The organism is Kitasatospora sp. NPDC049258, from assembly GCF_040678895.1.
GTDB lineage: Bacteria > Actinomycetota > Actinomycetes > Streptomycetales > Streptomycetaceae > Kitasatospora.
Window position 1 is genome coordinate 1 of sequence record NZ_JBFAQT010000036.1, and the last position, 55,133, is coordinate 55,133.

General features: G+C 73.4%; 53 protein-coding genes, 2 tRNA genes, 1 other RNA gene and 2 pseudogenes. 21 read left to right on the plus strand and 37 right to left on the minus strand.

Annotation, left to right across the window (positions count from 1 at the left end; genetic code table 11):
- Positions 1-263 (plus strand): annotated as a pseudogene (locus AB0K43_RS24610) (acetyl-coenzyme A synthetase); the annotation flags it as partial.
- 104 nt (positions 264-367) lie between these two features.
- Here AB0K43_RS24610 and AB0K43_RS24615 read toward each other — a convergent pair.
- Entirely contained in the window at positions 368-1,582 is a 1,215-nt protein-coding gene (locus AB0K43_RS24615) for a serine hydrolase domain-containing protein (protein ID WP_363643258.1), read from the minus strand.
- Positions 1,583-1,868: 286 nt separating this feature from the next.
- On the opposite strand from AB0K43_RS24615, the gene nhaA reads away from it, so the two are divergent.
- The 3 genes from nhaA (at position 1,869) to AB0K43_RS24630 (ending at position 4,936) form a co-directional block, all read left to right on the plus strand.
- Complete coding sequence (gene nhaA / locus AB0K43_RS24620) at positions 1,869-3,167, plus strand: Na+/H+ antiporter NhaA (protein ID WP_363643260.1); 1,299 nt, start codon at positions 1,869-1,871, stop codon at positions 3,165-3,167.
- 174 nt (positions 3,168-3,341) lie between these two features.
- Entirely contained in the window at positions 3,342-3,815 is a 474-nt protein-coding gene (locus AB0K43_RS24625) for a phage holin family protein (protein ID WP_363643262.1), read from the plus strand.
- Positions 3,816-3,970: 155 nt separating this feature from the next.
- Positions 3,971-4,936 (plus strand): alpha/beta hydrolase, encoded by a 966-nt coding sequence (locus AB0K43_RS24630; protein ID WP_363643264.1) that lies wholly within the window; start codon positions 3,971-3,973, stop codon positions 4,934-4,936.
- 422 nt (positions 4,937-5,358) lie between these two features.
- On the opposite strand, the gene AB0K43_RS24635 is transcribed toward AB0K43_RS24630, so the two are convergent.
- On the minus strand, positions 5,359-6,060 hold the full coding sequence (locus AB0K43_RS24635; protein ID WP_363643266.1) for a metal-dependent hydrolase: 702 nt from the start codon (positions 6,058-6,060) through the stop codon (positions 5,359-5,361).
- A gap of 181 nt (positions 6,061-6,241) precedes the next feature.
- Entirely contained in the window at positions 6,242-7,426 is a 1,185-nt protein-coding gene (locus AB0K43_RS24640) for a MarP family serine protease (RefSeq protein WP_363643268.1), read from the minus strand.
- A 164-nt stretch (positions 7,427-7,590) separates the two neighbouring features.
- Between AB0K43_RS24640 and AB0K43_RS24645 the strand changes: the two are divergent.
- Positions 7,591-8,178 (plus strand): annotated as a pseudogene (locus AB0K43_RS24645) (DUF4389 domain-containing protein); the annotation flags it as partial.
- Between the two features lie 501 nt (positions 8,179-8,679).
- Here AB0K43_RS24645 and AB0K43_RS24650 read toward each other — a convergent pair.
- From AB0K43_RS24650 to AB0K43_RS24665, 4 genes are all read right to left on the minus strand, one after another.
- Positions 8,680-9,375 carry a CoA pyrophosphatase gene (locus tag AB0K43_RS24650; RefSeq protein WP_363643270.1) on the minus strand — a complete coding sequence of 232 codons (696 nt, stop codon included), beginning with the start codon at positions 9,373-9,375 and terminating at the stop codon, positions 8,680-8,682.
- A complete protein-coding gene (nth, locus tag AB0K43_RS24655; protein ID WP_363643272.1) occupies positions 9,372-10,259 on the minus strand; it encodes an endonuclease III in 888 nt (295 codons plus the stop codon). The genes AB0K43_RS24650 and nth overlap by 4 nt, the downstream gene beginning before the upstream one ends.
- Before the next feature lie 119 nt (positions 10,260-10,378).
- Positions 10,379-11,293 carry an ABC transporter permease gene (locus AB0K43_RS24660; RefSeq protein WP_363643274.1) on the minus strand — a complete coding sequence of 305 codons (915 nt, stop codon included), beginning with the start codon at positions 11,291-11,293 and terminating at the stop codon, positions 10,379-10,381.
- Entirely contained in the window at positions 11,290-12,201 is a 912-nt protein-coding gene (locus AB0K43_RS24665; protein WP_363643276.1) for an ATP-binding cassette domain-containing protein, read from the minus strand. The genes AB0K43_RS24660 and AB0K43_RS24665 overlap by 4 nt, the downstream gene beginning before the upstream one ends.
- 134 nt (positions 12,202-12,335) lie before the next feature.
- Here AB0K43_RS24665 and AB0K43_RS24670 point away from each other — a divergent pair, with 134 nt between their 5' ends.
- From AB0K43_RS24670 to AB0K43_RS24680, 3 genes are all read left to right on the plus strand, one after another.
- Positions 12,336-13,556, plus strand: coding sequence for a sensor histidine kinase (locus tag AB0K43_RS24670; protein ID WP_363643278.1), 1,221 nt, complete (start codon positions 12,336-12,338; stop codon positions 13,554-13,556).
- The gene (locus tag AB0K43_RS24675) at positions 13,553-14,215 is read left to right on the plus strand and encodes a response regulator transcription factor (RefSeq protein WP_363643280.1); all 663 of its coding nucleotides are present in this window, start codon (positions 13,553-13,555) and stop codon (positions 14,213-14,215) included. The genes AB0K43_RS24670 and AB0K43_RS24675 overlap by 4 nt, the downstream gene beginning before the upstream one ends.
- Before the next feature lie 285 nt (positions 14,216-14,500).
- Positions 14,501-15,175: a Crp/Fnr family transcriptional regulator gene (locus AB0K43_RS24680; protein WP_033818547.1), complete on the plus strand. Its 675-nt coding sequence runs from the start codon at positions 14,501-14,503 to the stop codon at positions 15,173-15,175.
- Between the two features lie 162 nt (positions 15,176-15,337).
- Here the strand turns inward: AB0K43_RS24680 and AB0K43_RS24685 are convergent, their stop codons facing one another.
- From AB0K43_RS24685 to AB0K43_RS24705, 5 genes are all read right to left on the minus strand, one after another.
- The gene (locus tag AB0K43_RS24685) at positions 15,338-16,159 is read right to left on the minus strand and encodes an MBL fold metallo-hydrolase (RefSeq protein ID WP_363643283.1); all 822 of its coding nucleotides are present in this window, start codon (positions 16,157-16,159) and stop codon (positions 15,338-15,340) included.
- Positions 16,156-16,347, minus strand: coding sequence for a hypothetical protein (locus tag AB0K43_RS24690; protein ID WP_363643285.1), 192 nt, complete (start codon positions 16,345-16,347; stop codon positions 16,156-16,158). Before AB0K43_RS24690 ends, AB0K43_RS24685 begins: the two co-directional genes overlap by 4 nt.
- Before the next feature lie 138 nt (positions 16,348-16,485).
- Positions 16,486-17,331, minus strand: a complete 846-nt coding sequence (locus AB0K43_RS24695) for an NUDIX hydrolase (protein WP_363643287.1) — start codon at positions 17,329-17,331, stop codon at positions 16,486-16,488.
- A 115-nt stretch (positions 17,332-17,446) separates the two neighbouring features.
- On the minus strand, positions 17,447-17,917 hold the full coding sequence (locus AB0K43_RS24700) for a RidA family protein (protein ID WP_363643289.1): 471 nt from the start codon (positions 17,915-17,917) through the stop codon (positions 17,447-17,449).
- A complete protein-coding gene (locus AB0K43_RS24705; protein ID WP_095874066.1) occupies positions 17,917-18,075 on the minus strand; it encodes a DUF4177 domain-containing protein in 159 nt (52 codons plus the stop codon). Before AB0K43_RS24705 ends, AB0K43_RS24700 begins: the two co-directional genes overlap by 1 nt.
- A 160-nt stretch (positions 18,076-18,235) precedes the next feature.
- Here AB0K43_RS24705 and AB0K43_RS24710 point away from each other — a divergent pair, with 160 nt between their 5' ends.
- Positions 18,236-19,309: an ArsA-related P-loop ATPase gene (locus AB0K43_RS24710; protein WP_363643291.1), complete on the plus strand. Its 1,074-nt coding sequence runs from the start codon at positions 18,236-18,238 to the stop codon at positions 19,307-19,309.
- Positions 19,306-20,472: an ArsA family ATPase gene (locus tag AB0K43_RS24715; protein ID WP_363643293.1), complete on the plus strand. Its 1,167-nt coding sequence runs from the start codon at positions 19,306-19,308 to the stop codon at positions 20,470-20,472. The genes AB0K43_RS24710 and AB0K43_RS24715 overlap by 4 nt, the downstream gene beginning before the upstream one ends.
- 224 nt (positions 20,473-20,696) lie before the next feature.
- Here the strand turns inward: AB0K43_RS24715 and AB0K43_RS24720 are convergent, their stop codons facing one another.
- Positions 20,697-21,020 carry a WhiB family transcriptional regulator gene (locus tag AB0K43_RS24720; protein WP_033817598.1) on the minus strand — a complete coding sequence of 108 codons (324 nt, stop codon included), beginning with the start codon at positions 21,018-21,020 and terminating at the stop codon, positions 20,697-20,699.
- Positions 21,021-21,420: 400 nt separating this feature from the next.
- Here AB0K43_RS24720 and AB0K43_RS24725 point away from each other — a divergent pair, with 400 nt between their 5' ends.
- On the plus strand, positions 21,421-23,673 hold the full coding sequence (locus AB0K43_RS24725; RefSeq protein ID WP_363643295.1) for a transglycosylase domain-containing protein: 2,253 nt from the start codon (positions 21,421-21,423) through the stop codon (positions 23,671-23,673).
- A gap of 134 nt (positions 23,674-23,807) precedes the next feature.
- Here the strand turns inward: AB0K43_RS24725 and AB0K43_RS24730 are convergent, their stop codons facing one another.
- Positions 23,808-24,263: a GatB/YqeY domain-containing protein gene (locus tag AB0K43_RS24730; protein WP_363643297.1), complete on the minus strand. Its 456-nt coding sequence runs from the start codon at positions 24,261-24,263 to the stop codon at positions 23,808-23,810.
- Between the two features lie 144 nt (positions 24,264-24,407).
- On the opposite strand from AB0K43_RS24730, the gene AB0K43_RS24735 reads away from it, so the two are divergent.
- From AB0K43_RS24735 to AB0K43_RS24750, 4 genes are all read left to right on the plus strand, one after another.
- Positions 24,408-25,349 carry a metallophosphoesterase gene (locus AB0K43_RS24735; RefSeq protein ID WP_363643299.1) on the plus strand — a complete coding sequence of 314 codons (942 nt, stop codon included), beginning with the start codon at positions 24,408-24,410 and terminating at the stop codon, positions 25,347-25,349.
- Between the two features lie 112 nt (positions 25,350-25,461).
- Positions 25,462-25,535, plus strand: a tRNA-Pro gene (locus tag AB0K43_RS24740).
- Between the two features lie 173 nt (positions 25,536-25,708).
- Positions 25,709-26,965 carry an SLC13 family permease gene (locus AB0K43_RS24745; RefSeq protein ID WP_363643378.1) on the plus strand — a complete coding sequence of 419 codons (1,257 nt, stop codon included), beginning with the start codon at positions 25,709-25,711 and terminating at the stop codon, positions 26,963-26,965.
- Between the two features lie 4 nt (positions 26,966-26,969).
- Positions 26,970-27,578: a universal stress protein gene (locus AB0K43_RS24750; protein ID WP_363643301.1), complete on the plus strand. Its 609-nt coding sequence runs from the start codon at positions 26,970-26,972 to the stop codon at positions 27,576-27,578.
- Between the two features lie 32 nt (positions 27,579-27,610).
- Here AB0K43_RS24750 and AB0K43_RS24755 read toward each other — a convergent pair whose 3' ends face one another.
- Entirely contained in the window at positions 27,611-28,180 is a 570-nt protein-coding gene (locus tag AB0K43_RS24755) for a pyridoxamine 5'-phosphate oxidase family protein (RefSeq protein WP_363643303.1), read from the minus strand.
- A 180-nt stretch (positions 28,181-28,360) separates the two neighbouring features.
- On the opposite strand from AB0K43_RS24755, the gene AB0K43_RS24760 reads away from it, so the two are divergent.
- Together AB0K43_RS24760 and AB0K43_RS24765 are read left to right on the plus strand one after the other, a co-directional pair.
- Positions 28,361-29,422 (plus strand): right-handed parallel beta-helix repeat-containing protein, encoded by a 1,062-nt coding sequence (locus tag AB0K43_RS24760; RefSeq protein WP_363643305.1) that lies wholly within the window; start codon positions 28,361-28,363, stop codon positions 29,420-29,422.
- Positions 29,423-29,471: 49 nt separating this feature from the next.
- Positions 29,472-30,533 carry a methyltransferase gene (locus AB0K43_RS24765; RefSeq protein ID WP_363643307.1) on the plus strand — a complete coding sequence of 354 codons (1,062 nt, stop codon included), beginning with the start codon at positions 29,472-29,474 and terminating at the stop codon, positions 30,531-30,533.
- A gap of 75 nt (positions 30,534-30,608) precedes the next feature.
- Here AB0K43_RS24765 and AB0K43_RS24770 read toward each other — a convergent pair whose 3' ends face one another.
- From AB0K43_RS24770 to AB0K43_RS24805, 8 genes are all read right to left on the minus strand, one after another.
- Positions 30,609-31,004, minus strand: a complete 396-nt coding sequence (locus AB0K43_RS24770) for a hypothetical protein (protein ID WP_363643309.1) — start codon at positions 31,002-31,004, stop codon at positions 30,609-30,611.
- Between the two features lie 276 nt (positions 31,005-31,280).
- A complete protein-coding gene (locus AB0K43_RS24775) occupies positions 31,281-31,613 on the minus strand; it encodes a TcmI family type II polyketide cyclase (protein ID WP_363643380.1) in 333 nt (110 codons plus the stop codon).
- Positions 31,614-31,618: 5 nt separating this feature from the next.
- The gene (locus tag AB0K43_RS24780) at positions 31,619-32,074 is read right to left on the minus strand and encodes an SRPBCC family protein (protein ID WP_363643311.1); all 456 of its coding nucleotides are present in this window, start codon (positions 32,072-32,074) and stop codon (positions 31,619-31,621) included.
- 1 nt (position 32,075) lies between these two features.
- A complete protein-coding gene (locus AB0K43_RS24785; RefSeq protein ID WP_363643313.1) occupies positions 32,076-32,330 on the minus strand; it encodes an acyl carrier protein in 255 nt (84 codons plus the stop codon).
- A 49-nt stretch (positions 32,331-32,379) separates the two neighbouring features.
- Positions 32,380-33,609, minus strand: a complete 1,230-nt coding sequence (locus tag AB0K43_RS24790; RefSeq protein ID WP_363643315.1) for a beta-ketoacyl synthase N-terminal-like domain-containing protein — start codon at positions 33,607-33,609, stop codon at positions 32,380-32,382.
- Positions 33,606-34,871, minus strand: coding sequence for a beta-ketoacyl-[acyl-carrier-protein] synthase family protein (locus tag AB0K43_RS24795; protein ID WP_363643317.1), 1,266 nt, complete (start codon positions 34,869-34,871; stop codon positions 33,606-33,608). The genes AB0K43_RS24790 and AB0K43_RS24795 overlap by 4 nt, the downstream gene beginning before the upstream one ends.
- Positions 34,868-35,308 carry a cupin domain-containing protein gene (locus AB0K43_RS24800; protein ID WP_363643319.1) on the minus strand — a complete coding sequence of 147 codons (441 nt, stop codon included), beginning with the start codon at positions 35,306-35,308 and terminating at the stop codon, positions 34,868-34,870. Before AB0K43_RS24800 ends, AB0K43_RS24795 begins: the two co-directional genes overlap by 4 nt.
- Before the next feature lie 79 nt (positions 35,309-35,387).
- Positions 35,388-36,479: a SchA/CurD-like domain-containing protein gene (locus tag AB0K43_RS24805; protein WP_363643321.1), complete on the minus strand. Its 1,092-nt coding sequence runs from the start codon at positions 36,477-36,479 to the stop codon at positions 35,388-35,390.
- Positions 36,480-36,888: 409 nt separating this feature from the next.
- Between AB0K43_RS24805 and AB0K43_RS24810 the strand changes: the two genes are divergently transcribed.
- A complete protein-coding gene (locus AB0K43_RS24810) occupies positions 36,889-38,526 on the plus strand; it encodes an FAD-dependent monooxygenase (protein ID WP_363643323.1) in 1,638 nt (545 codons plus the stop codon).
- A gap of 66 nt (positions 38,527-38,592) precedes the next feature.
- Here AB0K43_RS24810 and AB0K43_RS24815 read toward each other — a convergent pair whose 3' ends face one another.
- The 3 genes from AB0K43_RS24815 to AB0K43_RS24825 all read right to left on the minus strand — a co-directional run bounded on the left by AB0K43_RS24815 (position 38,593) and on the right by AB0K43_RS24825 (position 43,057).
- The gene (locus tag AB0K43_RS24815; RefSeq protein WP_363643325.1) at positions 38,593-40,095 is read right to left on the minus strand and encodes an MFS transporter; all 1,503 of its coding nucleotides are present in this window, start codon (positions 40,093-40,095) and stop codon (positions 38,593-38,595) included.
- An 87-nt stretch (positions 40,096-40,182) separates the two neighbouring features.
- A complete protein-coding gene (locus tag AB0K43_RS24820) occupies positions 40,183-42,390 on the minus strand; it encodes an MMPL family transporter (protein ID WP_363643327.1) in 2,208 nt (735 codons plus the stop codon).
- A 130-nt stretch (positions 42,391-42,520) separates the two neighbouring features.
- Positions 42,521-43,057: a hypothetical protein gene (locus AB0K43_RS24825; RefSeq protein ID WP_363643329.1), complete on the minus strand. Its 537-nt coding sequence runs from the start codon at positions 43,055-43,057 to the stop codon at positions 42,521-42,523.
- A gap of 150 nt (positions 43,058-43,207) precedes the next feature.
- Between AB0K43_RS24825 and AB0K43_RS24830 the strand changes: the two genes are divergently transcribed.
- Complete coding sequence (locus AB0K43_RS24830; protein ID WP_363643331.1) at positions 43,208-45,025, plus strand: prolyl oligopeptidase family serine peptidase; 1,818 nt, start codon at positions 43,208-43,210, stop codon at positions 45,023-45,025.
- Entirely contained in the window at positions 45,022-45,345 is a 324-nt protein-coding gene (locus AB0K43_RS24835) for a hypothetical protein (RefSeq protein WP_363643333.1), read from the plus strand. The genes AB0K43_RS24830 and AB0K43_RS24835 overlap by 4 nt, the downstream gene beginning before the upstream one ends.
- An 11-nt stretch (positions 45,346-45,356) precedes the next feature.
- Here the strand turns inward: AB0K43_RS24835 and AB0K43_RS24840 are convergent, their stop codons facing one another.
- From AB0K43_RS24840 to ffs, 9 genes are all read right to left on the minus strand, one after another.
- The gene (locus AB0K43_RS24840; RefSeq protein WP_363643335.1) at positions 45,357-46,142 is read right to left on the minus strand and encodes an SURF1 family protein; all 786 of its coding nucleotides are present in this window, start codon (positions 46,140-46,142) and stop codon (positions 45,357-45,359) included.
- Positions 46,143-46,218: 76 nt separating this feature from the next.
- Complete coding sequence (locus tag AB0K43_RS24845; protein ID WP_363643337.1) at positions 46,219-47,325, minus strand: hypothetical protein; 1,107 nt, start codon at positions 47,323-47,325, stop codon at positions 46,219-46,221.
- Positions 47,318-47,887: a SigE family RNA polymerase sigma factor gene (locus AB0K43_RS24850; protein WP_363643382.1), complete on the minus strand. Its 570-nt coding sequence runs from the start codon at positions 47,885-47,887 to the stop codon at positions 47,318-47,320. Before AB0K43_RS24850 ends, AB0K43_RS24845 begins: the two co-directional genes overlap by 8 nt.
- A gap of 373 nt (positions 47,888-48,260) precedes the next feature.
- Complete coding sequence (locus tag AB0K43_RS24855; RefSeq protein ID WP_363643339.1) at positions 48,261-49,541, minus strand: aspartate kinase; 1,281 nt, start codon at positions 49,539-49,541, stop codon at positions 48,261-48,263.
- A gap of 344 nt (positions 49,542-49,885) precedes the next feature.
- Entirely contained in the window at positions 49,886-50,530 is a 645-nt protein-coding gene (locus tag AB0K43_RS24860; RefSeq protein WP_363643341.1) for a DUF5063 domain-containing protein, read from the minus strand.
- Positions 50,523-51,122: a recombination mediator RecR gene (recR, locus tag AB0K43_RS24865; RefSeq protein ID WP_363643343.1), complete on the minus strand. Its 600-nt coding sequence runs from the start codon at positions 51,120-51,122 to the stop codon at positions 50,523-50,525. Before recR ends, AB0K43_RS24860 begins: the two co-directional genes overlap by 8 nt.
- 165 nt (positions 51,123-51,287) lie before the next feature.
- The gene (locus tag AB0K43_RS24870) at positions 51,288-51,632 is read right to left on the minus strand and encodes a YbaB/EbfC family nucleoid-associated protein (RefSeq protein WP_363643345.1); all 345 of its coding nucleotides are present in this window, start codon (positions 51,630-51,632) and stop codon (positions 51,288-51,290) included.
- 73 nt (positions 51,633-51,705) lie between these two features.
- Entirely contained in the window at positions 51,706-53,910 is a 2,205-nt protein-coding gene (locus AB0K43_RS24875; RefSeq protein ID WP_363643347.1) for a DNA polymerase III subunit gamma and tau, read from the minus strand.
- A gap of 59 nt (positions 53,911-53,969) precedes the next feature.
- Positions 53,970-54,060, minus strand: an RNA gene (ffs, locus tag AB0K43_RS24880) — signal recognition particle sRNA small type.
- 131 nt (positions 54,061-54,191) lie between these two features.
- Between ffs and AB0K43_RS24885 the strand changes: the two genes are divergently transcribed.
- Positions 54,192-54,276: transfer RNA gene (locus AB0K43_RS24885), tRNA-Ser, on the plus strand.
- Positions 54,277-54,449: 173 nt separating this feature from the next.
- Here AB0K43_RS24885 and AB0K43_RS24890 read toward each other — a convergent pair.
- Positions 54,450-54,728: a type II toxin-antitoxin system RelE/ParE family toxin gene (locus AB0K43_RS24890; RefSeq protein WP_363643349.1), complete on the minus strand. Its 279-nt coding sequence runs from the start codon at positions 54,726-54,728 to the stop codon at positions 54,450-54,452.
- Positions 54,729-54,733: 5 nt separating this feature from the next.
- Positions 54,734-55,015, minus strand: a complete 282-nt coding sequence (locus AB0K43_RS24895) for a type II toxin-antitoxin system Phd/YefM family antitoxin (RefSeq protein WP_363643352.1) — start codon at positions 55,013-55,015, stop codon at positions 54,734-54,736.
- Positions 55,016-55,133 lie beyond the last annotated feature (118 nt).

Consider the following 55,133-nt stretch of genomic DNA (forward strand, 5'->3'; position numbering starts at 1 on the left):
TCCTGCGCCACACCGCCACCGACAGCCCCGAACTCATCGCCGACCTGCGCGACCACGTCGGCCGCACCCTCGGCCCGATCGCCAAACCCAAGCAGATCAAGGTCGTCGGCGAACTCCCCAAGACCCGCTCCGGCAAGATCATGCGACGCCTGCTCCGCGACATCGCCGAAGGCCGCGAGGTCGGCGACACCACCACCCTCGCCGACTCCTCGGTGATGAACCTGATCCAGGCCCAACTGCCCGCCGCCGGCAGCGAGGACTGACGGCCGACACCCGACACCGGCGCACGACTGTGGCCCGCTCCGCACACGGAGCGGGCCACAGCCCTGTCGGCCGACAGGGGCGACAGCGGCGACAGCGAGCAGGCTCAGTCCTCGGCCCGCTCCGCCGCGTCAGCCAGCCCCAGCAGCGCCTGATAGGCCACCTGGGTGAACTTCCGACGGGAGGACGGCTGGGTGTTCGCCATCGCCACCAGCCCCACCTGCGCCGCCCGGTCGAACCCGACGAAGGCGGAGTACCCCCGGGTGGAGCCCGCCTCGTGGAGCAGCTCACCCTCGCCCCGCTGCCGCTGGTTCCAGGTGAGGCAGATCCGCACACCCGAGCGCCGGCGGACCACCCTGGGCAGGCAGACGTCCCGCAGCGCCACCCGCAGGCTGGCCGCGGCGCCGGTCCGCTCGGGGATGGGCACGACGTCCACCGCCAGGTGCGCCTGCAGGTAGCGGAGCATGTCGTCCGCCGTGGAGCGCAGCGCCGCGGCGCCGGGGAGCGCCGGGATCCGGAAGGACGGCAGGCTCCGGCCGCGCCGGTAGCTGGTGACCTCCTCGCCGCCGGTGCCGCAGGAGGTGTCGATCAGCCCGAGCGGCTCGCAGACCCGGCTGCGGAGCAGCTCCTGGTAGCGCCGGCCGGCGGCGTTCGCCAGCACCAGGCCGAGCAGTCCGGTGCCCAGGTGGGAGTACCGCACCTGGGCGCCGGGGGTACCGCGTACGGGGGTCCGGGGCAGCGCCCGCAGCAGGTGGGCGGCGCTGAAGGTGGCGTACGGATCGGTGAACCAGCGGGGCGCGGCGGAGGCGGCCAGCCCGCCCGGGAGCCTCGGCAGGCCCGAGGTGTGGGTGGCGAGATGGAGCAAGGTGATCGGCCGCTCGTGCGGGTAGCCGGGGACGAGACCGTCCGGCAGGTAGCGGTCGATCGGATCGTCGTAGCGAACCTCGCCACGGGCGACCATGTCCGCGAGCAGCAGCGCGGTGAAGGTCTTGGTGACCGAACCGAGCTCGAAGCGGGTGTCGGCCCGGACCGGGCGGCCGGCCGCGCGGTCGGCGAAGCCGTGGCAGGACACGGTGCGCTCGTCCCCGCGGATCACCGCGAGCGCGATGCCACCGCTGGGCGGGACGGTGCCGAACAGGGGGCGCAGCCGGCGGGCCAGCTCCGGTTCCAGCTCGTCGGAAGGCTTCGGGGCAACGGCCCCGGGGGACGCTGGGACGGTGCGGGCGGGCTGAGGTAACAGGGGCGGGGCGCTCCGGGTGTCCTCGCCGCCCGTCCAGCCCTCGCCCTCCGTCCGTATCGACTCGGCTTCCTGATGTGGCATCAAATCCTCCGGATGGACGACAAGAGCCGCCCGTGGCGGGCGGCATCTGGTGCTGACGCTAGGGAGGCGCCGGCCGTCCCGCATCCGGTCGCACCCATTCGGGTCACGGGCTGCTCCGCGCACGAAGATTCCCACTCCGGGCTAAAATACGACAAACCGGATATCACTAGGGCCAGCCCGTAGACTGTCAAAAAAGCATCAAGGTCTCTGAGGCGCGCCGGGAAGTCTGGTCGGCACTGCACCACCGGTGTATCCATCTGCCGCCCGCCCTCAGGAGGTCCCCGCCGTGGCCACGCCGCCGCCACCGTCGGCCGAGCGCCGCCAGTTCCTCGGCCTGCTCCCGCTCCCCGAACGCCGGTTCGTCGTCAACGCCCTGCGCACCGAGACCGTCGGCGGCATCCTGCTGCTGCTCGCCGCGGTGGTGGCACTCGTGTGGGCGAACGTGTGGCCGCACTCCTACGAGACGGTCAGCGCGTACACCATCGGCCCGTCCTCCCCCCTGCACCTGGACCTGAGCCTGGAGACCTGGGCCAACGACGGTCTGCTGAGCATCTTCTTCTTCGTCGCCGGCATCGAGCTCAAGCGGGAGTTCGTGGCCGGCGAGCTCCGCACCCCGAGTGCGGCGGCGCTGCCGGTGGTCGCGGCGGTGTGCGGAGTGGCGCTGCCCGCGATCGTCTACACCGTGGTCAACAGCGGCGCCGGGGGCCACCACGCGGGCTGGGCCATCCCGACCGCCACCGACATCGCCTTCGCCCTGGGCGTGCTGGCCGTGGTCGGCAGTCACCTGCCGGCGGCGCTGCGGGCGTTCCTGCTCACGCTGGCCGTGGTGGACGACCTCATCGCCATCCTGATCATCGCGGTGTTCTACAGCTCCGGCATCAAGTTCTGGGCGCTCGGACTCTCGCTGGCCGGCCTGGTGCTGTTCTGGTTCCTGCACCGGCGCGGGGTGCACGGCTGGTACCTCTTCGTCCCGCTGGCGCTGGTGATCTGGGCGTTGATGCACGAGAGCGGTGTGCACGCGACGGTCGCCGGTGTGGCGATGGGCCTGCTGCTGCGCTGCCACACCGAGGGCGACGAGCAGCAGTCCCCCGGCGAGCACATCGAGCACCTGGTCCGTCCGCTCTCGGCGGGGTTCGCGGTGCCGGTGTTCGCGCTGTTCGCGGCCGGTGTGGTGATCTCCGGACCGGCCTTGCGCGAGGTGTTCACCCAGGCCGCGCCGCTCGGCATCGTGCTGGGGCTGCTGATCGGCAAGACCATCGGCGTGTTCGGCGGGACCTGGCTGGCCGCGCGGTTCACCCGGGCGAGCCTCAACCCGCAGTTGAAGTGGGCCGACCTGTTCGCGGTGGCGACCCTGGCCGGCATCGGCTTCACGGTGTCGCTGCTGATCAGCGAGCTGGCCTTCGAGGGCGACGCGGCCCTCACCGACCGGGCCAAGGCCGCCGTGCTGGTCGGCTCCCTGCTCTGCGCGACGTTCGCCACGGTGCTGCTCAAGCTGCGCAACCGGCACTACCGGCGGCTGTGGGACGAGGAGGAACGCGACTCCGACGGCGACGGCGTCCCGGACGTCTACCAGCAGGCCGAGTGAGCCACCGGCCGGAGCCCTGGACTCTGACGCCGGCTCACCCCGCCCCCGGCCGGCCTGCGCCAACCGAGGCCTCTGTTCCCCCTGGGGCGGCCCCGGAGTGGTGCCTGACTGACCGGTAGAGGCATGATGCTGAGCTGTCGATCGAGTGAGAAGCCACGCGAAGGAGAACCGCTGATGCCCGCAGGAGCCGCAGACCCAGGCAACGGCCGGGCCCCCTACGAGGGCGAGCGTTCGGTGGGGGAGCTGTTCGCCGCGGCCACCGCCGACCTGTCCGCGCTGGTCCACGACGAGATCGCGCTCGCGAAGGCGGAGATCCGGGCGGACGTCAAGCGCGGCGTCACCGGCGGCGTCTCGCTCGGTGTGGCGGGTGTGGTGGCGCTGGCCGCTATCCCGATGCTGAGCTTCGCGGCGGCCTACGGGCTGCAGGCGCTCGGGCTCACCCTGGGCTGGTCCTTCCTGATCGTCGGCGGCGCGTACCTGGTGCTGGCGGCGCTGCTGGGGCTGCTGGCCATGCGCTCGTTCAAGAAGATCGAGAAGCCGCGCCGGACCATCGAGGGCGCCCAGGCGACCGCGGACGTGCTCAAGAACGCCCGGCCTAGGCCGGCCACCAAGGAGGAGATCGACCGGGCGCTGGGCCGCATCCCGTAGCGGAGCCGGCGCCTCGACCCCGCCGCCGGGGCGCCCGTGGACCGCCCGTCCCCGAGCGCCATGGACCGCCCGCCTCCGGCCGCTGTGGACCGCCGGCCGAGGCCGACGCGAGTGCCGGGCACGTGTCCACAGCACGGGTATGACAGGCTCTCGGTATGCCGCTGGACCAGAAGCCCGTCCCCACGCCGCCTGTCACGCCCCGGCCCGCCGAGGCCGAGGCCGAGTGGAGCGTCCGCTCGGCCGGACCGTGGGTGCACCGCGATCTGGCCGCCAACGGCGCCAGGTTCCACATCGCCGAGGTCGGCGAGGGCCCACTGGTCCTGCTGGTGCACGGTTGGCCGCAGTACTGGTGGGCCTGGCGCCACCAGCTGACCGCGCTGGCCGAGGCCGGTTACCGGGCGGTGGCGCTCGACCTGCGGGGCATGGGCGGCAGTGACCGCACCCCGCGCGGCTACGACCCGGGCAACCTGGCGCTGGACATCACCGGTGTGATCCGCTCGCTCGGCGAGCGCCGGGCGCACCTGGTCGGCCACGCCACCGGCGGCACGCTGGCCTGGGTGGCGGCCGTGATGCGGCCTTCGGTGATCCGTAGCCTGACCGTGGTCTCCGCCGCGCACCCCCGGCACCTGCGCCGCGCGCTGCTGACCGACCGTCGCCAGATCGCCGCCTTCGACCACGTGCTGGGCTTCCAGCGCCCGTGGATCCCGGAGCGGCAACTGGTCGCGGAGGACGGCGCCCTGGTCGCCCAGTACCTGAACGCCTGGACCGGCCCCAACCTGCTGGACCAGGAGGCCCTGACGGCCTACCGGAAGGCGATCCAGATCCCCAGCACCGCGCACTGCTCGATCGAGCCGTACCGCTGGCTGCTGCGCTCGATGGCCCGCCCGGACGGCATCCAGTTCGCCCGCCGGATGAAGAAGCCGATCACCTCGCCCACTCTGCACGTCCATGGCGCCGCGGATCCGGTGCTGCTGGCCCGGACCGCGCTCGGCGCCGGAGAGTACGTCGAGGCGCCGTACCGCTGGCGGCTGCTGCCGGGGGTCGGCCACTTCCCGCACGAGGAGGTGCCGGAGGAATTCTCGGCGGAACTGGTCGACTGGGTGGACCAGCACAAGGGCTGAGGCAGGCTCGGGCGGGCCCTCCACGGGGGCCGTTCGGGACCTGATGCCTGTTCATATGACAATCGCACATGACAGATGGCCAGTCGGGACGATTACTCCGCTCGGCCCACGGGCATCCATCCAGGTATGACCTGGATGCCCGAAAGTGAGCCCACCGCGCGCCGACACCGGCCCGGCACCGGCTCGCAGAGTCAGTCCGACCGGTCCCAGCGTCCCGAGCGGGAGCACGGGCCCGAGTGGCCGTACGCAGGCCCGGGCCGCCAGCAACGGGCCGGGGCGGGGGCGCGCCGGATGGGCATCCCCCGCATCATCGGCCGGCGCGCGCGGTGGGTCGGCGCGCGGCTGCGACGCGAGGCCTGAAGCCGGGAGCCGGGAGCCGGGAGCCTGCGGCCCGAAGCCTGCGGCGGGAGGCCTGGGAGCGCTCAGCCGAGGACGGTCGGCGACACCGCGGTGAACCAGAGCAGCACGAAGGTGGCGACCGTCATCACCGGGACCAGGAACTTGGTCTCCACGCCGTTGCCGCTGCGCTTGATCAGCACCAGCTCGTAGCGCTCCTTGTGCGGCCACAGCAGCGGCGCGCCCTTCTTGGTGAGGCAGTCACCGAGCAGGTGCGCCAGGGTGCCCAGGGCCACCGCGTACGGGAGCCAGCCCGGGGCGCTCGGCATCCAGTTGTTGAGGCCGGCCGTGCCGAGCACCGCCATGCCCATGATGGTGATCCACGCCGTCGGGCCGTCCCCCGGCGGGTGCAGCCGCAGCGCCCGGATCGCCATGGCCAGCAGGAAGAAGGTCAGGCCGAGGGTGAAGTTCCGGCCGAGGTAGGTGATCCCGGCCCAGCTGCCCGCACCCATCAGCGCGACGAACAGCAACGAGTGGGTGGCATGCCGGTGACCACCCGAGATCCACGCCACCAACCGGCAGAGCAGCTTGGACACCGGGCCGAGGAAGTTGGCGATGGTGCCGTCGTGGTGGTCGAGGTCGGGCAGCAGGGCCGCACCCGCGCAGAGCACCGTGCCCATCAGGATGTCGGCCGGCTGGAGGTGGGTGCCGAGCAGCAGCGGCGGCAGGAACGGCGCCGACCCGGCGTACAGCATCGCGCCACTGATCGCGTGCGAGTGACCCATCATGACGTCTCGCCGACCTCCTGTCGGACCTGCTGCGCCGCGCCCGCTCCCCGCCCGCCCAACCGGGCGGCCGAGCCGGACGCTGCGCCGAACGGGTGAGCGTGGGCAGACGCTACCAGGGCCGCCGGACGACCCGCCCGGGGCCGCGTCAGGACGGCACACCGCGTCGCCTCCCGAGGGAGGGTCAGAGCGCGCAGCCCTCGGTGTCCACCCTGGCGGTGGCCGTGGCGCCCTGGACGGCGTCCTCCCGGACCTCGGCGGCGGTGAGCACGTACCCGGTGTCGGAGCTGTCCAGCGACTTGGCGAAGACCACCCCGTACACCTCGCCGTCGGGGGTGAGCAGCGGCCCGCCGCTGTTGCCCTGGCGGACCAGGGAGCGGACCGAGTAGACGTCGCGGACCACCTGGCCGCGGTGGTAGATGTCCGGGCCGTTCGCCTGGATCCGGCCGCGGATGCGGGCGGGCTGCACGTTGAAGGCGCCGTTCTCCGGGAAGCCGGCGACGATCGCGCTGTCGTTGGTCCTGGCCTCGCCGGCGAAGTTCAGCGGCGGGGCGTTCAGCTTGGGGACGTCCAGCACGGCGATGTCCCGCTGCCAGTCGTAGCGGACCACCGTGGCGTCGTACAGCTGGCCGGTCCCGCCGATCTGCACCGTGGGCTCCCCGACGCCGCCCACCACGTGGGCGTTGGTCATCACCCGGTGCGGGGCGAAGACGAAACCGCTGCCCTCCAGGGTCTTGCCGCAGGACGTCGCCGTACCGACCACCTTGACCAGGCTCTGGCGGGCCCGCTGCACCGCGGTGCTGCCGGCCAGGGCCGGGTCCGGGGCCTCCACCTCGGTGATCGGCTCGTGCTCGAAGGGGTTGAAGACCTGGGGGAAGCCGCTGCGCGCCAGCTCCTTGCTGAAGTCGGAGAACCAGTTCGGCGCGTCGTCGGGGAGGACGTCCTGGACACCGCCGAGCACCGCCGAGGTGCGGACCTGCTTGGAGACGGTGGGCAGCGAGGTGCCCGCCAGCGCGGAGCCGATCAGCCAGGCGACCAGCAGCATCGAGATCACGTTGACCACCGAGCCGCCGATCGCGTCCAGCGTCCTGGCCCGACGGCGGCCGATGTGCCCGCGCAGCTTCCAGCCGAAGTGCGTGGTCACGGCCTGGCCGATCGCCGCCAGCACGATGACCACCACCACCGCCACCACCGAGGCCGTGGTGCCGGGCCCGATGTGCCGCAGCAGCAGCGGCAGCAGTTGCACCGCGATCAGGCCGCCGCCGAGGAAGCCGAGGACGGAGAGCACGCCGACCACGAAGCCCTGCCGATAACCGGAGACGGCAAAGCCCACCGCGGCGGCGATCAGCAGCAGATCCAGGACGTTCACCCGGATACCCTCCCATGTCCTCGGCGCGCGGCGGGCACAGTCCGTCCCGGTAGCCCGGTCGGGCCACCCGGCGGGCAGGGACGGCACCGCCCTGGGAACGTCTGAGCAGAGATCCGTCAGGACCGGACACCGAACCGACAGGAACCGGAACCAGGGAGGCAGGAATGTGGGATGCCAGCACCGCAGTGGAGGTCGAGTGGCTGCCACCGCTCGACATCCCCGAGCCGGGCCCGCAGAACCGCTTCACCGTGTTCCTGCGTGCGCTGCTGGTCATCCCCCAGGCGATCGTGCTCTGGTTCCTCAGCATTGCCGCCTTCGTGGTCGCGGTGATCGGCTGGTTCGGTGCGCTCGCGCTCGGTCGGCTACCCGATTTCGCCTTCCGCTACCTGTCGGCGTACGTGGCGTACGACACCCGGGTCGAGGGCTACCTGATGCTGCTGGTCGACCGCTATCCGCCGTTCCAGCTCCAGCCGGTCGACTACCCGGTGCGGATCGAGCTGCGGCCGGGGCCGCTCAACCGGCTGGCCGTGTTCTTCCGGCTGATCCTCGCGATCCCGGCGGCGATCGTGCAGAACATCCTGGTCACCGGCTGGTGGGTGATCGCCTTCTTCAGCTGGCTGGTGGTGCTGGTGCTGGGGCGGATGCCGCGGCCGCTGTTCGAGGCCACCGCGGCGGTGCTGCGCTACCGGATGCGGTTCGGGGCGTACCTGCTGATGCTGACCCCGGCGTACCCGAAGCGGGTGTTCGGCGACCCGGCGCCGCTCGTCGAGCCGCCGCTGCCCGCGGGGGCCGGCTGGCCCGGCGCGGCGGGCACCCCGGCCCCGGGCCGGCCGACCCCGAGCTCACCGACCCCGGGAGCGCCGGTCGAGGGAGCGCCGGCCGAAGGGGTGCCGACCGAAGGGGTGCCGACCGCGGGGGCGACCGCCTCGGCGGGGGCGTCGGTGGGCCCCGGCGCCGCCGGGACACCCTCGGGGCCCGGGCCCAAGACTCTCGGGGCTCCCGTTTCGGCGACCCGGCCGCTGCTGCTCAGCGGCGGTGCGAAGGCGCTGATGGTGCTGTTCATCGTGGCCGGGATCGCCTCGTCGGTGGCCAGCTCGGTCACCCGTGACTACGGCGACGACAACGACCACGACGCCGCCGTGTCGGTGGTCCGGCAGCTGCCCGACACGCTGTACGCGCTGACCGGCGACCGTTAGGCCGCGGATCCCAGGCCTGCGCGCCGGGCCCGGCCCTGGTCCTGCCCCGGGCCCGGCCTAGGACCGCTCCCGGCGGGCGGCGAGCCCCAGCGCCTCGTCCGAGAGCGCGATCGTGCGGGCGGTGTCCCACGGGCGGGCCAGGCCGCTGTAGTGCAGGACCCGGTCGATCACGCCGGCGGTGAAGCCCCAGACCAGCCGGCCGGCCACCTCGAAGGCGGGGCCGGTGAAGCCCGACGGGTGCTTCAGCCGCGCGCGGTTGGCCGGGTCGGTGAGATCGGTCAGCGGGACCCGGAACACCGCGCCGGTCTCCGCCAGGTCCACCGGGGCCACCGGGGTCTCCCGCCGCCACCAGCCGAGCACCGGGGTCACCACGAAGTCGCTCACCGGGATGTAGAGCGCGGGCAGCGTCGCGAAGACCTGCACCCCCGACGGGTCGAGGCCGGTCTCCTCGGCCGCCTCGCGCAGGGCCGCCGCCACCGGACCGGGGCCGGCCGGGTCACCGTCCTCGGGGTCGAGCGCGCCGCCCGGGAAGGAGGGCTGCCCGGCGTGCGAGCGCAGCGAGCGGGCCCGCTCGATCAGCAGCAGGTCCGGGCCGAGCGGCCCCTCGCCGAAGAGCATCAGCACCGCCGAGGGCCGGCCGCCCTCGGGCGGCGGCAGGAAGCGGCTCAGCTGCTCGGGCCGCACCGACTCGGCCGCCTGCCGAACCGGCAGCAGCCAGCCGGGCAGACCGTCGCGCTCGACCGCGGCCGTCATGCCGCGCCCTGCGAACCGGCCGTGCCCTGGTCCGGTGTCGCGGCGCCGGGGCCGGCCGCGGTGGCGCGCGCGGCGGCCTCCCCCGGGTAGTCGGCGGGCGGCCGCAGCCGCTGGCCGGGCTGGCCGCCGAGCTCGTACTTGAGCAGCTTCCGGGCCTTCTCCGGGTCGGTCTCCCCCTCGCCGTAGGTGGGGCAGAGCGGCGCGATCGGGCAGGCCCCGCAGGCCGGCTTGCGGGAGTGGCAGACCCGGCGGCCGTGGAAGACCACCCGGTGCGAGAGCATCGTCCACTCCGACTTGGGGAAGATCTCGGCCACCGCTGCCTCGACCTTCTCCGGGTCCTCCTCGGTGGTCCAGCCGAACCGCCGGGCGAGGCGCCCGAAGTGGGTGTCCACGGTGATCCCGGGCACGCCGAAGGCGTTGCCGAGCACCACATTCGCGGTCTTGCGGCCGACGCCCGGCAGGGTGACCAGGTCCTCCAGCCGGCCCGGCACCTGGCCGTCGTACCTGTCCCGCAGCGCCGTCGACAGGCCGATCAGCGACCTCGCCTTGGCCCGGAAGAAGCCGGTCGGCCGGATGATCTCCTCCAGCTTCTCCGGATCCGCCGCCGCCATGTCCTCCGGCGTCGGGTACGCGGCGAACAGCGCCGGCGTGGTCTGGTTCACCCGGAGGTCCGTGGTCTGCGCCGACAGCACCGTGGCCACCAGCAGCTCGAACGGCGACTCGAAGTCCAGCTCCGGGTGCGCGTACGGATACAGCTCCGCCAGCTCCCGGTTGATCTTCCGGGCGCGCCGCACCATCGCCAGGTGCGACTCCGGCTTCCTCGGCTTCGCCGCCGCCTTCTCGGCGGCCGGCGCCGCTGCCTTCCGGACCTTGCTCTCTGCCATGCACGAAGGCTACGCCGGACGCCCGGCCGATCGGAGCCGATTGCACCAGCGCCTCACGTGACCAGGGCGACCGTCGTGAGCTGGGCATCCCCGCCGCCCGGGTCCGGCCACGCGATCGGCTACAGGTCGCGGCGGTCCACCACGACCACCGCGAGCAGCACGGCGATCAGCGGCCAGAGCGCGAGGACCAGCCACGATCCGCCCGCCGTGGAAGGGAAGGGGAGCTCGGGGCCGAGGCCCGGCGGGCCGAACTCCCGCAGCCGCTGCCAGGCCCGGAAGGGCATGGCGTGGTAGAGGACGGCCGACCAGTAGTGGTCGTCGCGCAGGAAGTTGGGCACCAGCAGGAGCACCACCACGTTGGCCACGATCGTGGTCGCGGCGTGCCGGATCAGGGCCCCGAGCCCCAACCCGATCAGGGCGCTGACCGGCGCCAGCAGTGCGGAGGCCAGGACGGCGGGCAGCACGCCGGGGTAGCCGATCGAGATGCCGATGTGCCGCCCGGAGAGGATGGCCTGGGTGACACCGAACGAGGCGGCCGCGACGACCGCGCCGTACCCCAGCATGACCACCGTCAGGACGGCCGCCTTGGCCGCCGTCAGGGAGCGCCGGGCGGGGACGGCGGCGAAGCCGGCGCGGACCAGTCCGGTCGAGTACTCCCCCACCACCGTGATGGCACCCAGGCTGCCCGCGATGAGCATCAGTGTGATGCCGCTGTTGTTGGTGAACGAGTCCGCGAAGGCGCCGTAGGGCACGAAGCCGGCCCGGATCCGCTCGTCGTAGTGCGGCCAGTTGTTGCGGTCGGCGACAGCGGCGTTGGCGTTGAGCAGGACCAGGGCCAGCGCGCTCACCCCGAACGCCCAGCGCAGCGAGCGCAGCGACCACAGTTTGAGCCACTCGGCGGCCAGCAGGTCGCGGAACCTGGCGGGCGGCCCGGCAGCGGTGGCGGGTCCGCGGGCGGGCACGGACGGCGTGGTGGACGGCGTGGTGGACGGTGCGGTGGTGAGCGGGTTGGTGGACTGCGGGCGGGCGGTCATCGGTGGTCTCCGGCGAGGTATTCGACGCGGTCGGCGGTGAGTTCCATGAACGCCGCCTCCAGGGAGGCGGTCCGGGCGGCCAACTCGTGCAGCACGATGCGGTGCCGGAAGGCGAGTTCACCGATCCGGGCAGCGCTCGCACCGGTCACGGTGAGCACCTGGTCGCCGTCCGGCACGACCGTGGCGCCCTCGGCGGTGAGGACGGCCGCCAGCGCGGCGGCGTCCGGCGTGCGGGCCGTCACGCTCAGCCGGGTGCCCCGGGCGGCGAACTCGGCCAGCGGCTCGTCGGCGATCAACTCGCCCCGGCCGATGACGATCAGGCGGTCGGCGGTGTGCTCCATCTCGCTCATCAGATGGCTGGAGACGAACACCGTGCGGCCCTGTGCCGCCAGCCGCCGGAACAGGCCGCGCACCCACCGCACACCCTCCGGGTCCAGCCCGTTGAGCGGTTCGTCGAAGAGCAGCACCGGCGGATCGCCCAGCAGCGCGGCGGCGATGCCGAGCCGCTGCTTCATCCCGAGCGAGAACCCGCCGATCCGCCGCCGGGCCACGCCGGCGAGCCCCACCTCCTCCAGCACCTCGTCGACCCGGCGCCGGGCGATGGCGTTGCTGCGCGCCAGGATCGACAGGTGGGCCGCGGCACTTCGCCCGCCGTGGACGTCGGCCGCGTCCAGCAGCGCCCCGACGTGGCGCAGCCCGCGCGGCAGGTCGCGGACGCGGTGGCCGTTCACCGTGACGGTGCCGGCGGTCGGTTCGTTCAGCCCGAGGATCATCCGCAGGGTGGTGCTCTTGCCGGCCCCGTTCGGGCCGAGGAATCCGGTGACATGGCCCGGCCGCACCGTGAAGGTCAGCCCGTTGACGGCCGTGGTGGCGCCGTAGCGCTTCGTCAGTTCATCGACTTCGATCACCTGGCCAACGGTGCCGTCCACCGGCCCCGCCCGGCATCGGAGCAGCGGTGGCATTCCCGGGCGGAACGGGCGGACCGTGGTCGTACAACCGTGGTCCGATGCCCGGCGCGCAGCACGCCACTACGATCGGCCGCATGGCCACCACCCCACCCCTCCCGCGGCTCAAGCGCGTGCCGCCGGGCGCCTGGACGGCCCTCGCCTGGTGTGCGGCCACCGCCTACTCCTTCCTGCTGCTGGTGCGGCTCCCGGGCGAGGGCGACAACGGCTACCCGCGGCACGGTTTCCCCGATCTGATGCTGGATCTGCTGCGCCCGCAGGGGGTGTTCCTCCTGCCCGGCGCCGCCGTGACCGCGGCGGGCAGCCTCCTGCTGCGCCGGCGGGCGCTGCCGGCCACGGCGCTGCTGCTCGCCGGCGCCGTGTTCGGCGCGATGGCGCTGAACTCCTCGGAGATCAACTTCCCGCAGTTCCTGCCGATCGACGTCGCCCTGTGCTTCGTGGCGGCCACCCGGCCGCGCCGCACCTCGGCCGTCGCCGCGGGTTCGGCGCTCACCGTGCTGGCCGGCTTCGCGACCGTCCGGCTGCTGCTCGGGTTCCGGATCGGCACCTCGACCGAGCTGGCCGTCGCGCTGACGGCCGTGGTGGCCTGGTTCATCGGCCACTCCGCACGCGAATCCCGCGCCCACGCGGAGGAGTTGGGCGCACGGGTGGCCGCCGAGGCGGTGGTCACCGAACGGCTGCGGATCGCCCGCGAGCTGCACGACATGGTGGCGCACAGCATCGGCATCGTCGCCCTGCAGGCCGGCGCGGCGAGCCGGGTCTTCGACACCCAGCCCGCCCGGGCGCGCGCCGCGCTGGGCGAGGTCGAGGCCGCCAGCCGGGAGACGCTGTCCGGTCTGCGCCGGATGCTCGGCGCACTGCGGCAGGCCGAGTCGGGGCGGACCGCGCAGCCCTCGGGCCTCGACCCCCTCCCCGGGCTGGCGGAGGTGGAGCGGCTGGCCGCGACCACGACGGCCGCCGGCGTCCGGGTCGAGGTGCGCTGGCGGGGAGAGCTGCGGCCGCTGCCGCCCGAGATCGACCTGTCGGCCTTCCGGATCGTCCAGGAGTCGGTCACCAACGTGGTGCGGCACGCCAGGGCCGACTCCTGCCGGGTCTCCATCGACTGCCGACCGGGGGAGCTGGCCATCGAGGTGGTCGACGACGGGCGGGGCCCCGGCGCCGGCGCCGGCACCGGGTACGGCCTGCTCGGGATGCGGGAGCGGGTCGCGCTGCTGCACGGGGAGTTCTCGGCCGCGAAGCGCCCCGAGGGCGGCTTCCGGGTCGCGGCGCGGCTCCCGGTACCGGCGGGGGTGCGATGACCGTCCGGGTCCTGCTGGTCGACGACCAGCCACTGGTACGGGCCGCCCTGCAGATGGTGATCACCGACGCTCCCGACCTCGTGGTGGTCGGGGAGGCCGGCAGCGGCGCCGAGGCGGTCCGGCTGGCCGCCGAGGCCCGGCCCGACGTGGTGGTGATGGACATCCGGATGCCCGGCATGGACGGCATCGAGGCCACCCGGCTGATCATGCAGTCGGCCGGCCCGGCCCGGGTGATCGTGCTGACCACCTTCGACGACGACGACCACGTGTACGCCGCACTGCGGGCGGGCGCGTCCGGCTTCCTGGTCAAGGACATGGCCCTGGAGGACATCCTGGCGGCGGTCCGGGTCGTCGCGGCCGGTGACGCCCTGATCGCGCCGAGCGTCACCCGCCGCCTGATCGAGGAGTTCGCCGGCCGTCCCGAGCCGGCCGCACGACCCCGACCGCTGCCGGTCGACGGCGTCACGGAGCGGGAGCGCGAGGTGCTGGTGCTGGTCGGCCGCGGCCTGTCCAACCCCGAGATCGCCGCCGAGCTGTGCATCAGCCCGGCCACCGTCAAGACCTACCTGACCCGGCTGCTGGCCAAGCTGGGCGCCCGCGACCGGGTCCAGCTGGTCATCCTCGCCTACGAGACCGGCCTGGTGGGCCGGCCCGGGTGAGCCGCCGGCACGGCGGGCACGGCGGTACGCCGGGTGGCCGGGCCCGGGCGGCCGCCGGGGGTGCGAGGCGGTAGGAATCGGACGGCGGCCGGGCGCGGGCGGAGCCGCCCGATCCCCTCGTTCCGGGGCCTCGCACGGTGCAGCGGGCGGCGCCCGGACCGCACGGATGGGTACAAATGGACCCGTACGGTGTCCAGCAGGTCACCCCCTCCTCATATGATCGGAGTGACATGCGTCATCCTTGGTGGTGAGTAGCACTGCCCAGACACCAGCAGGAGGAAGCTCGTGGACGACGTTCTGCGGCGCGCCGCGCTCTTCGCGGCTCTCGACGACGACCAGGCTGCCGAGCTGCGGGCTTCCATGACCGAGGTGACCCTCGCCCGCGGTGAGTCGCTGTTCCATGAGGGCGACCCGGGCGACCGGCTCTACGTCGTGGTCGAGGGCAAGGTGAAGCTGCACCGCGCGTCGCCCGACGGCCGCGAGAACATGCTGGCCGTGCTCGGCCCCAGCGAGATGATCGGCGAGCTGTCGCTGTTCGACCCGGGCCCGCGCACCGCCACCGCCACCGCGCTGACCGAGGTCAAGCTGCTCGGCCTCGGCCACGGCGACCTGCTGCCGCTGCTGCACGCCCGGCCCGAGGTGTCGATCGCGCTGCTGCGCGCCATCGCCCGCCGGCTCCGCCGCACCAACGATGTGATGTCCGACCTGGTCTTCTCGGACGTCCCCGGCCGGGTGGCCAAGGCCCTGCTCGACCTCTCCCGCCGCTTCGGCGTGCCCTCCGACGAGGGCATCCACGTCGCACACGACCTCACCCAGGAGGAGCTGGCCCAGCTGGTCGGCGCCTCCCGCGAGACGGTCAACAAGGCGCTGGCGGACTTCGCCGGCCGCGGCTGGCTGAAGCTGGAGGCCCGCGCGGTGGTCCTGATGGACGTCGAGCGACTGTCGCGCCGCTCGCGCTGACCCGCTCACCGCAACGCCAGGCCCGAGGGCCCGTGGGAAGCCTCCCGCGGGCCCTCGGGCGTGCCGGCACCGGCCCGGGCACGAACAGGTGCGGACGGGCCACCGGCCACAGGTCGCGAGCCGCATGAGGACGGCGCGAGGGCCAGCGGGCCCGGCGCCGGCTCAGATCAGCCCGCGGTCCTCCAGGTAGCTGAGCTGGGCCCGCACCGAGAGCTCGGCGGCCGGCCAGAGCGCCGGGTCGACGTCCGCGTACACCCGGGCCACCACCTCGCCGGCGGTGCGGCAGCCGGCCTCCACCGCCGTCTCCACCTGGGCCAGCCGGTTGGCGCGGTGCGCCAGGTAGTAGTCGACCGCGCCGAGCGCGTCGGCCAGCACCGGCCCGTGGCCGGGCAGCACGGTGCGGACACCGTGCTCGGCGGCCATGGTGTGCAGGCGGCGCAGCGAGTCGAGGTAGTCGCCGAGGCGGCCGTCGGGGTGGGCGACCATCGTGGTGCCCCGGCCCAGCACGGTGTCGCCGGTCAGGATGGCGCCGTCGGCGGGCAGGTGGAAGGTGAGCGAGTCCGAGGTGTGGCCGGGGGTGCCGACCACCCGGATCTCCAGGCCGCCGACCTCGACGACCTGGCCCGGGTGCAGCCCCTCGTCGCCGAGCCGGTGGGCCGGGTCCAGGGCCAGCACCCGGCTGCCGGTGAGCTCGGCGAAGCGCGCGGCGCCCTCGGCGTGGTCGTGGTGACCATGGGTCAGCAGGGTCAACCCGATCCGCCGGCCGTGCCGCTCGGCGGTCTCGACGACGCGCCGCAGGTGCCCCTCGTCCAGCGGCCCCGGATCGACGACCACGGCGAGGTCCGAGCCGGGCTCGGCCAGCAGCCAGGTGTTGGTGCCGTCCAATGTCATCGGGGAGGGGTTGGGCGCCAGCACGCAGTGCGCCCGAGGGGTGGCCCCGCCGCCGACGCCGGCGGCGGGGTCACCCGGGAGGAGACCGCTCACTGGCTGCCCTCGGTGGTGACGCGCTCCAGATCGGCGCTGCGCCGGTACAGGCTGCGGGCCGGCAGCGGCCGGGTCAGCATCCGCGGCGCGTACACGTCGTGCACGGCGGCGGCGGACCTGCCGCGGGGCGTCAGGCTTCGGGCGGGCAGATCGTGCGCCGTCCGGCGAGCCACGTCGTTGTGGGTCATCGGCCGAGTTCCTTCCGTTGTCGAGCCGGCCCGGCACCGCTGTGCCGGGCCCCTTCATCCGTCCCGGCACCGCTATGCCGGGCCCCTACATCCGTCCCGGCACCGCTGTGCCGGGCCCCTACATCCGTCCCGGCACCGCTATGCCGGGAAGTCACCCTCGATGGTCAGCTCTTCATACCCAGACCATCGCACTGTCATACGATCACCTGCCACCTCGGCTTTGCCAAGGACCGGGCTGATGATCCGGTGGTCCGCCGCGTCCAGTGCCTCGGCCGCCGTACGGGCCGTCAGCAGCTCGCGCAGGACGGTCACGGTGGGCGGCAGCATCCCGAATCGGCCGGCCTGGTAGCCCTCGACCGCCTCGGCGGGCGACAGCCAGGCGACCCGATCGGCCTCGCCGACCTGGACCGCCGCGTCCTGCCCCGGCGGCAGCGCGGCCACGAAGAACCAGGTGTCGAAGCGGCGCTCCTCGAAGGCCGGGGTGGTCCAGCGTGCCCAGGCCGCCAGCAGGTCGCTGCGCAGCACCAGTCCGTGCCGGGCCAGGAACTCGGCGAACGAGAACTCGTGCGCCTCCAGGGCGGCCCGCTCGGCGGTCCAGTCCCGGGGCTCGGCCATGGTCTTGGCGTCCGGCCCGGCCAGCAGGACGCCGGCCTCCTCGAAGGTCTCCCGCACGGCCGCGCAGACCACGGCCTGGGCGGCGTGCTCGTCCACCCCCAGCCGCTCCGCCCACTGCGCGGGCGTGGGGCCGGCCCAGCCGATCTCGGCCTCGGCGTCCCGGGGGTCGACCCCACCGCCCGGGTAGGCGTACATCCCGCCGGCGAAGGCCATCGAGGTCCGGCGGCGCAGCAGGTACGCCTGCGGCCCGGTGCCCTCGGCCGCGTGCCCGTCGCGCAGCAGTACCACCGTGGCGGACGGCTTCGGTGCGACCGGGGTCAGCTCGCCGGCCGCGAGCGCGCGGATCCGGGCCGGCCACGACGGCGGCATGGGAAGCGGCCTTGCACGATGATCCATGCCCGGATGTTAAGCGCGTGGGGCCGGGGTTGGACAGACCCGACCCCGGCCCCACGCGGAAGATGATCGAAAGACCACCGGCGGACGGTCAGCCGGCGGCGCGGACCCGGACCTGGAACTCGATCTCGACCGGGGCGTCCAGCGGCAGCACCGAGACGCCGACCGCGCTACGGGCGTGCACACCGGCCGCGCCGAGCACCTCGCCGAGCAGCTCGCTGGCGCCGTTGATCACGCCGGGCTGGCCGGTGAAGTCGGGGGCGGAGGCCACGAAGCCGACCACCTTCACGACCTGCTCGATCCGGTCCAGGTCGCCGATCACGGACTTCACCGCGGCCAGGCCGTTGAGCGCGCAGATCTGCGCGAGCTGCTTGGCCTCCTCGGCGGTGACCTCGGCGCCCACCTTGCCGGTGATCTGGAGCTTGCCCGCCACCATCGGCAGCTGGCCGGCGGTCAGCACGTGGTCACCGGACTGCACCGCGGGGACGTAGGCGGCGACCGGGGCGGCGACCCCGGGCAGCGTGAGCCCGAGCTCGGCGAGCTTCTCCTCGACCTTGCTCATCAGCTCTTCTCCCGCTTCAGGTAGGCGACCAGCTGCTCGGGGTTGTTCGGCCCGGGCACGACCTGGACGAGCTCCCAGCCGTCCTCGCCCCAGGTGTCCAGAATCTGCTTGGTGGCGTGCACGAGAAGCGGCACGGTGACGTATTCCCACTTGGTCATGGCGCTGACTCTAGCCTCCGAGCAGGGTGTGAGGTGGGACACACCGGGGCCATCAATCCGGGTGCCCGTCGGGATGCTCCCGCCATCGACGGCGCTCGCTGGTTACGCTCACGGGGAGGGCACCAGGCGGTGCCGGTCGACGGACGGACGGAGACGGAGCGTGGCGAGCACCCCCGGCCCCGAGGAGCGCGGCCCGGACTGGGAGGGCGTGCGACTGCATGTCGTCAGCGGCAAGGGCGGCACCGGGAAGACCACGCTGGCCGCCGCGCTCGCCCTGGCGCTGGCCGCCGAAGGGGGCCGGACCCTGCTGATCGAGGTGGAGGGCCGGCAGGGCATCGCCGAGCTGTTCGGGATCTCCGCCCTGCCCTACGAGGAGCGCAAGGTCGCCACCGTCAGCCGGTCCAGGCTCGGCCTGCCCGCCGCCGACGGCGCCCGGCCGGGCGAGCTGTTCGCGCTGGCGATCGACACCGAGCAGGCGCTGCTGGAGTACCTGGAGATGTTCTACAAGCTCGGCCGGGCCGGCAAGGCCCTGCAGAAGGTCGGCTTCGTGGACTTCGCCACCACGGTCGCGCCGGGCGTCCGCGACGTCCTGCTCACCGGCAAGGCCTGCGAGGCCGCCCGCCGCAAGGGCGCGGACGGCCGCCGGGCGTACGACGCGATCGTGATGGACGCCCCGCCGACCGGCCGGATCACCCGCTTCCTGAACGTGAACTCCGAGGTCGCCGGGCTGGCCCGGTTCGGGCCGATACACAATCAGGCCCAGGCCGTGATGCGCGTGTTGAAGTCGCCCGAGACGGCGGTGCACTTCGTGACGCTGCTGGAGGAGATGCCGGTGCAGGAGACGGTCGACGGGATCGGCGAACTGCGCGAGGCCCAGCTGCCGCTCGGCGGGGTGCTGGTGAACATGGTCCGGCCACCGCTGCTGGACGCGGCCGCGGTCGAGGCGGTGCACGGCGACCACCGCGAGGAGGTCGCCCAGGCGCTCGGCGAGGCCGGTCTCGGCGGCCGCTCCCGCAAGCCGGACACCATCCGGGCCGCCGTCGAACCGCTGATCGACCCGCTGCTGGAGCAGGCCAGGGAGCACGCCGAGCGGGTGGAGCTGGAGCGGGAGCAGCGGGCGGACCTGCAACAGCTGAAGCTGCCGACGTACGAGCTGCCGCTGCTCGGCGAAGGCGTGGACCTCGGCGGGCTGTACCGGCTCGCGGGCGAACTCAAGCGGCAGGGGGCGGCATGACGACCCGGTTGGAGATCGACGCGCTGATCGACGACCCGGCGACCCGGATCGTGGTCTGCTGCGGCTCGGGCGGGGTCGGCAAGACCACCACGGCGGCGGCGATCGGCCTGCGCGCCGCCGAGCGCGGCCGCAAGGCCGTGGTGCTGACCATCGACCCTGCCCGGCGGCTGGCCCAGTCGATGGGCCTGACCGAGCTGGACAACACCCCCCGGGTGGTCAAGGGCGTCGAGGGCCCGGGCGAGCTGCAGGCGATGATGCTCGACATGAAGCGGACCTTCGACGAGGTCGTGCTGGCCCACGCCGATCCGGAGCGGGCCAAGGCGATCCTGGAGAACCCCTTCTACCAGTCGCTGTCGGCCGGTTTCGCCGGCACCCAGGAGTACATGGCGATGGAGAAGCTCGGCCAGCTGCGCGCGGCCGAGCGCTGGGACCTGATCGTGGTGGACACCCCGCCGTCCCGCTCCGCCCTGGACTTCCTGGACGCCCCCGGCCGGCTCGGCTCCTTCCTGGACGGCCGGGTGATCCGGCTGCTCACCGCCCCGGCCAAGGTCGGCGGGCGGAGCGCGATGAAGTTCCTCAACGTCGGCATGGGGCTGCTGACCGGCACCCTGGGCAAGATCTTCGGGGCTCAGCTGCTGACCGACATCCAGACCTTCGTCAGCGCGATGGACTCCATGTTCGGCGGCTTCCGGGAGCGCGCGGACCGGACGTACCAGCTGCTCAAGGCGCCGGGCACCGCCTTCCTGGTGGTCGCCGCGCCGGAGCGGGACGCGCTGCGCGAGGCCGCGTACTTCGTCGACCGGCTGGCCGCGGACGAGATGCCGCTGGCCGGGCTGGTGCTCAACCGGGTGCACTCCACCGGGGCTTCCCAGCTCACCGCGGAACGGGCGCTGGCCGCCGCCGAGGCGCTGGAGGAGAACGGCTCGCAGGCCACCACCGTGCACGCCGAGACACTGGCCGCGGGGCTGCTGCGGCTGCACGCGGAGCGGATGCAGATCATGAACCGGGAGCGGCGTACCCGGGACCGCTTCGTGTCGGTCTACCCGGACGTGCCGATGGTCGAGGTGCCCGCCCTGGCGGGCGACGTGCACGACCTGGCCGGGCTGCGCATCGTCGGCGAACGCCTCGGTGCGCCGCGGCCCGCGACCAAGCGGTCGGGCTGAGACGACAAGCCCGGACGCACAGCCGATACGCACAGCCAATACGAAACGCCGACGCGAAGCGCCGGCGCCGAACCACAGAACGGAGCCGGACGAGCGGCTCGGGCAGCAGACCCCCTCTGGTGCACCGGGCGGGACACGGGCGCCGGCCTCACCGGCATCCGTCGTTCACCGCCCCCACACCTGCCGACTGCCCGTCAGCTCGTACGACCGATCGCGGGTGGTGCTCAGCCCGCCTGTGCGTAGTCCCGCAGGATCACGCCGGTGGCCAGCGACTCCTCGTACTCCGTCCGCGCCGTCTCCAGCAGCCGGCGCCAGGAGCCGACCGTCGGCCGACGACGCAGCAGCGCCCTGCGCTCCCGCTCCGTCATGCCTCCCCAGACACCGAATTCGACCCGGTTGTCGAGCGCGTCGGCCAGGCATTCGGTGCGGACGGGACACCCGCTGCACACCGCCTTGGCGCGATTCTGCGCGGCCCCCTGAACGAACAATTCATCCGGATCGCTCGTGCGGCAGGCCGCCTGTGCGCTCCAGTCGTCTACCCAGCCCATGCCGGCGCCGTCCTCTCCCGAATCGGGGCTCCCCCACGGCGGCAACGGCATATTCACCGCTGCCAGTTGAGGACGTTACGGAAGAACGGGACTCCGCAACAGCCCCTTCGGGCTCAATCTCAAATGACCCAATCGGACTATGGGTACCCAACACCTCACTCGTTGGAGTGATCGCAGGTCGCAGCCCTTGCCGACACTCCCGGAGCAGCTATCGTCACACTCTGCTGTCAAAAACGAGGACATACCCCTGCAGCATTGGCTGCAAAAAGCCACAAATCGGGCGAAGCTCATCACTCACAAGAGTGGTGATGATGTACAGAGCGAAGCTGTCGCAGTCTTGTGACAAGCCTAGGCGAACACCTGCCCCCATGGAGGGGAATCCGCCACGTAGGGTTCTCCCATGGCACCTCAGCGAACCGCGGGATCAGCGCTCGACAAGGCGAGCCTCGGCGTCAAGTTCCTGGGCGGCAGCGTCCTCGCCGGAGTCCTGGTCGCCGGCATGGCCCTGCCGGCCGTCGGCGCGCTCGGGCTCACGGCCAAGGACACGGCCGACAGCTTCGACAACATCCCGGCCGACTTCAAGACCCCCACCCTCTCGCAGGCGTCGACCATCTACGACGCCAAGGGCGGGCTGATCGCCAAGGTCTACGACCGGGACCGCACCATCCTGACCGCGGACCAGATCGCGCCGATCATGCGCAAGGCCCAGGTCGACATCGAGGACGCCCGCTTCTACGAGCACGGCGCCGTCGACCTGAAGGGCGTGCTGCGGGCCGCCACCAAGAACGCCGAGGCCGGCTCCGCCACCCAGGGTGCGTCGACGCTGACCCAGCAGTACGTGAAGAACGTCTTCGTCGAGCAGGCCGGCGACGACCAGCAGGCCTTCCTGGACGCCACCCGCAAGAGCCTGGGCCGCAAGATCCAGGAGCTGAAGTACGCCATCAAGCTGGAGGAGGAGCTGACCAAGGATCAGATCCTCACCAACTACCTCAACATCACCTTCTACGGCCACCAGGCGTACGGCATCGAGTCCGCCTCGAACCGCTACTTCAGCAAGAGCGCCAAGGACCTGACCATCCCCGAGGCCGCCATGCTCGCGGGCCTGGTGCAGAACCCCACCGCCTACGACCCGATCCTGCACCCGCAGGCGGCGCAGACCCGGCGGAACACGGTGATCGGCAAGCTGCTGGACGCCAAGCACATCACCCCGGAGGAGGCCAAGGCCGCCACCGACGCCCCGCTCGGCATCAAGTACACCGAGCCGCTGAACGGCTGCATCACCGCGCAGGCGGGGATGGGCTTCTTCTGCGACTACGTCCGCCGGGTGGTCAAGCAGGACCCGGTCTTCGGCAAGACCGCCACCGAGCGGCAGAAGCTGTGGAGCCAGGGCGGCCTGAAGATCTACACCACCATCGACCCGGACAAGCAGGCCGCCGCCTTCAACGCGGTGACCAAGAAGGTCTACGCGACCGACTCGGTCTCGGCCGCGGCCACCATGGTCAAGCCCGGCACCGGCGAGATCCTGGCAATGGCGCAGACCCGGCCGTACGGACTGGACGGCGCCAAGAACCAGACCGTCCTCAACCTCAACGTCGACGCCGCCATGGGCGGCGGCAACGGCTTCTCCCCCGGCTCGACGTTCAAGCCGATCCTGGCTGCCGCCGCCCTGGAGTCGGGCATCCCGATCACCCAGGAGTACCCGGCCCCGCACGACATGGACTACCCGTCCATGAGCACCTGCGAGGGCACCTGGAAGAACAGCAAGACCGACCCGGCGACGGTGGAGAACGAGTCCGCCACCGAGGTCGGGCCGTTCTCCCTCAAGGACGCGATGGCGAAGTCGGTCAACACCTACTTCGTGCAGATGGAGCAGCAGGTCGGGCTCTGCCCGATGAAGCAGATGGCCGACAAGCTCGGCATCAAGAACAAGTCCAACGGCAAGCCGATGGAGCAGGTCCCCTCCATGGTGCTGGGCACCCAGGAGGTCAGCCCGCTGACCATGGCCAACGCCTACGCCACCTTCGCCGCCCGGGGCCTGTACTGCAGCCCGATCGCGATCAGCTCGATGGTCGCCGCCGACGGCAAGAAGGTCGACGTGCCGAAGGCCAACTGCAGCCAGGTGATGTCCCAGACCACCGCGGACGGCGTCGCCACCCTGCTGCTCGGCGTGACGGAGAAGGGCACCGGCTCCTCGCTCGGCCTCGACGGCGGGCGGCAGATCGCCGGCAAGACCGGTACCACCGACAACCGGTACGCGGCCTGGTTCACCGGCTTCACCCCGGAGCTGTCCACCTCGGTCTGGCTCGGCGGCCCGACCGGCAACGTCTCGATGAAGAACATCAAGATCGGTGGCAAGTACTTCAGCGCCGTCTACGGCGCCGACGGCCCCGGCCCGATCTGGCAGCTGGCGATGAACGACGCGCTGGACAGCACGCCGAAGTCGAGCTTCCACACCGTCAACATCCCCGTGCCCACCGCACCGACCACCCCGCCCACCGACGGCGCCTCCCCGCCCTCCGGGGACGCCGTGATCGGCGGCCTGGTGAACGGCGGCTTCACCTTCCCGCCGATCGGCACGGACGGCGGAGGCGGGAACGGCAACGGCGGTAACGGCGGCAACGGGAACGGCGGCACCGGCGGGCGCCGGCACTGACCTCCCGGTGCTGCGGGGCCTCCCGGAGCACCGATCGCCCGAGGGCGGCCCCCCTGCTGGTCCGGGGAGCCGCCCTCAGTCGTGTGCGGGGGCCGGTCGGTCGGCTGGTCGGCCGGCCGGCCGTCGCCGTTGGCTCAGCCCGCCAGCGCGGCCTTCACCGCGGCGGCCACCCGGCCGCCCTCGGCGCGGTCGCCGACCTTCGGGCGGACCAGCTTCATCACCGCACCCATCGCCTGCGGCCCGGTGGCGCCGGCCTGGGCCACCGCCTCGGCGACGATCGCGGTCAACTCCTCGTCCGAGAGCTGCTGCGGCAGGTACTGGGCCAGCACCTCGCCCTCGGCCCGCTCCCGGGCCGCCGACTCGGTCCGGCCGGCCTGCTCGAAGGCCTCGGCCGCCTCCCGCCGCTTCTTCGCCTCGCGGACCACCAGCTTGAGCACCTCGTCGTCGGAGAGCTCGCGCTTGGTGGTGCCGGACACCTCCTCCGCGGTGACCGCCGACAGAGTCAGCCGGATGGTGGAGGAGCGCAGCTCGTCCCGGGCCCTGATCGCAGCCGTCAGGTCCTCCTGCAGCTGCTGCTTAAGCGTCGTCATGGCGACGAGTCTCGCACCTGACCGGGCCCGACGCCCCCGATTAAGGTGCCGGCCGCCCCCGGCCCGCCCGCCGATCGGCCGCCGGGAGCCCCCGCGACCACCTGCGGGTTCGGCCGCTGATCGCCCGTCTGAGAGCATGGGGTGATGCGACCGCTGTACTCCGTCCCGCTCGGAATCGCCGCCACCGGCGCCGCCTGCCTCGCCTACGCCGCCGGGTACGAGGTCCGCTCGTTCCGGCTCCGCCGGGTCGAGGTCCCGATCCTGCCGCGCGGGGCGCGGCCGATCCGGGTGCTCCAGCTCTCCGACATCCACATGGTCGCCGGGCAGGGCAAGAAGCAGCGCTGGCTGCAGAGCCTGGCGGGCCTGCGGCCCGACCTGGTGGTGAACACCGGCGACAACCTCTCCGACCCGCTCGGCGTGCCCGCCACGCTCGACGCGCTCGGCCCGCTGATGGACTTCCCGGGCGTCTACGTCTTCGGCTCCAACGACTACTACGGCCCCGCCCGCAAGAGCCCGACCCGCTACCTGAGCGCGCTCCGCAGCGGCATCCACGGGCTCAACAACCCGGACGGCACCAGCCGACGTGGCATCACCGGCGCCGTCCACAACCCCTGGCAGAAGCTCCGCGACGGCTTCGACGCGGCCGGCTGGATCAACCTCAACAACGCCCGCGGCCGGCTGACCCTGGCCGGCCTGGACGTCGAGTTCACCGGCCTGGACGACCCGCACATCCGGCAGGACCGCTACCAGGAGGTGGCCGGCGGCCCCTCGGCCGACGCCGACCTCTCGCTGGCCGTGGTGCACGCCCCGTACCTGCGGGTGCTGGACGCCTTCACCGCCGACCGGTACCCGCTGATACTGGCGGGGCACACCCACGGCGGGCAGCTCTGCATCCCCTTCTACGGCGCCCTGGTCACCAACTGCGACCTGGACACCGACCGGGTGAAGGGCCTCTCCACCCACCGGGCCGGGGGCCACCGCTCCTACCTGCACGTCTCGGCCGGCTGCGGCACCAACCGCTACACCCCGGTCCGCTTCGCCTGCCCGCCCGAGGCCACCCTGCTCACCCTCACCGCCCGCCGCTGAGCCCCCCTGCGACCTGCGGGGAAGCACTCCGGGGAATCGGATTTCGTCTCTCGGCGCACGTCCGGTAGAGTTCTACTCGTTGCGCCGGAGACGGAAGCAACAACAGCAGGACCGGGGTGTGGCGCAGCTTGGTAGCGCGCTTCGTTCGGGACGAAGAGGCCGTGGGTTCAAATCCCGCCACCCCGACCCAGTGCAGAGGGCCCATCGGAGAGATCCGATGGGCCCTCTGACGTTGTGCCAGCATGTGCTGCTGTGGCCGGCCTCGAAGATCGGCGGCCGCGCCCGTCGACCACCGGCTGACAGATCGCCAGAGGTGCGGTGAGGGGCTTGCCCGCGATGCCTGCCGCAAGGAGTGGACCCTGAACACGTCGTCGGCCGAAGCGCTGTCGGTAGGCCTGCTGCTGCTGGTGCTGGCCTGTGCCGTCGTCCGGCCGTGGGGCTGGCCGGAGGCCGTGGTGGCGGTGCCGGCCGCGGGCCTGGTGCTGGCGACCGGGGTGATCCCGCTCGACCACGCGGTGGCCGAGGCCCAGCGGCTCGGCCCGGTGATCGGCTTCCTGGCGGCCGTCCTGGTGCTGGCCCAGCTGTGCGACGACGAGGGGCTGTTCCAGGCCTGCGGTGCGTGGATGGCCCGCACCGCGACCGGTCGGCCGCGGCGGCTGCTGGTCCAGGTGTTCGCGATCGCCTCGGTCGTCACGGCGGTGCTCAGCCTGGACGCCACCGTGGTGCTGCTCACCCCGGTGGTCTTCGCCACCGCGGCCCGCCTCGGCGCCCGCCCCAAGCCGCACGTCTACGCCTGCACCCACCTGTCGAACACCGCCTCCCTGCTGCTGCCGGTCTCCAACCTGACCAACCTGCTGGCGTTCGCGGCCAGCGGGCTGAGCTTCACCCGGTTCGCCGCGCTGATGGCGCTTCCGTGGCTGGCGGCCATCGGCGTCGAGTACGCGGTGATGCGCAGGTTCTTCGCCGTCGACCTGGACGCCGGCGCCCGGGCCCCGGCCGCCGGCGCGGCGCCCCGGATGCCGCTGTTCGCGCTGGCCACCGTCGGCTGCACGCTGGCCGGCTTCATCCTCACCTCCGCGGTCGGCGTCGACCCGGCGTGGGCCGCGCTGGCCGGCGCCCTCGCGCTGGCCGGCCGGGCCCTGGCCCGGCGCCGGACCACCCCGCGGGCGATCCTGCGCTCCGCCTCGGTGCCCTTCCTCGCCTTCGTGCTGGCGCTCGGCATCGTGGTCCGCGCGGTGGTCGACAACGGGCTCGCCACGGCGCTCGCGCACCTCGTGCCGCAGGGCACCACGCTGCCGGCCCTGCTCGGCCTCGCCGCGCTGGCCGCCGTCCTGGCGAACCTGATCAACAACCTGCCCGCCACCCTGGTCCTGCTGCCCCTCACCGCCCCCGCCGGCCCCGCCGCGGTGCTCGCCGTGCTGCTCGGGGTGAACATCGGCCCGAACCTCACCTACGCCGGTTCGCTGGCCACCCTGCTGTGGCGGCGCATCGTCCGCGAGCACGACACCGAGGTCGGCCTCGCCGAGTTCACCCGGCTCGGGCTGCTCACCGTGCCCGCTTCCCTCGTCCTGGCGGTGGTGGCACTGTGGGGGTCCGTGCAGCTCATCGGAGGGTGAAGCCGTGACCGTCCTCGTCTGGATCACCGAGGGCACCTGGCCCGCCTGCGTCGACGCCGCCCGGGCCCATGCGCCGCGCGCTTCCGGGATCGTCCTGCTGCACGTCAGCGGGCTCGACGTGCCGGGCGCCGCGCACGGCGCGTTCGCCGGACTGCTCGGACGGGGCCACCCGTCCGGGCGTCGCCCGGCCGAGGGGTGGGGGAGCGACCCCGGCACCCGTCTGGAGGAGCTCGCCGCGGTCTCCGCCGACCGGCTGCTCACCGCCGCGGCCGACCGGCTCGCGCTGCCCTGCACCCGGGTGGAGCGGACCGGGCGGATCGAACGGGAGGTGGTCGCCGCCGCCGAAGGCGCCGACCTGCTGATCCTCGCCCGCGACGGGGACCGCGCCCGCCTGGGGCCGCGGAGCCTCGGCCCGGCCGGCCGCTTCGTGGTCGACCACGCCCCCTGCCCCGTGCTGCTGGTGTGGCCCGAATCCGCGCCCGGCGTCGCCACCCTCCCACCGCTGCCGCCCCACCAGCCCGACCAGCCCGACCAGCCCCACCAGCCCGACCAGCCCGACCAGCCCCACCAGCCCGACCAGCCCGACCGGCCCGACCGGCCCGAGCGCCGCTGACCCGCGCCGCCGCTGACCCGCGCCGCCGTCGCTCAGCCCCCGTGGGCGGCCTCGGGCGGCCGGAAACGCCAGCGGGTCGGCGAGCCGGTGAAGTCCTCCTGCCGGAGGCCGATCACCGCGGTCGGCCGCACCCGGAAGGTGGCGTTGACCGCCGGATCGAGGAAGTCGATCCCGTAGTCGGTGCGGTACTTCGCGTTGAGCCCGGCCAGGAAGGCGGCGATGGCGGCCGGTTCGGTCACCGCCGCGGCCCGGCCCTCCAGCACCACCGGCCGGTGCGGGTCGTCGGTGGCCACCACACAGTCCGGCCGCTCGGCCAGGTTCCGGGCCTTGCGGGACTGCCGGCTGCTGCTGAACCAGAGCGCCCCGTCGAGCCAGACGCCCCAGACCGGCATCGCGTGCGGCCGACCGTCCGGCCGGACGGTGCAGACCCAGTAGTCGTGCGAGTCGGTCAGCCGCCGCCGCGCCCAGGACCACGGCAGCAGGCCGCCGCCCCGGTCCGCCGGCAGGATCCCGTAGCCGGGCATGTGCGGCCGCCCGACGACGACCGGGTCGTCACCGGCCGGGTCGGACAGGCCGGGTAGATCGGGCAGGTCTTCGGGCACCGCGATCACCTCCGTCGGACACCGCACCCACCATCACCCCAGGGCATCGTACGGACACGCTGAGTGGCGGGCCACCGTGATCGCCCATAGCTTCGATCTGGCGGCCGTGTGCCCTGCCGGGGCCTCGGCACGTCGCAGCCCACGGACTCCACCGGACACCGGAAAGCAGGTCACCACGCCATGCCCACGCGACCGATCCACTACTGTGCGGGCCTCACCGCAGCCCTTCTCGCCAGCCTGGGAGCTGCTCCCCCCGCGCATGCCGCGACGTGGCATCTGGTCCGACCGGGCGAGTCGATCCAGCAGGCGGTCGATGCCGCGGCCCCCGGCGACAGCATCCAGATCCCGGCCGGCACCTACCGGGAGAGCGTCCTGGTCACCACCCCGGGCCTGACCATCCGCGGGATGGGCCGGGCCACCGTGATCACCCCCGCCGAGCAGCCCTCGGACAACGCCTGCGCCGCCGCCGGCCACGGGCTCTGCGTCACGGGCACCGCGGCCCAGCCGCTCACCGATGTCCGGATCGAGTCCCTCACGGTCCAGGGATTCGCCAAGAACGGCGTGTCGGCGACCATGACGGACGGGCTCCAGGTCCGCGGCCTGCTGGTCCGCGACAACGGCCAGCAGGGCATCAGCCAGGAGAAGTCCACCCGCGCGCACGTGGTCGGCAACGAGGCCGTGAACAACGGCCAGGCCGGCGTCTTCCTGGCCAACGCGGTCGACGCGGAGGGCGGTGCCATCGACACCCAGGGCACCGTGATCAGCGGCAACCGCCTCACCGGCAACCGGATCGGCGTCGTGGTCCGCCGCGCCCGCGAGCTCACCGTCGAGCACAACGCCATCTCCGGCAACTGCGGCGGCGTGTTCGTGGTGGGCGACGAGGGGATCCCCCGCGCCGGGGCGCTGACCGTCCGTCGCAACCACGTGTACGAGAACAACAAGTACTGCCCGCCCAACCCCCGGCTCGACTTCATCCAGGGCACCGGCATCCTCGTCACCGGCGCCGAGGACACCCTGGTGACCGGCAACCGGGTCGAGGACAACAGCGGCGCATCGCCGATGTCCGGCGGCATCGTGCTGTTCCGCAGCGTGGTTGGCACGCCGAACTCCCGGATCTCGGTCGAGGACAACGTCGTGCTCCGCAACGGCCCGGCCGACCTGGCCGACCGCGACAGCGCCGGGACGGACAACACCTTCGCCAAGAACACCTGCCACGTCTCCGAACCCGCCGGCCGTTGCTGATGACCCGCCCGGGCACCCGCCGGGCGCCCACCACGAGAGAGGTCGCCCGATGACCATCACCGAACCCGCCACCGCCACCGCTCCCTCCCCCGCCCCGTCCCCGCAGGCCGCGATGCGCCTGCGGGAGCTGGTCTTCGGCGCCGCCTGCGCCGCCGCCGTCCGCGCCGCCGCCTCGCTGGGCGTCGCCGACGCGCTCGGCGAGCAGCCCATGACGGTCGACCAGCTGGCCGCCGCCGTCCAGGCCGAGCCGAGGCCGCTGCGCCGGCTGCTGCGCGCGCTGTCCTGCTACGGCGTCTTCACGGAGACCGAGGACGACCGCTACGCCCACACCGACATGTCCCGCCAGCTGCGCGAGGACGCCCCGAACAGCCTGCGCCACATCGCGCTGTGGTGCACCGAGCCGTGGACCTGGCAGGCCTGGCCCCGCCTCGACGAGGCCGTCCGCTCCGGCCGGAACATCTTCCCGGACCTGTACGGCAAGGAGTTCTTCGACTACCTGCACTCCGACGCCGCCGACTCGGCCAAGGTCTTCAACCAGGCCATGACCAGCTCCAGCCGGCAGTCCGCGGCCGACCTCGCCGCCTTCCTGGACGACCTCGACGGCGTGTCCAGCGTGGTCGACATCGGCGGCGGCCAGGGCCATGTGCTGGCCAGCCTGCTGGAGAAGCACCCGCACCTGCACGGCACGCTGCTCGACCTCCCCCAGGTCGTCGCCAACGCCGACCCCCGGCTGCTGCCGGGCGGCGCCCTGGCCGACCGGACCCGGCTGGTCCCGGGCGACTGCCGGGTCGAGATCCCCGTCCAGGCCGATCTCTACATCATCAAGAACATCCTCGAATGGGACGACGAGAGCACCCGCCGCACGCTGCGCAACGTGCTCGCGGCCGCCCGCCCGGGCGCCCGGCTGGTGGTGGTGGAGAACCTGGTCGACGACAGCCCGTCGATGCGGTTCACCACCGCGATGGACCTGATGCTGCTGCTCAACGTCGGCGGCGCCAAGCACTCCCGGGAGAGCATGCTCGCGCTGATGACGGAGGCCGGGCTGCTGGTCCGGGACGTTCGGCCGGTCAACCCCTACCTGCACGCCTTCGAGAGCACCGTGCCCGCCTGATCCGGCGGCACAACGAGGTCCGGCCCGTCGGCGCTCGCCGACGGGCCGGACCCGTGTTCAGGTGCCCACAGGGGCTCAGAGCGCGGCGGCTCCGAAGCGGCGCCGGCGCAGCATCACCGCACCGGCCGCCACCCCGCCGCTCAGCAGGACGAAGGCGGCCGCACCGGGCCCGTCCACCGGCGCGGTGCCGCCACCGCCGGCGTGCACCCCGCCGGTCGGCCGCGGGTGCTCGGCAGCCGGCTCCGCGGCGGCCTCGGCGTCGTCGGCGGCCTCCCCGGCCTCCTCCGCGGCGGCGCGCGCCTGCTTCTCCTGCCAGGCCTGCTGTCCTTCGGGGCTGGCCGCCTTGGCCTGCTTCTGCTCCCAGGTGAGGACGGGGCGGTCCGCCCCGTCCTCCGCGTGGGCGGCCGGTGCGGCCAGCAGGACGGTGGCGGACAGCGCCGCTCCGGCGAGGAGAGCACGTGCGATACGCATGGACGGTCTTCCTTTCGGCCCTGGTGCGCCTGCCGACGCTCCGTCAGCACAGGGGACGCACGGGCACTTTCACCACCGTCCGCCACCATCGGGCCGGCTGCCACCGGGGTGCGACGTCAGGGTCACGATCGCCCGGCACGGCGGCCGGCCGGACCGGCCGGACACGCCGGGACCCCGCGCGCGGCGGGGTCCCACTCCTGCGACGGGGGCCGGTCGTGCACCGGCTCCGCGCACCCGATCGGGTGCGCGGAGCCCGGGTGGTACGGCCGGCGGGTGTCACGAGCTCCCGGCGCGCTCCCAGCGGTAGAACTCCCGCGCCATCGCGTCCTTGGGCTCACGCCAGGTGGCCGGGTCGTAGGCCTGGACGTACGCGGTGAGCTGCCGGCTGACGTCCCGGAACTCGGGGTGGCCGGCCAGCTCGGCGACCGCGGGGCCGGGCGGGCGGTCGGCCTCGATCAGGTGCATGTAGAGGTCGCCGAACTGGAACAGGCTGCGGCCGGTGACGCCGATCAGGTGCGGCAGCTCGCCCCGGTCGGAGGTCTCGAAGACCTCGGCGATGCCGGAGGCCGCGTCGGGCTTCATCCGGGCGACGATCAGGGTGCGGTGCAGCTCGCTCATGCGTTGGCCACCCGCTTCTCCACCTTGTCCCTGATCAGCTCCATCTGGATCCGCGAGTTGCGGTTGATGTGGTTGGTCATCGCCTCGTCGTCGACCGGCGCGGTGGGCTTCATGGCGAAGTCCTGGATCCAGCGCATCCGGGTGCCGTCCGGCGCCTCGGCGTACTCCCAGCGGATGTCCATGAACTCGAACGGGCCCGGCTCGACCCGGCGGGCGCGGACGGCGAGGGCGTGGCGGTCGGTCTCGCGCTCGGAGACCCAGCTCCAGACCGTGCCGTTCTCGTCGGGGTGCATGGTGAGGCGGAAGGTGGTCCGCTGGCCGTCGCGCTCCAGCACCTCGACGGTGGCGTACTCGCTGAACAGCTGCGGCCAGTTCTCCAGGTCGTTGGTGATCTCCCAGACCAGGTCGACGGGGGCGGCGATGAGGATCTCGTTGTCGGTGTGTCCGGCCATGTCAGGCTCCTGTCTTCACGGATGAGTTGACGGCGTCGAGGAACTGCTGCGGGGTCTTGGCCATCTCGGCCCCGGGGGCGATCTGGGCCTGGTAGCGGTTCTCCAGCTCGCCCACGATGCCGAGCAGGCCGAGCGAGTCGACGCCGAAGTCGTCGAAGGTGGCGTCGGGGTGCTCGATCGCCTCGGGGGCGATGGTGATGCCGGCCCGGGTCTTGATCAGCGCGGCGAGCTCTTCGTGCGTCAGGTGGTGGTTCATCAGGGTGTTCTCCTTGTCGGATCGGTCGGGCCGCCCACCGGCGCCCCGGTCAGGGCCGGCGCAGCACCAGGGCCGCGTTGGAGCCCATCAGCCCGCGGCTGAGCACCAGGGCGGTGCGCAGCTCGGCCGTGCGCGAGTAGCCCGTCACCAGGTCGAGGTCGTGGCAGACGTCGGTGACGTTGGGGGTGGGCGGTACCAGACCCTGCTCCATCGCGAGCACGGCGGCGGCGGAGTCGATCAGCGGTGCGCCGCAGTACGCCCGGCCGGTGCCGGCCTTGGGCGCGGTCACCGGGACGCGGGTGGCGTGGCCGCCGAGCGCGTCGGCGATGGCGAGGGCCTCGGCGCGGTCCGCCTCCGGTACGCCGAGGGCGTCCGCGAAGACCACGTCGATCTCGTCGGGGGCGCAGTGCGCCTCCTCCAGGGCGCCGCGGATGGCGTGCGCGAGGCCCTCCCGGGACTCCGCCCACCGCGAGGCGCCGGTGAAGGTGGCGGCGTGGCCCGCCAGGACGGCCCGGATCCGGGCGCCCCGGCGGCGGGCCGCGCCCTCGTCCTCGGCCACGAACATCGCGCCGCCCTCCGCGGGCACGAATCCGCCGGCCTGCGCGCTGAACGGCAGGTAGGCCCGGTCGGGGTCGTCGCTGAGGCTGAGCTCGCGGTATCCGAGCTGGCAGACCATCGAGTACGGGGCGAGCGGCGCCTCGGCGGCGCCCACCACGACGGTGTCGGTGCCGCGCCGGATGGTCCGGACGGCGTGGGCGAGGGCGTCGAGGCCGCCGGCCTCGTCGCTGGCCACCACCGCGCACGGCCCCTTGAAGCCGCCGCGGATCGAGATCTGGCCGGTGCTGGCCGCGTAGAACCAGGCGATGGACTGGTACGGGCCGACGAAGTGCGGGCCCTGGCCCCAGAGGTTCTGCAGCTCGCGCTGGCCGAACTCGCCGCCGCCGGAGCCGGCCGCGGTCACCACGCCCACCGCGAACGGGTCCTCGGGGTCCGCGCCGAGCCGGGCATCCTCCAGCGCCAGGTCGGCCGCGGCCATCGCGTAGTGCGTGAAGCGGTCGGTCTGGACGAGGTAGCGCCCTTCGATCGCGGCCTCGGCGTCGAAGCCGTGCACCTGGCCGGCGATCCGCATCGGCAGCTGCTCGCAGCCCTCCCGGGTGATCGGGCCGAGCGCGGTGGCACCCTCCCGGGTGGCCTTCCAGAAGTCGTCGGCGCCGACGCCGTTGGGCGCGATGACGCCGACGCCGGTGATCACGGCACGGCGGTCGGTCCGGGTGGTCATGCCGTCACCCCCTCACGTCGCAGGACGACCGCGGACTGGAAGCCGCCGAATCCGCTGCCGACCGAGAGCACGTTGCGCAGCGGGAGCGAGCGGGCGGTCCTCGGCACGTAGTCGAGGTCGCACTCCGGGTCCGGGGTCTCGTAGTTGGCGGTCGGCGGGACCACCCCGTTGTCCAGCGCCAGGGCGCAGGCGACCAGCTCGATGGCGCCGATCGCGCCGAGCGAGTGGCCGACCATCGACTTGATCGAGCTCATCGGCGTCCCGTAGGCGTGGGTGCCCAGCGAGCGCTTGACGGCCGCCGTCTCGTGGCGGTCGTTCTGCTTGGTGCCGGAGCCGTGCGCGTTGACGTAGTCGATGTCGGAGCTGTTCACCCGCGCCTGGTTCAGCGCGCTGTCGATCGCCTCCGACATCTCCCGGCCCTCCTGGGTGAGCCCGGTCATGTGGTACGCGTTGCCGAACGTCGCGAAGCCGCTGACCTCGCAGTAGATCCGGGCGCCCCGGCGGCGGGCGTGTTCCAGCTCCTCCAGGATCAGGACGGCGCCGCCCTCGCCCAGCACGAAGCCGTCCCGGTTGGCGTCGAACGGCCGGGAGGCGTGCGCGGGGTCGTCGTTGCGCTCGGAGGTCGCGTGGATGGCGTCGAAGCAGGCCACCGTGATCGGGGAGATCGGCGAGTCCGAGGCGCCGGCGACGCACACGTCGGCCCGGCCGTCCTGGATGCTCTGGAAGGCGTAGCCGACCGCGTCGAGGCCGGAGGTGCAGCCGGTGGAGACGGTCTGGACCGGTCCGCGGGCGCCGCTCTGCTCGGCGACCGCGGAGGCGAGCGTGCTCGGGGCGAAGGCCCGGTGCAGGTGCTGCTCGGCCTTGCGGTGGTCCACGTCCCAGCGCGCGCCGCCGGCGCTGACCAGGGCGTAGTCGTGCTCCAGCCGGGTGGTGCCGCCGACCGCGGTGCCCAGCGACACCCCGATCCGCCAGGGATCCTCGGCGGCGAGGTCGAGGCCCGAGTCGCGGACCGCCTCGGCGGCGGCGACCAGGGCGAACTGGACGTACCGGTCCGCGCGGGCGATCTGCTCCCCGTCCAGCCCGCAGGCCGACGGGTCGAAGTCGCACTCCGCGGCGATCCTGGAGCGGAATCCGGTGGGGTCGAACAGGGTGATGCCGCGGGTCGCCGTGCGACCGGCGGTCAGCAGGTCCCAGAAGGCCCGGACCCCGACGCCGCCGGGGGCGACGATGCCGATCCCGGTGACCGCGACGCGCCTGGTCACGAGTTCACCCGGACGTGTTCCGGGGGGACGGCCCGGTGTGACTCCTCACTGCGGGTCTCCTCGGTGTCCACGTGGCCCAGCTCCGGCCGGGGGGCGAGCGGCCCGAGGTGGAAGACCATCCGGGCCTCGGTGTCGCCGACGTTGCGGAAGCGGTGCTTCATGTTGATCGGGATCATGAGCCCCTGCTCGGGGCGCAGCGGGTGCGCGACCCCGTCGAGGTCCACCTCCAGGTCGCCGCAGACGACGTAGACGAACTCCTCGGAGTACGGGTGGTAGTGCTCGCCGATCCGGTCTCCCGGTTGGACGATGGCCAGGCCCATGAACCCGCTGGTGGCGCCCACGGTGGTCGGGGTGAGCATGGCGCGCAGGTCGCCGCCGCGTCGGCGGTTCGGCTCGGCCTCGTCGACGTGCACGATGCGTGGGAACTGCGTGGTCATGGTGCTACCTCCAAGATGACTGGCTGGAAAGGCCCCTGACCGGCCGGCGGCCGGTCGGAGCACGTGCTGGCGGGTCGGATCAGGCGTCCTTCGAGCTGCGGTCGGTGACCAGGTCCATCCGGCACTCGCCGAGGAAGGCGACCAGCCCCGCGCCGTCGTTCAGGTCGTGGCCCTCCAGCTCGACCAGCCGGGCGAGCACGCCCGCGACCCGCGGGCCGTCCACCCCGAGCGCCAGGGCGGGCACCGACTCCGGGGGCTCCAGCAGGTCGACCACCCGGACCACCAGGTCCTCGCGCTGGAACAGGGTCGCGGCCACCAGCGCGCCGCCCGGCTCGGCCACCGCCAGCTGGTCCTGGCGGGCCAGCAGGCCGGCCACCGCGGCGCCGCAGCCGCCGCGCACCGGGTAGGCCAGCGCGTACCGGGTGACCTGGCCGGACGGCCGCTCCTGGGCCGCGACGTGGTGCACCGCGGGCAGCGCCGCGCGCATGAAGAAGGACCGCGCGGACTCCGGGTTGTCGAGGTCGCGGGCCTCCTCCAGGTGCGGGTTGATGGCCTCCTCGACCGCGCGGACCTCGGGCTGCATCGCCACGTGGCGCAGCGCGGCGCCGAGGTCGCCGGCCACCTCGACGGCCCGCACCACCCGGTTGCCGCGCATGAAGAGCGAGGTCCGCAGCAGCCGGGTGTGGTCGTCCACCCGGGCGGCCGGCGAGCGGTAGCCCGCGAGGATCTGGGCCACGGCCCGCTCGCTGCCCGGCTTCACGGTGAAGGTCAGCGCGTGCCGGACGGTGCCGTCGGTGACCGGTGCGGGCCCGTCGAAGGTCCGGTCGCCCGCGGTCTCCCGCATGATGTTGTAGCGCAGCGAGCGGGTGTCGCGGACGCAGCCGTGCAGCGGCTTGACCATCTCGCGGTGGGCCTCGCTGTCCACCCAGGCCAGGAACGGCTGGGCGCTCTCCCACTCGCTGGTGATCAGCCACTGCGAGGGGTCCTCGATCGACTGGCAGAGCTGGTCGCTGACGTGCCCGGGTACGGCGGCCACCTGGTGGCGGAGCTGCTCGTAGGCGTCGAGGAAGCGCTGCTGGGTGCCGTCCATGATGTCGCAGAACAGCACCACGCGAAGCCGCGAGGTGGTGAGGGGCTGGGGCCGCGATACGGGTTCGGTCAGGGTCGTCATGATCCACTTTCTCCTTGGGAGGGACGGGCGGCCGTCGCGGCCCGGTGCGCCTGGCGGGTGGCGGTGCGCGCCCGGCCTCGGGGCCGGACGGAGCCGCTCGGACGGCGTGCGCCCGGCGCCGCCGCGGTGATCTGACGTGACGTCGGTCGGACGTCCGGTCAGGTGGCCGCCCGGGCGCCCGAGACCGCCGGGTCGCCGACCTTCAGGCCTGAGCTCGATCGTGGGGCGCCGTCGGCGGCGGCGCGAGGGCTGGAAGCCATCCGAGCGAAAACCACGGACATGACATCCCTCACCGAGCGTGCGGGCCGTCGGCGCCGGAGTCTGTACCTGGGCTCTGAAGACGTCGGCACCCAGCCGCTGGCAGGCCTCCGTGTCCCCCGCAAGGTCCCGTAGAGATCTGGAGCAATCGATGAATTCGAAGGTCAGCGACCGGGTGCCGGTCCTCATCGTGGGCGGCTCGCTGGTGGGGCTGTCCGCCTCACTGTTCCTCGGCCGCCTCGGTGTCGGACACCTGCTGGTCGAGAAGCACGCCGGCACCTCGCACCACCCGCGCGGCCGCGGCAACAACGTCCGGACGATGGAGCTGTTCCGCGCCGCGGGCGTGGAGCAGGCGATCCGCGAGGCGGCCTCGGTGCTGGCCGAGAACCACGGGATCCTGCAGGCCGACACGCTCACCGGGGCCGACCAGGAGTGGCTGTTCAAGGAGATCGACCCGGGTGGCGCGCTGGCCCGGTTCAGCCCGACCGGGTGGTGCCTGTGCAGCCAGAACGACCTGGAGCCGGTGCTGCTCAAGCACGCCCGGGCGCTCGGCGGCGACCTGCGGTTCGGCACCGAGCTGGTGGAGTTCGAGCAGGACGCGGACGGCGTCACGGCGGTGCTGCGCGACCGGGAGACCGACGAGCTGCGCACCGTGCGCGCCGACTACCTGATCGCCGCCGACGGCCCGCGCAGCCCGGTGCGGGAGCGGCTGGGCATCGGCCAGGACGGCCCCGGCGACCTGTTCCACAACGTCAGCATCACCTTCCGCGCCAAGCGGCTGGCGGACGTGGTGGGCGAGCGCCGCTTCATCGCCTGCTACCTGACCAACCCGCAGGGCGACGGGGCCCTGCTGCCGGTCGACAACCAGGAGCAGTGGGTCTTCCACGCCCCCTGGCACCCCGAGCACGGCGAGCCGTTGGAGGACTTCACCGACGAGCGCTGCGTGCGGCACATCCGGGCCGCCGTCGGCGCACCGGACATGGAGATCGAGATCACCGGGAAGGCGCCCTGGCACGCCGCCGAGCGGGTGGCCCGGAGGTACCGCGACGGGCGGGTGTTCCTGGCCGGCGACTCCGCCCACGAGATGTCCCCCACCGGCGCGTTCGGCTCGAACACCGGTATCCAGGACGCGCACAACCTGGCCTGGAAGCTGGCCGCCGTGCTGGGCGGCTGGGCCGGGCCCGGTCTGCTGGAGACCTACGGTCAGGAGCGGCAGCCGGTGGCCCGGGCGACCGGGGCCCGGGCCTCGGCCCGGTCCGCCGAGCACCGGCACCCGGGCTACGACGCGGTGCCGGGCGCGGGCCGGCAGAAGAACGTGCTGGCGGTCGCGCTCGGCTACCGCTACCCGGTGGGCGCCGTGGTGGGGACGGACCCCGAGCTGTCGCCGGTGCCGGACGGCTTCGCCGCGACCGGCGACCCCGGCACCCGGGCGCCGCACCTTTGGGTGCGCCGGGCCGGGGTCCGGATCTCCACCCTCGACCTGTTCGAGGACTCCCTGGTGCTCCTCGCCGGGCCCGAGGGCGCGGCCTGGAAGGCCGCCGCGGAGCGGATCACCGCGCGCACCGGCGTCCCGCTGGCGGCGTACCGGATCGGTACCGGGCCGGAGCACGAGCTGGCGCCGGAGCCCGGGTCGGAGTGGGCGCAGGCGTACGGCAGCACGGCCGACGGCGCGGTGCTGGTGCGCCCGGACGGGTTCGTGGCCTGGCGGTCGGGTGGGGAGGGGCCGACGGGCGAGCCGGAGACGGTGCTGGACGAGGTGCTGCGGGCGGTGCTGCACCCGGCGGGCTGAGCCGCGCGGAGCCGGCGGCGGGCGCTGGACTCAGTGCCCGCCGCCGACTCGGTGCCCGCCGCAGGCTCAGCGCTCGTCGCCGCTCAGGCTGCCGGCCCGGTCGGGCTCGGCGGCCTCGGCCCGGGCCCGGCGCGCCCGGCCTGCCGCCCCGTCCACCAGCGTCACCAGCAGGGCCAGCACCACGAAGCCGAGGGCGACCAGCAGGCCCCGCTGGAAGGCCCCGGCCCAGTCGCCCGGGTGGGCGCCCACCTGGGAGAAGAACACCGAGCCCACGGCCGCGATGCCGACCGCGGAGCCGATCCGCTGCGCGGTCTGCAGGACGCCGCCCGCGCTGCCGGCCCGGGCCACCGGCACCCGGCTGAGCGTCAGGGTCTGGTTCGGCGAGACGACCAGGCCGCTGCCCACACCGGCCAGCAGCAGCGGCGCGGCGGTCGCCCAGCCGACCTCGCGCCCGGACCACAGGTGGACCGCCAGCGCCGCCGCGGACAGGCCCGCCACCACCAGCACCAGCCCCGAGGTCACCACCAGCTGCCCGAACCGGTGCACCACCCGGCCGCCGACCGTGGCAGCCACCGCCGAACCGAGGGCGAACGGGGTGATCGCCAGGCCGGCCAGCAGGGCGCTGTAGTGCCGGCCGCTCTGCAGGTAGAGGCTGAACACGAAGAAGATCGCGGTGAATCCGGCGAAGTAGACCAGCGAGAGCAGCACGCCGAGCGAGTACGAGCGGGCCCGGAACAGGCTCATCCGCACCACCGGCTCGTGGCTGCGGCCGTAGTGCAGCTCCCAGCCGGCGAAGGCCGCCAGCAGCACGGCGGCCCCGATCAGCAGCAGCCACTTGGCGTCGCCCTGCCACTGCTGCTCCACGAAGGGCAGCAGCAGGAGCAGGGTGCCGGCGCCGAGCAGCAGGACGCCGACCGGGTCGAAGTCGCCCCGGCGGTGCGGGCCGGGTGCGGGGCTCGGGTCGGCGGCCTTCCCGGGCAGCAGGCGGTAGGCGGCCGGCAGCGCGACCAGGCCGATCGGCAGGTTGACGTAGAAGACCCAGCGCCAGCCCTCGGCGGCCCCGAACGCCTCGATCAGCAGGCCGCCCAGCAGCGGGCCGACGGCGGTGGAGACGCCGATCGTGGTGCCCAGCATCCCGAACGCCCGGCCGCGCTCCTGGCCGCTGAAGAGCTGCTGGATGAAGCCGGAGATCTGCGGGACGAGCACACCGCCCGCCAGGCCCTGCACCAGCCGGGCGCCCACCAGCCAGCCCTCGTTCTGCGCCGCCCCGGCCACCGCGCTGGCGGCGGTGAACAGGGCCAGCCCGGTCATGAAGACCGCGCGGCGGCTGCGGGCGTCCCCGAGCCGCCCGGCCGGGACCAGCACCAGGCCGAAGGCCAGCGCGTAGCCGGAGAGCACCCATTGCAGGCCGCTGTCCGACATCCGCAGGCCGGTCCGCACGGACGGCAGTGCGACGTTGACGATGCTGATGTCGAGCAGCGTCATGGAGCCGGCCAGCAGGCACACCGAGAGGGCCTGCCAGCGGCGGTCGGAGGCCGGGCCGGCCTCGGTCGGAGCGGGTGCGGTCACGGTGCGGCCTTTCGGGGTGCGGGCACGGGTGGGCCGGGCGCGGGCACGGGGAGGCTGGAGCGGGCCCGGGGAGGCTGGAGCGGGCGGTCAGCCCTCGGGGTTGAGGTGCGGCAGCACCCGGTCGAGCCAGCGCGGCGTCCACCAGGCCCACGTGCCGAGCAGCGTCATCACGGCCGGGACGAGCAGCAGGCGGACCACGGTGGCGTCGATCAGCACGCTGACCGCGAGGCCCAGGCCGAGCATCTTGATGACGATGTTGTCGCTGAGGATGAAGGCCGCGAACACGGAGAACATGATGAGTGCGGCGCAGCTGATCACCCGGGCGGTGATCTCCAGCGCGTGCGCGACGCTGGCCCTGCTGTCCCCCGTCCTGGTCCAGGCCTCGTGCACCCGGGAGAGCAGGAAGATCTCGTAGTCCATGCTCAGGCCGAAGACGATCGCGAACATCATCATCGGCACGTAGCTCTCGATCGGCACCGTGCCGTTGACGCCCAGGGCCGGGCCGCCCCAGCCCCACTGGAAGACCGCCACCACCACGCCGTAGGAGGCGGAGATCGACAGCAGGTTGAGCACGGCCGCCTTGAGCGCGACCAGGGGGCCGCGGAAGACCAGCAGGATGATCAGGAAGGCCAGCCCGACCACCACCGCGATGATCACCGGGAGCCGTTCGGAGACGATGTCGAGGAAGTCGACCTGCCCGGCCGTGCTGCCGGTGACGTAGCCCGTGGCCGGTGTGCCCGCCAGGGCGTCCGGCAGGACGGTGTCCTTCAGCTGGTTGACCAGATGGGTGGTGTTCTCGTCCTGCGGCACGGTCGAGGAGTAGACCGTGCCGAACAGCACCTCGCCGTCCGGGGTCTGCTGGAGCGGCGTGACGCTGGAGGCGCCCGGCAGGCCGGTGAGCGCCTGCTGGACGGTGCCGGCCTGGGCGGCGCGGTCGCCGGCGGCCACCGAGCTCTGGTCGATCACCACGGTCAGCGGGCCGTTGGAGCCCGGCCCGAAGGCGTCGGTCATCAGGTCGAAGGCGCGGCGGTCGGTGAAGGTGATCGGGTCGGCGCCGTCGTCGATGTGGCCGAGCTGGATCGAGAACAGCGGGATGGCCAGCACGCCGATCACCACCACGCCGCCGATCAGGAACGTCCAGGGCCGGAACTCGACCCGCCGGGCGTACCGGTGCCAGAAGCCCTGGGCCTCCTCCCCCGGGGCGGCCGAGGACTCGGCGATGGGGGTGCGCACCCGGAAGCGGTCGATCCGGGGCCCGATCAGGCCGAGCAGGGCCGGCAGCAGGGTGAGCGCGCCCAGCACCGCGGAGACCACGGTCACGGCGGCCGCGACGCCGAGCTTGGTGATGAAGGTGACGCCGGAGGCCGAGAGGCCGGTGAGCGCCACGATCACCGTGCAGCCGGAGACCAGCACCGCCCGGCCGCTGGTGGACACGGCGCGGCCGGCCGAGGCGATCGGATCCATGCCGTCCATCAGGTCCTGGCGGTGACGGGTGATCAGGAAGAGGGCGTAGTCGATGCCCACCCCCAGTCCGATCATGGTGGCCAGGGTCGGCGAGACGGTGGCGAAGGTGGCCGCGGCCGCCAGCAGGCCGAGGCAGGCCAGCCCGACGATCACCCCGATCAGCGCGGTGACCAGGGGCAGGCCGGCCGCGATCACGCTGCCGAAGCCGATCAGCAGGACCAGGATCGCCACCCCGAAGCCGATCGCCTCACTGGTCCGGTCGTCCGGCGCGGGCCGGGCCAGTTCGCCCAGCGAGCCGCCGTACTCCACCTCCACGCCGACCGCCCGCAACGGGGCGACCGCGTCGTCGACCCCGGTCAGGTACGGGTCGCCGAGGGTGCTGGGGTTGGAGTCGAAGCGGATCGTGATGAAGCCGGTCTGCCCGTTCGCGGACAGCGGGCCGGTCGGCTGGGAGGGCACGGCGAGCGGGTTCTGCACCGAGGTCACGTGCGGCAGCTGCTGCAGCGCGGTGACCACCTGCGCGATCTGGCTCTGGAAGGTGCTGAGCGGCTGGGCGTCGTTCAGCACCACCGGGGAGCTGTAGCCGCCGATCGAGGGGTCGTGGTCCTGGAGGACGTTCTGGCCGATGCTGGACTGCGAGCCGGGGAGCGCGAAGTCGTCCGAGTACTCTCCGCCGAACAGCCGGTTGACCGCCTGGAGGCCGCCGAGGGCGACCAGCCAGATCAGCAGGACGACCAGCCAGTGCCGGGCGCACCAGGAACCGAGGCGCCAGAGTGCTCCGGTGCCGCTGCTCGCGGTGGCGCTGGCGGGCGGGGGGTGCGGGACGGACATGCGCTCTCCCGGACGGCTGCGGCACCGACCCCCCGGCCGGCGCTCATCTCTGTGGTTTTTCCGACCATACGTACCGTCAGGACGGGCCCTGTCGTGACACACTCCGCCGGACGGGTGGCCCGATCGGCCGTCAGATGCCCAGGCTCGCGGCCCGGGCCGCCGCGTGGTCGAGCAGCCGGTGCACGTCCGCCTGCGTGGTGCCGGCGGCGTCGTTGTAGGCGTCCGGCGAGCTGACCGGCCGCCCGGTGGCGTGCAGGACCTCCATCACCTGGGTGCGCGCGCGGCGGGCGGTGTACGGGGTGCCGTAGCCGTGCGCGAGGACGGCGGCCTGGGCGCCGAGCAGGCAGACCCGGCCCTCGCGGTCCCACATCGCGCCCTGGAGCCAGCCGAAGGCGGTCAGGTAGCGGGTGGTGAGCCGCAGGTGGCCGGCCACGGTGACCTCGACCGGGCGGGCCGGGCGGCGGGCCAGCCGGTCCAGCACGGTCCGGCGGGGCAGCGGGTACCCCGCGTACCACGGCAGCAGGGTGCTGCCCAGCGGGCAGACGTACGGCTGGAGCGGCCGGGCCGGGCCGGGCAGCGAGGCCAGGTAGGCCTCCACCTCGGCGACCAGGCCGGAGGCGGCGACGGTGAGCGTCGGATGGTCACGGTTCGACAGGGCGACGGCCATGAATGCACTCCATTTGTCCTGGTTTGGTGGCATTCATTGATAACCCGGCGGGCCGGCGACGGCTCGTCAGGCCTGCGGCGGCCGCGTGTCCGGCGGCCGTGGCGTCCCGCGGCGTTCCGCTACCCGCCGCCGATCGGGTTGGATGGGGCCATGAGCGAGGAGACGAGCGCCGTACCGGCGTGGGAGCAGCGGTTCCGGGCGGCGCGGGTGTCACTGCCGGACTGGGCCGAGGACGCCCCCGAACGCGCGCTGTACGTGTCGAACGCCACCGGGACCTACGAGGTGTACGCCTGGGACCGGGCCGCCGACAGCCACCGCCGGGCGACCGACCGGCCGAACGGCACCACCGACGCCGAGCTGAGCCCCGACGGCGAGTGGATCTGGTGGTTCGACGACACCGACGGCGACGAGCTCGGTGTCTGGCGCCGCCAGCCCTTCGGCGGCGGCCCGGACGAGGAGGCCGTGCCCGGCGTGCGCGCCGCGTACTCGACCGGCCTGGCCCTGGGCCGGGACGGCACCGTGGTGGTCGGCACCTCCGGGGAGGAGGAGGGCACCGAGGTGTACCTGCGCCGGCCCGGCTCCGCGACGGCCGAGGTGATCTACCGGCACGCCGAGTACGGCGGCATCGGCGACCTCTCCTACGACAGCGCGCTGCTGGCCGTCGAGCACACCGAGCACGGCGACGCGATGCACGCCGCGATCCGGGTGATCCGCACCGCGGACGGTGCGACCGTCGCCGAGTTGGACGAGGCCACCGGGCGGCCCGATCCGCGCGGGCTGGCCTGCCTGGGCTTCGCCCCGGCGCAGGGCGACACCCGGCTGCTGGTCGCGCACCAGCGCCGCGGCCGCTGGGAGCCGGTGGTCTACGACCTCACCGACGGCACCGAGACCGAGCTGGTGCTCCGCGACGAGCAGGGCCGGGAGTTCCCCGGCGACCTCTCAGCCCAGTGGCGGCCGGGCGCGCGGGCCCTGCTGATCGAGCACGAGTACGAGGCCCGCAGCGAGCTGTTCTCCTACGAGCTGGCGGACGGGCGGCTGACCCGGCTGGACACCCCGCGCGGCACGGTCGCCGGGGCCACGGCCCGGCCGGACGGCACGGTCGAGTTCCTGTGGTCCTCGGCGGCCGAGCCCTCGGCCGTCCGCTCCACCTCGGGCGCCGTGGTGCTGCGCGCCCCCGGCCCGGTGCCGCCGGGCTCGGTGCCGGTCGAGGACGTCTGGGTGGACGGGCCGGGCGGCCGGGTGCACGCACTGGTCCAGCGCCCGGACGGGGTGGGCCCGTTCCCGACCGTCTTCGAGGTGCACGGCGGGCCGACCCACCACGACAGCGACTCCTTCGCCGCCGGTCCGGCCGCCTGGCTGGACCACGGCTTCGCGGTCGTCCGGGTCAACTACCGCGGCTCCACCGGCTACGGGCAGGCCTGGACGGACGCGCTGCGCGAGCGGGTCGGCCTGATCGAGCTGGAGGACATCGACGCGGTCCGCGACTGGGCGGTGGCCTCCGGGCTGTCCGACCCGAAGCGGCTGGTGCTCTCCGGCGGCTCCTGGGGCGGCTACCTGACCCTGCTGGGGCTCGGCGTGCAGCCGGAGCACTGGACGCTCGGCCTGGCCGCCGTCCCGGTCGCGGACTACCTGACCGCGTACGCGGACGAGATGGAGGCGCTCAAGTCGCTGGACCGGACGCTCTTCGGCGGCACCCCGGAAGAGGTCCCGGACCGCTGGCACGCCTCCTCGCCGCTCAGCTACGTCGAGCAGGTGCAGGCACCGGTGTACATCAGCGCCGGGGTGAACGACCCCCGCTGCCCGATCCGGCAGATCGACAACTACGTGCAGCGGCTCGGCGAGCTGGGCAAGGTGCACGAGGTGTACCGGTTCGACGCCGGGCACGGCTCGCTGGTGGTGGAGGAGCGGATCAGGCAGCTCCGACTGGAGATCGACTTCGTCCGCCGCCACCTCGGGGAGCTCGGATGACCCGGCCCGGCCGGGGCGGCGCCGCGCTGGCGGTGGCCGTGGTGCTCACCGTGCTGCTGACCGCGAGCGGCTGCGCCTCCGACGACTACTCCGACTGCGCGCAGGCACTGGCCGCGCCCGAACTCGCGCTGGCCAAGAGCGGCAAGAGCGGGAGCGGCGGGAGCAAGAGCAGCGGGAGCAAGAGCTCGTCGAAGAGCTCCAAGACCAGGACGGTGCACCACCACACCAGCTCGCGCAGCGGCAGCGACGACGACGGTGGCGGCTGCGGGAAGGCCCCGACGCCCACCCCGTCCTTCGGGTGGCCGAGCCCCAGCAAGTAACGGCGGCGGGGTCACAGGGCCGGGTCCAGGCCGAGGGCCCGGTCCTCGGCCGCCTCCGCCTCGCGGCGGATCAGGCGGTACCACATGAAGACCACGAAGCCGGCGAAGACGAACCACTCCAGGGTGTAGCCGAGGTTCTGGAACGCCCGCAGGCTCAGCCCCTCGCCGCCCTGCGGCTGCACGGTCGGCACCGCGGTCAGCCCGGCCGGCGGCTCGTCGGCGGCCAGCCAGCCGTCGTACACGGGGTAGGGCAGCAGGTTGAGCAGCGTGGCCGGGCCGATCGTGCCGAGCTGCCCGGCGGGCAGGCCGCCGGCCACCGCGCCGCCGCTGCCGGCGTTCTCCGGCGCCTGCAGCCGGCCGGTCACGCCGACCGGGCCGCCGGGTGCCGCCGGCACGGCCGGCGCGGCGCCGGGTGCGCCGGCGGCCCAGCCGCGGACCACCGCGACGGCCCGGCCGTCCGGCGTGCGCAGCGGGGTCAGCACGTAGTAGCCCGACCGGCCGTCGACGGTGCGGTTGGGCACCAGCAGCTGGTGGGCGGTGTCGTACTCGCCGGCCACCCGGACCGGCCGGCCGACCGTGTCGGTGCTCACCCTGGCCTGCGGGCCGGCGAGCACGGAGTCCAGCGGCGCCACCGGGGCGCCGGCGGTGGCCGTGGCACCGGCCAGGGTGCGGTGGGTGCCGAGCCGGTCCTCGAACCGCCCGAGCTGCCAGGAGCCGAGCAGCAGGCAGACCACGATGGCGACCAGGCCGACAGCGGTGCCGCCGAGCCAGCGCGGGGTCAGGAGAAACCGGTACACACCCCCCACCGTAACCAGTCCTCACCCCGCTCCCGCCGCCGGGTCGCGCCCGCCCCGCCGGCTCGGGCGAGCCGCGTCAGCCCCCGGCCGGCGCCGAGGGCTGGTCGGCAGTGCCGAACGGCTCGGGCAGCGACTGGTGGACCGTCCCGCCGCAGGAGCCGCGCAGCGCCAGCTCGGCGACCTGGGGTGCGGCCGCCTGCGGGGCGTACGCCAGGGTGAGGACGGGCTCCGGGCCGCTCGGCGACGGGCTGGGACTCGGGGTGGGGCTGGCCGGGGCGGACGGGCTGGGGCTGCTGCCGTCGCCCGGCTCCGCCGCGTTCGGGACGGCGGTGGCGGGTTCGACCAGGCCGGCGCGGACGGCCGGCACCGCCTGGCTGCTCGGCCCGGCTCCCGGCGTCGTACAGCCCGAGCCGGGCACCCAGCCGAACCGGACCCGGTACCAGGCGCCCGGTGCGAGCAGCACCTCCTGCGGCTGGGCCGGCGGGGCGGGAAGGGCGGCCGCCGCGTCGCCCGCGCGGTGCGGCAGCACCTTGACGCTCCCGGGCTCGCTGCCGACGGCGGTGGTGACCCTGAGGACGCCGCCGTCCGGCACCCGGCAGCTGGCGCCGGAGGTGTTGCGCAGCGCGAACCAGCCGTAGACCTTGCCGGCGGCGTCGGCGGTCTCCAGCCGGGATGCCGACTGCCCGAGGTCGGCCGGGGCGCACCAGGGGGTCTGGGCCGGGGCGGACGGGCTGGCGGAGCCGCTGCCCGCGGTGGGGCTCGGGGCCGCCGTGCCGGGGTCGGCGGGCAGGCTCGCCCCGGTCGCGCTGTCGGCGGGGCGGCCCGCCACCGCGCTGTGCAGGGCGTCCCGGTTCGGGCCGGTCGGGCTGCCGCCCGGGTGGATCGGGGTGTGGGCCGCGTCCCCGCCCGGGCCGCCGGACAGGCCGAGCGGTCCGATGCCCTGGATGGCCGGGACGGCTGCGGCGGCCATCAGCACGGCGGCGGCCGCGCCCGTCCAGGTGTTGCGGTAGCGGACCCGCCGGCGCGGCACACCGACCCGGATCCGGGGCAGCGCCGCCGAGTCCGGTTCCACCTCGGCGACCGCCCGGTGCAGCATCGCTCTCAGCAGACGCTCCTGCGGGGTGCCCTCACCGGGCTGACCACTCGTCGGATCGCCGTCCCGGCGACCGTGCAGGTCAGTCATCGCTGGTGTCCATCACGACCCGCAGCGCGGTCAGGCCGCGCGAGCCGTAGGCCTTGACCGAACCCACGGAGATCCCGAGCACTTCCGCTGCCTGAGCCTCGGTCAGATCCGCGTAGTAGCGCAGCACCAGTACCTCCCGCTGACGGCGTTGCAACCCCCGGAGCGCGGCCCGAAGGCGATCGCGCTCCAGCGCATCGTAGGCGCCCTCTTCTGCACTGGCCATGTCAGGCATCGGCTTGGGCAGCAGCCGCATGCCGAGGATCCGTCGTCGCAGCGTCGACCGGGAGAGGTTCACCACGGTCTGCCGCAGGTAGGCGAGGGTCTTCTCCGGCTCGCGCACCCGCCGCCGGGCCGCGTGCACCCGGATGAAGGCCTCCTGCACCACGTCCTCGCAGGAGGACAGGTCGTCCAGCAGCAGGGCGGCCAGGCGCAGCAGGGACCGGTAGTGGGCCCGGTAGGTCTCGGTCAGCTGGTCGACGCTGGCCCCGGCCGCGCCCGATGCCGCCGCGGCAGCTGCCACGGCGCTATCGGCCGGCCGCCGGGCCGCCCCCGGCAGCGTCATCACCGGCAGTGTCGCCACGCCCACTGCCCCCATTGCATTCGCCACGCCTCTTGGACACTCGAACCCCTGTCATGGTTGCCCTGACCCCGGAAGCATTCTTCCGTACGGCCGGAATTCCGCTCCAGGGTTCTGGGAAGGGATTCTGACCCATCGTCCGGGATCGCGCCCGCCGACCGGGACGGGGTGGACGTGGGGTGGGCGCGGGGTGGGCAGGAGGTGCGCGCAGGGTGCGCGCGGGGCGGAGCCGGGCCTGGCGGAGCGGTTCCGGCCTCGGCGGCTCGCGCGGTTCGGGCCGGGAACGGCGTGCCGGGAACGGCGTACGGCCGGCCGCCCGGAGGCGGCCGGCCGTACGGACCGTGCGGGATCGGCCGGGTCAGCGCCCGGTGCCGCCGTAGACCACGGCCTCGTCGGTCTCGCTGTCCAGGCCGAAGGCGCTGTGCACGGCGCGGACCGCCTCCGGCACGTCCTCGGACCGGGTGACCACCGAGATCCGGATCTCCGAGGTGGAGATCAGCTCGATGTTGACCCCGGCCTCGGAGAGCGCCTCGAAGAAGGTCGCCGTCACACCCGGGTTGGAGCGCATGCCGGCGCCGACCAGGGAGAGCTTGCCGATCGCGTCGTCGTAGCGCAGCGACTCGTAGCCGATGCCCTCCTTGACCCGGCCCAGGGCGTCGATGGCCTTCTGGCCGTCGGTCTTGGGCAGGGTGAAGGAGATGTCGGTGAGGCCGGTGGACGCGGTGGAGACGTTCTGCACCACCATGTCGATGTTGACCTCGGCGTCCGCGATGGCGCGGAAGATGCGGGCCGCCTCGCCCGGCTTGTCCGGCACGCCGACGACGGTGATCTTCGCCTCGGACGTGTCGTGGGCGACTCCGGAGATGATGGCCTGCTCCATCTCGCCCCCTTCGGGCTTGTTCGGGTTGGTACCGCTGACGATGGTCCCCGGCAGACCGGAGAAGGACGAGCGTACGTGAATCGGGATGTTGTAGCGCCGCGCGTACTCCACACAGCGGTCCAGAAGCACCTTGGAGCCGGACGAGGCCAGCTCCAGCATGTCCTCGAAGCCGATCCAGTCGATCTTGCGGGCCTTCTTCACCACCCGCGGATCGGCGGTGAACACGCCGTCCACGTCGGTGTAGATCTCGCAGACCTCGGCGCCCAGCGCGGCGGCGAGCGCCACGGCGGTGGTGTCCGAACCGCCCCGGCCGAGCGTGGTGATGTCCTTGCTGACCTGGGAGACGCCCTGGAACCCGGCCACGATCGCGATGTTGCCCTCGTCCAGGGCGTTGCGGATCCGGCCCGGCGTGACATCGATGATGCGCGCCCGGTTGTGCGTGGAGTCGGTGATGACACCGGCCTGGCTTCCGGTGAAGGACTGCGCCTCGTGGCCCAGCGTCTTGATCGCCATGGCCAGCAGGGCCATGGAGATCCGCTCTCCAGCGGTCAGCAGCATGTCGAACTCACGGCCGGACGGAAGAGGGGTCACCTGTTCCGCGAGTTCGATGAGCTCGTCCGTCGTGTCGCCCATCGCGGACACCACGACGACGACCTCATGGCCGGCCTTCCTGGTGTCGACGATCCGACGGGCCACGCGCTTGATGCCCTCGGCATCCGCAACGGATGAGCCGCCGTACTTCTGCACGACAAGGCCCACGTGCGCTCCTCGACTTGAGTCGGATTCGGGGGGTTGGTGGCCCCCTCACCCCCCGGGGAGAGGGGTGGTGCGGTCCGCGTCAGTCTATCGAGCGGGCCAGGCCGATCCGCCTCATTCCATATGATGAGACGCCGGTATCGCCTGGTGGGCAGCCGTGCTCCGGCCCGACCGGCAGGTCTGCGGAGGAAGCGCCGGCGGCCCGGAGAATCGCCGGGCCACCGGCGGCCGGACCCCGGGATTTCACCGCTCCGGCAATCGCTGATGTCTGCGTCACATTTTCCCGCGCAGCAGCCGGCGCCGGCCATCGGGCCGGCGGCCCTGGGCCGTGGTCAACCCGCCGCCGGTCAGAGGCCGAGCTCGGCCGCCATCAGGTCGCCGGCCTGCTGCTCCAGCTGCTCGTCGGTGAGCCCGTCGTCGTCGGTGTCCGCACCGTCCGCCGCCGCCCCGATCGGACTGTCCAGCCGGACGTGCGCGATCAGCGACTGCAGCGCGCGCAGCACGGCGGTGCAGGTGGAGCCCCAGTTCGACAGGTACGAGAACTGCCACCACCAGAGCGCCTCGCTGATCCGGCCCTCGCGGTAGTGGGTCAGCCCGTGCTGCAGCTCGGCCACCACCCCGGCCAGGTCGTCGGAGATCCGGAAGGCGCTCGGCTTCTCCGGCGGGCCGTACGGGTCGAAGACCTCGTGGTACACGTCGATCGGCGCCAGCAGCTCGGCGAGCCGCTCGCGCAGCTCGACGCCGTCCGGCTCCGGGCCGGTGTCCGGCTCGAAGCGGTCCTCGGGCAGCACGTCCTCGATCGCCCCCAGCCTTCCGCCGGCCAGCAGCAGCTGGGAGACCTCCAGCAGGAGCAGCGACACCGCGCTGCCCGGCTCGTCGCCCTTGGCGACCTCGGAGACCGCCAGCACGAAGCTCTCCACCGAGTCGGCGATCTGGACGGCGAAGTCGTCCGGCTCGTCGGTATGGGTGAGGCTGTGGGTTACGTCAGACATCGAGCAGTCGTCTCCCTTCGAAGGCCCGGCCGAGGGTGACCTCGTCGGCGTACTCCAAATCCCCGCCGACGGGCAGGCCGCTCGCCAGCCGGGTCACCTTCAGGCCCATCGGCTTGCAGAGCCGGGCCAGGTAGGTGGCGGTCGCCTCCCCCTCCAGGTTGGGGTCGGTGGCCAGGATCAGCTCGGTGACCGTGCCGTCCGCGAGCCTCGTCATCAGCTCGCGGATCCGCAGATCGTCCGGTCCGACCCCTTCGATCGGGCTGATCGCCCCGCCGAGCACGTGGTAGCGGCCCCGGAACTCCCGGGTGCGTTCGATCGCCACCACGTCCTTCGGCTCCTCGACCACGCAGATCACCGCGAGATCGCGCCGCGGGTCCAGGCAGACCCGGCACTGCTCGGCCTCCGCGACATTGCCGCAGACCACGCAGAACCGGACCTTCTCCTTGACCTGCTGCAACGCGAACGCCAGCCGGCGGACGTCGACCGGGTCGGCCTGCAGGATGTGGAAGGCGATCCGCTGCGCGCTCTTGGGCCCGACGCCGGGCAGCCTGCCCAGTTCGTCGATCAGGTCCTGAACCACGCCCTCGTACAACTCCGCGCCTTCCGTCGGCCGGGCACCGCTCCGGGGCCTGCTGCCCCGGCGCCGGGTGCTCCGGTGCCATCATCCAACGAATCGGGCGTCGGACACACCGTCCGACGCCCGACCACCGCATAAATCACACATCCCCGGACCCACCGGGGCCCCGGGAGAACCAGGTCAGAACGGCAGACCCGGGATCCCCGCGCCGCCGCCCAGGCCCTGGGTCAGCGGACCCATCCGCTCGGCCTGCAGCTTCTGGGCCGCCGCGGTGGCGTCCCGGACCGCGGCCAGCACCAGGTCGGCCAGGGTCTCGGTGTCCTCCGGGTCCACCGCGGCGGGCGCGATCGTCAGCGCCACCAGCTCGCCGGCACCGGTCACCGTCGCCTCGACCAGACCGCCGCCCGCCGAGCCGCTCACCTGCGCCTCGGCCAGCTCGCGCTGCGCCTTGCCCAGCTCCTCCTGCATCTTCTGCGCCTGCTTCAGCAGCTGCTGCATGTTGGGCTGGCCACCACCAGGGAACACGGCTCTCTCCTGCCTGTACACGGTAAACATCGCCGATGCCGACGACACCCTTCCGAGCGTACGCGCCACCCGATCAGCCGTTGTGGTGGATCTCCTCCAGGACGGTCGCCCCCAGCTCACGGATGATCAGTTCCTGACCCGAGAACACCTGCTCGGTCAGATCCGGATCGTCGTCCTCCGGTACGTCGTCCTCCGGGGCCACCTGCGGCTGCGGGGCCGGCGGCTGGACGGGGCGGGGCTGGGAGGGCGGCTGCACCTGCTGTTGCGGGGGCTGGGCCAGTGGCGCGGCGGGGGCCGGCGGGGCCGACTGCGCGGGGGCGGGCGCCTGGGGCGGTGCGGCCGCCGGCGGGAAGGCCTGCGCGGGGCGGGCGGGCGGTGCGGACGGCGCCGGGGCGCCCCAGCCGCCACCGGCGGGCGGGGCGGACGGCAGCCCCGCAGCGGAACCGCCGGACGGGTCGACGATGCACTCCACCCGCCAGTCCACCCCGAGCGCGTCGGCCAGGGCCTGGCGCAGCACCTCGTCGCTGTTGCTGGAGACGAAGCTGTCCCGGGCGCCCGCGTTGACGAAGGACACCTGGAGCACGGTGCCGTCGAAACCGGCCACCTGCCCGTTCTGGCTCAGCAGGATCCAGGTGAAGCGGCGCCGGTTCTTCACCGCGTCCAGGATCTGCGGCCACATCTGGCGGATCTGCGCGGCGCCCTGCTGGGCGGCGGCGGAGGGCTGGCCCGCGGCCGGGGGCTGGGCCACCGCCGCGGGCTGGGCCACGGCGGGCGTGGGGGCGGGGGCGGGGGCCGCCTCGGGGGCCGGGGTGGGCGGCGCCGCCGCGGGCTGGGGCGGCTGGGCCTGCTGGCCGGCGCCGGCGGCGGGCGGGAAGCTGCGCGGGATCGGCCAGGCACCGGGGGCGGGTGCGGGGGCCTGGGCGGGCTGGGCCTGGGCCGCCGGCGTGCTCTCCGGTGCCGGTGCCGGTACCGGTACCGGTGCGGCCGGTGCCGTCGCCGGTGCCGGTGCCGGGGTGCTCACGGGAGCGGGAGCCTGGGCCTGGACGCCGGGCATCTGCACCGGGGGCACGGGGGCCACCGGGGGCGCGAATCCGCCCACGGGCGCTGCCAGCGCGCCGGCCGCGGCCCGTCGCTCCAGCTTGTCCAGCCGGGCCTGCAGCGACAGCTCGTCGCTGTACGCACCCGGCAACATCACCCGGGCGCAGATCAGCTCCAGCTGGAGGCGCGGGGCCGCGTTCCCCCGCATCTCGGTCAGTCCGGTGTTGACGATGTCGGCGGCCCGGCTGAGCTCGGCGGCGCCGAAGCCGTCCGCCTGCGCCTGCATGATCGCGACCCGGTCGGCGGGCGCGTCCAGCAGGCCCTTCTCGCCCGCGTCCGGCACTGTGGCGAGGATCACCAGGTCACGCAGGCGCTCGAGCAGGTCCGTCACGAACCGGCGCGGGTCGTGCCCGCCCTCGACCACCCGGTCGATCACCTGGAAGACCGTCGCCCCGTCCTGCGCGGCGAAGGCGTCCACCACCTCGTCCAGCAGCGCGGAGTCGGTGTACCCGAGCAGCGAGGTGGCCATCTGGTAGGTCACCCCGCCCTCGGTGGCGCCGGCCAGCAGCTGGTCCATCACCGACATCGAGTCACGCACCGAACCGGCCCCGGCCCGGACCACCAGCGGGAAGACCGAGTCCTCGACCTGGATCCCCTCCCGGCCGCAGACCTGGGCCAGGTAGTCGCGCAGGGTGCCGGGCGGCACCAGCCGGAACGGGTAGTGGTGGGTGCGGGAACGGATCGTCCCGATCACCTTCTCCGGCTCCGTGGTGGCGAAGATGAACTTGAGGTGCTCCGGCGGCTCCTCCACCACCTTCAGCAGCGCGTTGAAGCCAGCCGAGGTGACCATGTGGGCCTCGTCCAGGATGAAGATCTTGTAGCGGCTGTGCACCGGGGCGAAAAACGCCCGTTCGCGCAGCTCACGGGCGTCGTCGACACCACCGTGCGAGGCCGCGTCGATCTCGATCACGTCGATCGAGCCGGGGCCGCCGGTGGCCAGGTCGGTGCAGGACTGGCACTCCCCGCACGGGGTGGGGGTCGGGCCCTGCTCGCAGTTGAGGCAGCGGGCCAGGATGCGCGCGCTGGTCGTCTTGCCACAGCCTCGGGGGCCGCTGAACAGATAGGCGTGGTTGACCCTGTTGTTGCGCAGGGCCTGCTGGAGCGGAGCAGTCACGTGCTCCTGCCCGATGACCTCCGCGAAGGTCTCCGGGCGGTAGCGGCGGTACAGGGCTAGGGACACGCCACCGACGATATCGGGCGCGGCGGACAAACGCGCCGCCCCGCAGGTCGCGGGAACGCAAGGACCCCTCGTGCACCCGCCAGAGCCCTCCTACCCTTGCTGCCTTCCGGCCCTGGGGGGGTTCAGAGAGATAACGCCACACGAGGGGCTGGCACCAGAGTAGCGGATCCACGACCCCACCTGTACCGCCACCCCACTTCCGCGATCCGCAGGCAGCCACCCGTGACCACCTGCGGATAGGTGGTCGCGAGCACCCCTGAACATGTACTAAGCTCTCCCACGGAGGATTCGCCTAGTGGCCTAGGGCGCACGCTTGGAAAGCGTGTTGGGGGCAACCCCTCACGAGTTCGAATCTCGTATCCTCCGCACCCGCCCGCCAGGGCAGACGAAGGGCCCGACCGCACTGCGGCCGGGCCCTTCGTGGTTCACAGTCTCATCCGTAGTCTCGAGGCCAACTCTCATGCCTCGGAGCGGAGGAGGCGCCAGTGGCAGTGGCGCCCCACCGGCCCGAGTGTCGTGGATAGGTAGCGCCCCAGCAGCTACAGGCTGCGGTACACGTCGCGGCGGTTTCCGACAGCCATCACCCACACGATCAGCTGGCCGTCCTCGATCGTGTACACGACTCGGTAGTCGCCGACCCTGAGACGCCACCGCGAGCTGTGTCCCTGAAGAGCTTTGATGTCGAAGGCCGTTGTGTCGCCCTCGTCCAACCCCTTCTGGAGTTCGGTCAGGCGATAGAGGATCCGCAGAGCGTCAGGGCGCGGAATCTTGAGCATGTCCCGTTGCGCATGCGGGGTGAACCGCGTCACGTAGCCCACGGAGATCAGGCGTGGTGGGCGCGGAGCAGGGCGGCCATCTCTTCAAGCGAGACCGAACCTTCAGTGCCTTCGGATTCCGCCTCGTCGGCCAGCCGGTTCAGCCAGGACTCCTCGGCCTGCTCAGCCAGCCGGCTCAGACGCTGGTACTCAAGGATGTCGATCACGACGGCTTCCTGCTTGCCGCGCCGAGTAATGATCGTCGGGGTCTCGTCCCGACGGGCCCGGTCGAGGACGTCCGCCAGGTGACTGCGAACCTCGGCCATGGATGCGATCACCGGTTCACTCATGCCACAAATGTAGCAGATGTACATGCGAGCCTTCGGAACTTCTGGGCCCCGCCTCCTAGCTCCGCCGTCCGAGGCCTGGGTTGACATGGAGCGCCCAGTGCCCTGGTTGCAGTTCTGG

Excerpts from the sequence above, each read along its gene's own strand:
- AB0K43_RS24615 (WP_363643258.1), bottom strand. The coding sequence starts at position 1,582 with ATGCCACATCAGGAAGCCGAGTCGATACGGACGGAGGGCGAGGGCTGG.
- AB0K43_RS24625 (WP_363643262.1), top strand. The coding sequence starts at position 3,342 with ATGCCCGCAGGAGCCGCAGACCCAGGCAACGGCCGGGCCCCCTACGAG.
- AB0K43_RS24630 (WP_363643264.1), top strand. The coding sequence starts at position 3,971 with ATGCCGCTGGACCAGAAGCCCGTCCCCACGCCGCCTGTCACGCCCCGG.
- AB0K43_RS24635 (WP_363643266.1), bottom strand. The coding sequence starts at position 6,060 with ATGATGGGTCACTCGCACGCGATCAGTGGCGCGATGCTGTACGCCGGG.
- AB0K43_RS24650 (WP_363643270.1), bottom strand. The coding sequence starts at position 9,375 with ATGACGGCCGCGGTCGAGCGCGACGGTCTGCCCGGCTGGCTGCTGCCG.
- nth (WP_363643272.1), bottom strand. The coding sequence starts at position 10,259 with ATGGCAGAGAGCAAGGTCCGGAAGGCAGCGGCGCCGGCCGCCGAGAAG.
- AB0K43_RS24660 (WP_363643274.1), bottom strand. The coding sequence starts at position 11,293 with ATGACCGCCCGCCCGCAGTCCACCAACCCGCTCACCACCGCACCGTCC.
- AB0K43_RS24670 (WP_363643278.1), top strand. The coding sequence starts at position 12,336 with ATGGCCACCACCCCACCCCTCCCGCGGCTCAAGCGCGTGCCGCCGGGC.
- AB0K43_RS24675 (WP_363643280.1), top strand. The coding sequence starts at position 13,553 with ATGACCGTCCGGGTCCTGCTGGTCGACGACCAGCCACTGGTACGGGCC.
- AB0K43_RS24690 (WP_363643285.1), bottom strand. The coding sequence starts at position 16,347 with ATGACCCACAACGACGTGGCTCGCCGGACGGCGCACGATCTGCCCGCC.
- AB0K43_RS24695 (WP_363643287.1), bottom strand. The coding sequence starts at position 17,331 with ATGCCGCCGTCGTGGCCGGCCCGGATCCGCGCGCTCGCGGCCGGCGAG.
- AB0K43_RS24700 (WP_363643289.1), bottom strand. The coding sequence starts at position 17,917 with ATGAGCAAGGTCGAGGAGAAGCTCGCCGAGCTCGGGCTCACGCTGCCC.
- AB0K43_RS24705 (WP_095874066.1), bottom strand. The coding sequence starts at position 18,075 with ATGACCAAGTGGGAATACGTCACCGTGCCGCTTCTCGTGCACGCCACC.
- AB0K43_RS24715 (WP_363643293.1), top strand. The coding sequence starts at position 19,306 with ATGACGACCCGGTTGGAGATCGACGCGCTGATCGACGACCCGGCGACC.
- AB0K43_RS24720 (WP_033817598.1), bottom strand. The coding sequence starts at position 21,020 with ATGGGCTGGGTAGACGACTGGAGCGCACAGGCGGCCTGCCGCACGAGC.
- AB0K43_RS24725 (WP_363643295.1), top strand. The coding sequence starts at position 21,421 with ATGGCACCTCAGCGAACCGCGGGATCAGCGCTCGACAAGGCGAGCCTC.
- AB0K43_RS24730 (WP_363643297.1), bottom strand. The coding sequence starts at position 24,263 with ATGACGACGCTTAAGCAGCAGCTGCAGGAGGACCTGACGGCTGCGATC.
- AB0K43_RS24735 (WP_363643299.1), top strand. The coding sequence starts at position 24,408 with ATGCGACCGCTGTACTCCGTCCCGCTCGGAATCGCCGCCACCGGCGCC.
- AB0K43_RS24760 (WP_363643305.1), top strand. The coding sequence starts at position 28,361 with ATGCCCACGCGACCGATCCACTACTGTGCGGGCCTCACCGCAGCCCTT.
- AB0K43_RS24765 (WP_363643307.1), top strand. The coding sequence starts at position 29,472 with ATGACCATCACCGAACCCGCCACCGCCACCGCTCCCTCCCCCGCCCCG.
- AB0K43_RS24770 (WP_363643309.1), bottom strand. The coding sequence starts at position 31,004 with ATGCGTATCGCACGTGCTCTCCTCGCCGGAGCGGCGCTGTCCGCCACC.
- AB0K43_RS24780 (WP_363643311.1), bottom strand. The coding sequence starts at position 32,074 with ATGGCCGGACACACCGACAACGAGATCCTCATCGCCGCCCCCGTCGAC.
- AB0K43_RS24785 (WP_363643313.1), bottom strand. The coding sequence starts at position 32,330 with ATGAACCACCACCTGACGCACGAAGAGCTCGCCGCGCTGATCAAGACC.
- AB0K43_RS24790 (WP_363643315.1), bottom strand. The coding sequence starts at position 33,609 with ATGACCACCCGGACCGACCGCCGTGCCGTGATCACCGGCGTCGGCGTC.
- AB0K43_RS24800 (WP_363643319.1), bottom strand. The coding sequence starts at position 35,308 with ATGACCACGCAGTTCCCACGCATCGTGCACGTCGACGAGGCCGAGCCG.
- AB0K43_RS24805 (WP_363643321.1), bottom strand. The coding sequence starts at position 36,479 with ATGACGACCCTGACCGAACCCGTATCGCGGCCCCAGCCCCTCACCACC.
- AB0K43_RS24810 (WP_363643323.1), top strand. The coding sequence starts at position 36,889 with ATGAATTCGAAGGTCAGCGACCGGGTGCCGGTCCTCATCGTGGGCGGC.
- AB0K43_RS24820 (WP_363643327.1), bottom strand. The coding sequence starts at position 42,390 with ATGTCCGTCCCGCACCCCCCGCCCGCCAGCGCCACCGCGAGCAGCGGC.
- AB0K43_RS24825 (WP_363643329.1), bottom strand. The coding sequence starts at position 43,057 with ATGGCCGTCGCCCTGTCGAACCGTGACCATCCGACGCTCACCGTCGCC.
- AB0K43_RS24830 (WP_363643331.1), top strand. The coding sequence starts at position 43,208 with ATGAGCGAGGAGACGAGCGCCGTACCGGCGTGGGAGCAGCGGTTCCGG.
- AB0K43_RS24835 (WP_363643333.1), top strand. The coding sequence starts at position 45,022 with ATGACCCGGCCCGGCCGGGGCGGCGCCGCGCTGGCGGTGGCCGTGGTG.
- AB0K43_RS24845 (WP_363643337.1), bottom strand. The coding sequence starts at position 47,325 with ATGACTGACCTGCACGGTCGCCGGGACGGCGATCCGACGAGTGGTCAG.
- AB0K43_RS24850 (WP_363643382.1), bottom strand. The coding sequence starts at position 47,887 with ATGACGCTGCCGGGGGCGGCCCGGCGGCCGGCCGATAGCGCCGTGGCA.
- AB0K43_RS24860 (WP_363643341.1), bottom strand. The coding sequence starts at position 50,530 with ATGTCTGACGTAACCCACAGCCTCACCCATACCGACGAGCCGGACGAC.
- AB0K43_RS24895 (WP_363643352.1), bottom strand. The coding sequence starts at position 55,015 with ATGAGTGAACCGGTGATCGCATCCATGGCCGAGGTTCGCAGTCACCTG.